The organism is Bacillus sp. m3-13, assembly GCF_000175075.1.
Lineage (GTDB): Bacteria > Bacillota > Bacilli > Bacillales > Bacillaceae_I > Sutcliffiella_A > Sutcliffiella_A horikoshii_C.
The window spans coordinates 1-57,671 of the sequence record NZ_ACPC01000009.1; the positions used below are offsets into that span (position 1 = coordinate 1).

Sequence of the window (57,671 nt, forward strand, 5' to 3'; positions counted from 1 at the left end):
GTAGAAGTTTTTTTGTTTTATATTAGCTGTTCACTAATCGTTGTGCTTCTCTTAATTGGAAGGTTCTTACTTTTCTTGGTAAGAATCGACGAATCTCATCTTCGTTGTACCCTACTTGTAGTCGTTTTTCGTCTATGATGATAGGTCTTCTTAAAAGACCAGGGTGTTCTTTTATAACGGAATATAATTCTTGAAGTGGCATTGCTTCCACATTTATATTCAGTTTTTGGAAGATTTTAGATCTAGTTGAGATGATCTCATCTGTTCCGTCTTCCGTCATTCGTAAGATCTCTTTAATCTCATCAATCGATAAGGATTCAGAGAAAATATTTCTTTCTGTATATGGAATGTTATGTTCTTCTAACCAATTTTTTGCTTTACGACAAGAAGTACAACTTGGAGATGTATATAGGGTTACCATGAACTTTCCTCTCCTTTTTATCTAGTATTATTCGAAAGAACATGCTGAACGTTTCTAATTGTGAATCGCTCTCAGTTTGAAATTACTCTAAAGAAGTAATATCTATTGTTTATTATACACGATTTCCGACTAAAAAGGTATAGTATTTTAAAAGTCGGACAAGTTGTCACAGCATGTTCAAATTTTTTCGTTTTTTTAACGCCCTTTAGATTTCCGTTCTGGGTGTTCGCTTTCCGCGGGACGGTGCTTGAGCCTCCTCGGCTTCGCTTGTGGGGTCTCAAGCTACCGTTACTCCCCCGCTGGAGTCTCACACCCTCCACTTCAATCTACAGGGGAAATCTTATAATCAGTTTAAATATTTTTAATTACTGCTTTGCTTACATCTATTCAGACGTTTGGTTGTCTTGGAAGGTTTCATATAAATGAAATTAGTTTTGATAATTTTTTGTGTGTTCACAAAGTAGTAACAATTATGTTGATTCGATTGCCCTTCGATAGTTAGGATTTGTAAGGGTTTGTAATACATGTTAGTTTTATAATTAGACAAGATAAGTATGAGGTGATATATGTTGAAAAAATATTGGCTGCTTCCTGCCATGTTCGTACTCTTATTTTCAACCGCTTGCAGTCAAAAAGAGATTACAAGCCAGAATACAGAGTCCAATAAGATTCCTGTGACGATTGCTGAAGTTACGGAAAAAAACATCAGCAACACGATCGAATTGGTCGGACTGGCTGTACCGGAAACACAAGTACCACTCCTAACTACCTCCCCCCTTACCGTTGAATCTGTTCATGTAAAAATTGGAGATATAGTAAAAAAGGGCGATTTAATTGTTTCATTGGATTCTGAAGCTGCAACTGAACAGGTAACTCAGGCTCAGAGTGCAGTAACAGAGCTAGAAAATGCCCTTTCTAAAATGAAAGAAATGCAAGAGGCAGCTGAAAATCAGGCCTCTCTTTCTGATATACCCAAGTTGCAGGAAGAATTAAACCAAAGTTTAGAAAAATCTCAAGCTCTTTTGGATGGCGTTGACACAGGGGCTGTTACATCGCTTGATTTGGTTCAAAGTACAGTTGATGTGATGGTCAAACAGGCGCAACTAGCGACAGCTGCGAGCCAAGTCCAACAAATGCCTACCTTCAACACTATGGAAGTGGAAGCTCAGCTGAATCAGGCTAGACAAGGGCTTAAGCAAGCGCAGCAAATGGCAGATGCTACTTCGATTACAAGCCCGATTGATGGAATTGTTTCAGAATTAAATGTAGTAAACGATGGAATTGCTTCTCCTAATGTTCCAATTGGAACGATTATACAGTTAGACAATATTGCTGCAACCTTCCAAGTAAATAGTTATCAAGTAAGTAAATTAAAAGCTGGGCAAGATGCCACTATTTCGTTTGAGGGATTGGCAGATTCGTTTGAATCCAAAATTGAGACAGTCTCTCCAACAGTCAACCAGCAGACAAATATGTTTTCCGTCACCATTCCAGTCAGTAATACAGAATTAGAGATTAAAGGCGGAATGAGAGCCACTGCATTTGTAGCCGTTGATAACCTGGAAGCTCAAACTGTCGTGCCTATGGACGCCATTTTATATGAAGAGGAAAATCCTTATGTGTATGTCATTGAAGAAAATAAAGCGGTAAAACAAGATGTTCAAACCGGTTTCCGTGACAATGAATTTATGCAGATCCTTGAAGGAGTTTCTAAAGGCCAGAAAGTAGCCGTAAACGGAAAAGAAAGATTAAAAGACGGTGCAGAAATAACTGAACAAAGTGAGTGAACCTATTAGATGAAAATTGCGAAGCTTTCTGTATTACGTCCCATTGCGATGTCAATGGTGATCATACTTATGTTAATCCTTGGTGCCGTCAGCATGCGCGGTATGCCGGTAGACTTATTTCCCGAGTTAACTTTTCCTATAGTAGCGGTAACCACCACCTATGAGGAGGCTGGTCCTGAAGAAATAGAGAACTTGATATCTTCTCCACTTGAGGATGCCATGAGCACTTTGCCGAATGTTGAATCTGTTACCTCTATCTCTCGGACAGGGGGCTCGCTTGTTCTCGTGTCTTTTACCTGGGGAACGAATATGGATTTCGCCTCCTTGGATATGAGGGAGCGGATTGATTCTGTTCGCGACTTCCTTCCTTCAGGTGCCAATCTGCCAAGGGTTCTCCGCTTCAATCCAAGTGACCTGCCAATTGTGCAACTTGCCATCACAGATCCTTCTGGAGAAATGACCAAAGCAAAGCAGTTGGCGGAACAAGATATAGAACCCCAACTAAGCAGTGTGGATGGAATTGCGTCTATTTCAGTGGAAGGCGGAGCAGAAAATGAAGTAAGGATAACGTTGGATCCAAACGCCCTTTCTTCCTTTGATGTATCTATTGATCAATTACAACAAATTATCGCTGCGGAAAACTTAAACCTTCCCGGTGGTTCTCTGACAGATCAAAATCAAAACCTGCCAATAAGGATTACCGGAGAATATGCCTCCATTTATGACATACAAACGCTTCCGATTCCTACTCCTAAAGGGGTCATCCAACTCGATCAGCTCGGTGAAGTAAAAGAAACCCTGCAACCGACAACGCAGCTAAGCTACTTGAATGGAGAACCCGCAGTAGGGATGTCGATATTGAAGCAGTCAGGAAGCAATACGGTTACGGTTGCAAACAATATTGAAGAAAAGTTAGAAGAAATCAGAAAAAACTTACCTGAAGGCGTCGAAATAAAGCCGATATTTGATCAAAGTCAATTTATCGAACAGTCCATTCGCGCCGTGACCACCAACATGATTGCTGGTAGTTTATTGGCTGCACTAGTTCTGTTTTTCTTTTTACGAAACATACGCAGTACGCTTATCATTTTATTTTCTATACCTGTTTCCATCGTCGCAACCTTTATCTTCATGTACTTTAGCGGCCAAACGTTAAATCTTCTGACTCTAGGGGGACTCGCGCTTGGAATTGGGATGATGGTGGATAACGCCATTGTCATATTGGAAAATATATATCGTTTACGACAAAAAGGTTATTCCATGAAAGATGCGGCAATTGAAGGAACTAGTGAAGTTGGCCCTGCCATCATCGCTTCCACTTTGACCACCGTCATCGTTTTCTTACCAATCGTATTTGTGGACGGTTTGGCTGCACAATTATTTAAACCATTAGCACTTGTGGTTTCGTTCTCGTTGCTCGCCTCATTGTTCACAGCATTGATCATTGTTCCGTTATTCTCATCTCTACTATTAAAAGTAAATACAAACACTTCTCGTTTCGAAGAGAGATTTACCGGATTCACCAATTGGTACCGTTCTATTTTGGAAAAGGTATTAAGGAATCCGAAGAAGACCGTAACCTCTATCGTCATTTTGTTTCTGATTTCATTAATTGGAATCCCTTTTATCGGAAAAGAATTCTTACCTCAGCAGGATCAAAGTTTCATTTCTATGACCGTACGCTTACCTGACGGGAGCTCACTAGATGCTACATATGATGTGATGGAAGAAATTGATTCGAGGTTGTCGGATATTAATGAAATTGACCTGGCATTTGTGACTGTCGGGGGAACAGACAACTTCTCGGTTTCAGCAGGTACTCAGACAAACCGGGCGAACTACAGCATTCTTTTGACACCTGTTATAGAACGGAGCCGCTCCGACAAACTTGTAGGAGACGAAATAAGGCAGAAGCTTGAGAATATCCCTGGTGCTGACATCTCCCTTTCTTCCGGGGACTCTGGTTTTTCTCAAAATCCTGTATCCTTAAGTATTACAGGACCTGATTTGACCACGCTGAAAGATATGGCCGATGAGACAGTCGAGCTTCTTTCTGAAATTGATGGAATCAGGGAACCTTCTTCTAACTATACAGAAGGTAATCCCGAGATTGTCGTTGATATTGACAGAGTTAAAGCAAGTCAGTTTGGCATTGGCAGTGCACAGATCGCTTCTGCCGTTTCAAATGCCACAAAAGGACTTGTCGCATCAAGAATGGCTCGTGACGGAGCTGAACTTGATATTCGATTAACGATTGAAGATACGTATACAGCTTCCATTCAAGATTTGGAAAAGTTGCTGATCAATACACCTACTGGTGAAAACATCCCTCTTCAAGCAGTGGCAACTGTTGAGCGAGGCCAAGGTCCAAGTCAGATTAATCGCACAAACAGAAACCGTGAGATTACGGTTAATGCTGATATTGTGAACCGGGATCTTGGAAGCGTCATTGATGATGTCGAACAAACATTGAAGGAAAACATCTACATTCCAAACAATCAATATAAAATAACGATTGGCGGACAGGATGAACAAATGAATGACGCCTTTTTCAAACTCGGAGGTGCCTTGGCACTTGCAGTTGTTCTTGTCTATATGGTCATGGCAGGACAGTTTGAATCTTACTTCTATCCATTTATCATTATGTTCAGCGTACCGCTGACGGTTATTGGAATCATTACCGGCCTTCTCGTCACCGGACAACCGCTTGGTGTTGGTTCCCTCGTCGGAATGCTGATTCTTACCGGAATCGTCGTCAATAACGCCATCGTATTTGTCGACTATGTGAATATGATGAAACGCGATGGCAAAACCACTTGGGATGCTATTCTTATAGCAGGACCAACCCGTTTACGACCAATCTTCATGACTGCTTTAACTACCATTCTCGGTTTGATTCCGTTAACCTTGGGCTTTGGAGAAGGGATGGAAATTCAGCAGCCGATGGCGATTGTAATTGTCTTCGGATTAAGTTTCGCAACCATTATTACATTGATTTTAATACCGGTTGTTTACTATCTGTTTGATGAATTTAAGGAAAAAAGAAAGCTTAAAAAGTTAGAAAAGCTGGATGCTTAAAAATTTTGCGGGAGGATGATGAACATGTTAAAAAGATGGATTTTGGTTATTACGCTTCTTGTGTCGAGTTTTCTTATCTATCCTCCCGTAACTGCTGAATCTCCTGGTGAAATTACTTATATCGCCATTGGAGATTCATTAACTGCAGGTCTTGGATCATCAGAAGAAAACTATTTACGCATTCACGGCTTTGTTCCGCAATTCACGAAGTATTTACGAGAGAAAAACAATGTGACTGTGGAGAATTATGGGATCCCAGGCCTTTCCTCTACAGGCTTATTGGCATTGTTGAATGCAGATGAGGCCTTGCAAAACCGTTTGAAAACGGCCGGAGTCATCTCTGTTTCCATTGGAGGGAATGACTTCTTACAAACCATCCGTTCTGTACCTGAGAGTGAGGATGAGACAGCACTTAATGTCCGGATGGAGATTTTGAAGAGGACTTATCAGGAGACCTATAAGTTGTTACGAGAACTGAATCCTGATGCTACTATCATTCTTTTAGGACTCTATAATCCATATCCAGAAGGTCATGAATTGACGGACCTTGGTGCTAAATATGCCCCATTGTTTAATGGCTTTATCGAAGAATATGGAGCTGAACCCAAAACACTGGTGATTGACCCGTATGAAGCGTTTGAGGGAAAGGCATTGGAGTGGACGCATATCTCAGAGGATGATATTCACCCTAATGATATGGGCTATACCGAGATTTTCAGGTTGATGAAGGGTGCATATAAGAAAAGTTTAGAATGATAGAGAAATCCCCCGGAAGTAAAGCATGGAGCTTTTATTTCCGGGGGATTTTCTTATACCTTATAATTTTGACAAAATATCCTCATTATTATCATCTTCATCATAGGTAAGTACTTTGTCTACTTTATCATATGATTCACCGTACAGTTCTTTATCTTTATATGTATGAATTTGCTCGTATGTAGCTTTCATTCCCTCGTAGATCGCTTCTTCCCCTGCATTCGTCGGTGACCAGTATAGAATCTCCATTGCATTCACTTCATTTGTTGCAAGAGAACGACGTCTATAACCGATTGATGTGGCATGTTCAAACCCTTCTCTTTTATAAAAACGGAGTCTTTTTTCCGTGTCTGTGTCTTCGTAATCCACAGGCTCTACTTCAAGAATAACCGGCTTGCCTTTTTCCTTCATTTTGTCTAGCAACTTATGTCCAAGCCCCATCCCTCTTGCATCTTTTGAAACAAACAAGTAGTCGATAAAAATGAAATTTTCAAGCTCCACATACATTAATACATGATGCTCCCCTTCATCCTTATGATAAATGTCCCCTCTTTCTTTTAAAAGAAGCTCCATATGCTCCCTGGATTTCATCTCTTCTACTGGAAAATACTGATTTAACTTCTCATACCAATTCATTCCGTAATAAACTCCCCTTTCGTTTTATCTCTATGTACACTTTAAGTATAACAAACTTGAACAGACCTCAGTGTTAATATACCCTCTTCCTTTTCTATTAAACATACCATACAATAGGAGTATGATTGTTTTTTGTATACGATTACATAAGACAAAGGGGATGTGTGGTTTTGATCGAATATTTCATTGATTTTACCATCGTGGCTATATTGGTCATCGGAATTACCGCCGTTATGGGCGTACTGACAAATGGTATCGGGGAAAAGCTTTTTGGCGGAAAAAAAGGCACGGAAAGCTTCGATAAGTCAGCTAGCGTGCAGGCTGGATGGAAGAGTGTTGGAGGGAAAAAGAAATAACACAAAAAAGCTGCCAGATGATTGGCAGCTTTTTTAAATATCTTCTTAGTCATTAAGTGGGGTAAAGTCTAGTCCTTCTGTATAGCTGTTACCTGCATTCCAAATCAGGTATTCATCAATTCCATTCTCGTTTAGCGCACGGATTTGATCCTCCACTTCCTTAGGACCATATGGAATATAATTCCCTGCCCCAAGCCATGTAGCTGTGAAGTCCTGAATCCAAGGTCTTGATACAGGTCTATTTTCCAGTTCATCCAGCTTGGCGTTTTCTAATTTAGAGTATTCGGCAATCAGCTTGTATGGCTCCGTATCGGGCTTTGCAATCCCGAAATATGCTGTCCAGTGGCTTGGATAGATCATGGATGAAATTACATCCACGTGTTCTGAGATGCGACTGAAGTTCTGTCCGATTCCTGGTGCTTCTGGCAATGTTGCTGTATAACCAAAAATATCTACGGACACTTGCACATTGTAAGGCTCTAACCGCTCACGTGCATACTCCACGAAATCTGTTACCGCTTCCACTCGCTTTTGAACATTGTCCATATCTAAATCCTTGTACTCTCCGTAGGTGTATTCAAGACTTGTGTCTCTATTTTCAAAACCTTCCGGGAAACGCACATAGTCGAACTGTATTTCCTGAAAGCCCATTTTCGCGGCTTCAATCGCAATGTCTACATTGTAATCCCAAACTTCCTTTAAGAAAGGACTGACAAATGCTTCTTCCCGACCATTCACCCACACTTTACCGTTTTCCTGGAAAGACAGGTCCGGGCGCTTCTTCGCAAGCACAGTATCCTTGAAAACTACGATTCTACCAATTGGGTAGACTTCATTTTCTTCCAAGGTTTTCATCATTTGTTTTGGGTCCTTGATGTAAGGTTGTGCAATGTCCATGAATGGGGAGTCTTCCTCCTCCGGTATGTAAGTCAGATATCCATGATCATCCTTAATATCAATAACCATTGCGTTAAGGTCTGTTTTGTTCAAAAGATCTAGTAAGCGTGGAAATCTTTCCCCACCTGCTGAATGACCTGTTACATAGATTCCTCTAACTGCATCTGGATATGTAAAAGTATATCCTGAGTCAAATGCAAATCTCGCAATCGATATAGGCAGCTCGCGTGTTTGCAATTCCACCTTTTTTGTTGCATGTTGTGCCGCTTGAAGTACTTCTTCTCCTTCTGCTTGTACTAGTGTTCCACCTAATACGAAAATTCCGACTGCAGCCACCAGACCACCAATCATTTTTTTCATCATTTCATTTCAAAATCCCTTCTCTTATTTGCTATCTCTATTATACTGGAAAATCGTTGTTTTTTTACCTTTTTCAACAATTTCCTTCAAAATAATTCGAGAGTACTAGAGTGGAAGGGGGGGATGAGGGTGATAAGGGTTTGGAGGAAGAGTCTCTGTTACCGTTTTGGCTTCTGCGGAGGAGTTTCGGGCGGAGAGACGGCCTCTCTCTTACCGTTTTAGCTTTGGAGGAGGAGTTTCGTTCATAGAGAGCCCTTCTATTAGACTTTTCCCCCTCTCCCCCACTAGCTTCGGGAGTTTAGAACTCATCCCTCCCGCTATCACAAAAAAACCGATCCCCACAATCGGGGAATCGGTTTCCTTACATCTTATTTACCTGCATACTCAGCTTGATACTTTTTAAACTCCGCTTCAGAACACAAGACAAAGTGTCCTGGTCGTACTTCACGCAACTCTAACTCCTCATCCTTGGCATAGCCATGGGATGCTGGATCGTAAGCAAAACGTTTACGGCTGCGCTCAGAATCCGGATCAGGTTGAGGAATCGCGGACAATAAAGATTTTGTGTACGGATGAATTGGATTATTATAAAGCTCGTTACTATCAGCAAGCTCAACAATCTTACCAAAATACATTACTCCGATACGGTCGGAGATGTATTTCACCATGGAAAGGTCATGGGCGATGAACAAGTACGTTAGCCCTTTTTCCTTTTGAAGCTTTTTCATCAAGTTAACAACCTGTGCCTGAATGGAAACATCCAATGCTGAAATCGGCTCATCGGCAATGATGAAATCCGGTTCCACCGCTAGTGCACGGGCGATACCGATACGTTGGCGCTGCCCGCCACTGAATTCATGTGGATAGCGGTTGGCGTGCTCTTTATTTAAACCAACCGTTTCTAATAGTTCATGCACACGAGCAAGACGTTCCTTTTTCGACTTCGCCAATCCGTGAATGTCAATTCCTTCTGCGATGCAGTCAGCAACAGTCATACGTGGATTTAAGCTAGCAGAAGGATCTTGGAAGATCATTTGCATCTTGCGGTTGAATTTCAACAAGTCTTTCTTAGACTTTTTGCCGTGAACGTTCTCGCCCTCAAAGAGTACTTCTCCGTCTGTTGCATCATAAAGGCGGATGATGGTACGTCCTGTTGTAGACTTTCCACATCCGGACTCTCCAACAAGTCCAAGTGTTTCTCCGCGATAAATATCGAAATTCAAGCCGTCTACTGCTTTAACCATATTCGGCTTTCCTTCATTAAAGTATTGCTTCAAGTTGCGAATTTCCACTAACTTTTCATTAGTTGCCATTGTTTCCACCGTCCTTTACCAAAACAGGCTTTTCGAAGTTTTGTGGCATGTGACGTCGACGCTTTTGAACAGCTAGTGGTGGTTCTACTGCCGGTGCATCTTCATGTAACAACCACGTTTTCGCAAAGTGCGTTTTGGAAATTTGGAACATTGGTGGCTCCATTTCCAAATCAATTTGCATAGCGAATTCGTTACGTGGAGCAAATGCATCTCCTTTTGGTGGATCAGATAAATCTGGTGGTGAACCAGGAATCGCATAAAGCTCATCCTCATCGCCTAGATCCAAGTCAGGCATGGAGCTTAATAGCCCCCATGTGTAAGGGTGGCGTGGATCATAGAAAATCTCATCCACTGTACCTGTTTCGATGATTTGGCCACCATACATAACAGCTACTCGGTCTGCAACGTTAGCTACAACACCAAGATCATGTGTAATAAAAATGATGGATGTATCTATTTTCTTCTGAAGGTCTTTCATCAAGTCAAGAATCTGTGCTTGGATGGTAACGTCCAGTGCAGTAGTAGGTTCATCTGCTATTAACACTTTAGGGTTACACGCAAGTGATATTGCAATAACAACCCTTTGTCTCATCCCCCCAGAGAATTGGTGAGGATATTGCTTAAAACGTTCTTCTGGCATCGGTATCCCTACAAGACGAAGCAAGTCGATTGCTTTTTCTGCAGCGGCGCTTTTGCTCAGTTTCTGGTGTTTAATGATTCCTTCCATAATCTGTTTACCAACAGTCATTGTCGGATTTAGAGAAGTCATTGGGTCCTGGAAAATCATTGCGATATCTTTTCCGCGGATGTTCTGCATTTCTTTTTCAGAAAGCTTTGCTAGGTCTTTTCCGTCAAATAAGATTTCACCGTGTTTAATATTGGAATTATGTTTTGGTAATAAGCGCATAACGGTTTTGGTTGTTACGGATTTACCGGAACCGGACTCCCCCACAATCGCAAGGGTCTCACCTTTTTTCAAGTCGAAGTCAACTCCACGGATAGCCTTAACTTCTCCTCCGAATGTATCAAAAGAAACATGTAAGTTTTTCACTTCAAGTATTTTTTCCATTGTCATTCACCTGCCTTTATAACTAGTCTTTCATTTTAGGATCTAATGCATCACGGAACCCGTCCGCTACAAGGTTAAACGCAATCATCAATAAACTGATGATAATTGCAGGGAACACCATGATGTGCGGGAAGATCTGTAAGGATTTGAATCCGTCGTCTATTAACGTACCAAGTGATGCCATGGGAGGCTTCAAGCCGAGCCCAATGAAGCTAAGGAATGCTTCGAAGAAAATAGCACTTGGAATGGTGAACATTGTATTAATGATGACTACTCCTACCACGTTTGGCAGTAAGTGTTTCGTTATGATTCGGTTATTGGTTGAACCGAGCGTTTTGGATGCGAGGACATATTCCTGGCTCTTGAGCTTTAGAACCTGTCCCCTGACGACCCTGGCCATTCCGACCCAACCGGTTATGGTTAATGCTATGGTAATCGCTATAATCCCCGGCTCTAGCACGAGAATCATTAGAATAACGATAACTAAGTTTGGAATACCAACTAAAACTTCGATGATACGTTGCATGATGTTATCTGTACGTCCACCATAAAAACCTGATATTCCACCATAAGCTACACCAATTACCATATCAATGAAAGCTGCCAATAAGGCAATGTATAGAGAAATACGTGTACCTGTCCAAACACGTGTCCATAAGTCACGTCCAAGGCTATCGGTACCAAACCAATAATAATCTGTTATACCACGTTGCTCGTACACGTCCACTCCATCTCTTGTTCCATCCATGATACCAAGGTTCTCAATGCCAGGAACTTTAGGAGGTAGATTACCCTGTGTTACATCCTGAGTATTAAAACCGTGATTATTCATAAATGGGCCAAAGATTGCGAGAAATGCAATGACGATTAGAATAACAGCTCCAGCAATAGCGGCTTTATTTTTCTTAATGCGCAACCAGGCAGTTTGCCAATAGGTCAAACTTGGTTTCGCTATTTTTTCACTTTTACTTGGGTCTTGTGCAGCCGGTTGGAATAATTCCTTAGGCAGTTTATCAAAATTGTTGTTATTCATTATTTCTTACCTCCTGCCAGGCGAATACGCGGGTCGATAATTCCATAAAGAATATCAACTACAAGAACGATGACAATGAAAAGTGCTGCAAAAAACAATGTCGTTCCCATGATTACTGGATAATCGTTTGTTGTAATGGAACGCACAAACTGTTCTCCAAGACCTGGGATTGAGAAGATTTTCTCAATAACAAGTGTTCCTGTCATCAAACTTACAGCCAACGGTCCTAGAACCGTTACGACTGGAATCAATGCATTTCTTAATGCGTGCTTTACAGCGATATCATAATTGGAAGCACCTTTTGCACGTGCCAAAGTAATATAATCTGAACCTAAAACCTCAATCATTTCGGTACGCATGAAACGTGCGGAAATGGCGATTGGGAACATAGATAGTGCAATCGTAGGCAAGACCGTAAATTCCCATCCTGACCAAAACGCAACTGGGAACCAGCCAAGTTTAACACCAATCCAGTATTGTAATAACCCCGCGAAAACAAAGGAAGGGATGGATTTACCAAGCACCGCCATAATTGTAGATCCGTAGTCAACCCATGTGTTTTGTCTTAATGCAGCAATAACTCCCAAGAATATTCCGATTATTGTACCGAAGAACATTGCTTGAAATCCGAGTTGAGCTGATGGACCAATACGTTGCATGATCAAGCTCGTAACGCTTCTGTTATCATATTGAAACGAGATACCAAGATCACCTTGAACTAGGCTTCCAATATATTTCAAATATTGTACAGGCATTGGATCATCAAGACCATATTTGGCATTTAGTATTGCTTTTTGTGCTTCTGACAGTTTGTCTTGCATCGTAAATGGGGAACCTGGCATCATCTTCATCAGGAAGAATGTAAATGAGGCAATTAAGAATAAGGTGATAAACATATATAAGATACGTTGCAACAAGTACTTTGTCATCTCTGCACCTCCTAAAAAATAATGCGTCGAATTCGAATTGTTTATAATTTTCCCTAAAATTCGACAATTTCCTTACAGGGAAAAAGAGAGTATATGTTTCAAATATACTCTCTTTATCTCTATTTTAAAAGAATTATTTTTATATCAGTATAATATTATTTACCGCTGATGTAAGCCCATTTGTAGCTGAAGTCAGGACCGAAGTTGTGACGGTATACGTTTTGAACGTAAGGCTTCCAAAGTCTTGTTGTTCCGCGTTGGTAAATCGGAGCAATTGCAGCATCTTCTTCAAGAAGAATTCTTTCTGCTTCTTGCATCGCCTCAAAACGTTTTACAGGATCGTTCGCATACGTTGTCATTACATCGTTCAATAATTTATCGTACTCTTCGTTGGAGTAACCCATCTTGTTGTTTCCTCCATCTGTAATCCAAAGGTTAGAGAAAGAAATCGCATCAAGATAGTCAGGACCCCATCCAGCAAGCTGCATATCATAGTCCATTGCCGCATCTAAATCTAGGCGTTGAGCAAATGGTACTTCTTTCAACTTGATTGTTAAACCAGGAAGATTTTCTTGCATTTGGTTTTGAAGGTATTCTTGCATAGTTTTCGCTGTTTCAGTGTCTCCACCAAGGATTTCAATTGTAACAGCTTCAGTTCCTAATTCTTCTAGCCCTTTTTCCCAATACTCTTTTGCTTTTTCAGCATCGAATGCATTGAAATCGCCATTTTTCTCACGGAAGTCTTCTCCCGTTTCTGGGTGTTGAACAAATTCAACTGGTACAGAATAGTTTGCTGGAATAGAACCGTTGTTCAATACATAATCAGCCATGTCTTGCTTGTTGAAGCCCATAGAAATTGCTTTACGGATGTTAACATTCGCTAATGCTTCGTTTTTCGTTTGGTTAAATTTAAACCAGAAAATAGTTGGCTCTAAGTAAGAAATCAAGTCTGGATCTTCTTTGTACTGAGTTACAAAGTCAGATGTTAAACCTGGAGAGATATCAATTTGTTGTGCAGTGTATAAGTTAACACCAGTAGAAACCTCTTTAACAACTTTTACATTGATTTCATCAAGTTTTACTGTTTCTGCATCCCAATAATCAGCATTTTTCTTCATTGTCCAGCCTACTTCATGCTCCCAGCTGTCTAAAGTGAATGGACCATTGTAGATTAGTGTATCAGCTTCTAATGCATATTGGTCACCTTGTTCTTCCAAGAACTTTTGGTTTTGTGGGAAGAACGTAGGGAACGTCATTAAAGATTCGAAATAAGCAACAGGTTGCTCAAGTGTTACCTCAAGAGTGTAATCATCAACTGCTTTTACACCAAGCTCTTCAAGTGGTAATTCACCAGCAGAAACTTGTGTAGCATTTTTAATTTTTCCGTTCATCATATATGGACCATACTCAGAACCAGTGTTTGGATCTACAGCACGCTGCCAAGCATAAACGAAATCGTTTGCCGTTACAGGGTCACCATTGGACCAAACGGAATCTTCACGCAATGTGAAAGTATAAGTAAGGCCGTCTTCAGATACTTCATGACTTTTCGCAACACCTTCAACTACTTCATCATTTTCTCCAAGTCTGTAAAGACCTTCAAATACGTTGTTCATAACGTTGAATGCTACTGCATCCGTACCTTGTACGGTGTCCATTGTTGGAATCTCTGCAGAATCTACTACGTTAAGTACTTGTGGACCTGTTGGTTCTCCTTCACCTGTTGGTGGAGTATCCCCTTGTCCTCCATTGTTTTGCGCTGAATTTCCGCCGCCACATGCAGCTAAGAAAGCACTAAGTACAAGTGTAAGCGCTAAAAGAAGTAAATATTTTGACTTTTTCATTTACTTAACCCCCTAAAAAATTATGTCGAAAATTGTTGTGTTTCGAGGTAACGAGTTTTATTATACAAGTTTTCTAAACATTGTGCATTCATAAATTTAACGTCAATTTTACAAATTACTGATATTTCAAGCTTCTTCATTACAAAAATAGTTCTAAAGACCTATAAGGTGGTCACCAGAAGTGTTCCATATATTACAAATCTTTTACAAATATTACACCAAGTTTTCTTTTTATCTTTACAAGTAATTCCTTTTATAGTTTCTTTATATTTGTCTTATTCTATTCATTTCATTACAATACAATTTAGATGACTAAACTTTACACTTCTTACGTAGGAGGAAGCATGAATATTTCCGTTAAATCTTCACTCGTTTTTTTCTTAATTTTACTTTTAACAACCTTCGGCACATGTTGGATATATTATGGGGGAATTAACCTGCTGACCTTCATTAATACATCCTTTACCATTTCCAGTATCTTTATTTTTATTTCTTTATTCACACTAGTGGTCCAAAAAGGTTTTTTTGACGGCATAACTTATAGTTTCAGGAGAATCTTTGCATCCACGCAACCTGACAAAGAGTTAGAGCAAGATATTAGAAATGAAATGAGGCCGCCATCGGAACTGCTACAACCACTATCTACTCAGCATATTTTTGTAGCTTCCTTGTTGTTGTTCCTTTGTATGTTGATTTCGTTATTTATGTATTACAATAGTTGATATTTTCCATTGAAATGGTTATAATAAGAGAATATTTATTCATTAAAAGCAATGATGAAGAGTAGTAATAAACAGGTTAGTTTTTAGAGAGTTTGTGGTTGGTGGGAACAAACAGCTAACGTTTATGAATGGACTTCTGAGCTTCACGGCTGAACATATTAGTAGGCTGTGACGTATCCTTACGTTACAAGGTTAAGTGATTTCTGCAATTTTGTGTGAAATAATAAGGGTGGTACCACGGTCCATTCGTCCCTTTTCTAGGGATGAATGGGCCTTTTTGTATTTTCCAATAAAGTTTATCGTTGATTGCAGTGGAAGGCGCTTCGCTTTCCTGCGCGCCTTCCACTGCAATCAACTAATTATTTTAGACAAAGTGAATTTAGCCAGCACTTATATTTTAAGAAGAGGAGAATGAAAAATGAAAACAATTTTCTCAGGAATTCAGCCAAGTGGTAATGTCACACTTGGTAACTACATCGGAGCAATGAAGCAGTTTGTCGAATTGCAAAACGACTACAACAGTTACTTCTGTATCGTGGACCAACATGCAATTACCGTTCAACAGGATCCTCAGGAGCTTCGCAAAAATATCCGAAAGCTTGCTGCTTTATACTTGGCAATTGGCCTTGACCCAGAAAAAGCAACACTTTTTATTCAATCCGAAGTACCTGCGCACGCGCAACTAGGTTGGATGATGCAATGCGTTGCCTATATCGGGGAATTGGAAAGAATGACACAATTTAAAGATAAATCAACTGGTAAGGAAGCCGTAACTGCGGGATTACTTACTTATCCACCATTAATGGCGGCTGATATTCTGCTTTACAACACAGATGTTGTTCCCGTCGGAGAAGATCAAAAGCAACATCTTGAATTGACCAGAGACCTTGCAGAACGCTTTAATAAGAAATACCGTGAGATTTTGACTGTTCCAGAAGTCAAAATTGCCAAGGTTGGTGCCAGAATCATGTCACTAACAGAGCCAACAAAGAAAATGAGCAAATCTGATCCAAATTTGAAATCCTTTATTTCCTTATTGGATACACCAAAGCAACTTGAGAAGAAAATTAAAAGTGCAGTAACCGACTCTGAAGGAATTGTTCGTTATGATAAAGAAAACAAACCTGGAGTTTCCAATCTACTTTCTATCTATTCCATCTTGGCCAACAAAACGATTGAAGAATTGGAAGTTCAATATGAAGGAAAAGGATATGGGGACTTTAAAGGTGACCTTGCCAAAGTCGTAGTCGAAGCTCTTGAACCTATTCAAACGAAGTACAATGATCTTATTGAATCAGACAAACTTGATGCCATCCTTGATGAAGGTGCCGAACGCGCAAACCGTGTTGCCATGAAAACACTTAAGAAAATTGAAAATGCAATGGGCCTAGGCCGTAAACGCCGATAATTACAAATAAAAAAAGCTGTCAGTGCAAATCTCTGACAGCTTTTTTCTTTCCTCGGAAATATTCGACAGTTAATTAACTTTCGGGTGTTGCTCCAACTCCCACAACTTCTCAAAAAACGGCTGACCTTTTACCAAATGTTCACAAAATGTCTGATGTTTTTCAGACCAACCATCCCTTGTTTCCTCAAGTAATTGTGACCACACTTCCTCAAAACTCATCGACTGAATTTCTCGGTAATGAATAGGGTTCCATTCTGTATACCAATATCTAATTTCAGCAACATTACAAGTGGATCTTAATTGATCCAATGCCATAAAAAGGAGTTGCTTCAACTGTCTTTCTTTTCTAGTCAAACCGTTCATTATTTCCGGTGATGGGGATAAAATATGATAATCTTTTTGCGATTTGCTAGTTGGTGAGAATGAATACTTTTCATAATCATGGTTTTCCACCATATCATATACTAATTGTTCTTGCCTTGGAATAAGTCTACTTTTTCGAATTGGAATATTATAACCGATCGTATCTACAGCCAATATCCCTTGTCCATCTGTAACAACAAAGCAGTAGTCCAGTTGAATTCTCTCATGGTTTTTGCGAATATAGCTTTTTTGAAAAATATCTTCCAGCAAAGATGAAGGCAGCTCTTGGAGGTCGTTTTCAATATAATGAAACAAAACAGAATCTACTTTCAACAGAGGAACTTGGTCCAATAATTCTACACTATCGTCCTTCCTCCACTCATGAAAATGACAAACATTATAACCGTTTTCTTCTCCTTCAAACCAATTTACCCATACGTCATGAAGATACAACATATCATACCCCTCACTTCACATCTACTCTTTTATTTATCCAACAGTATGAACAGTGAAGTGCATAATTATTCCAAAATACCCAATTAATTTTCCATAAGTCTACTCATTGTCCCGAAAAGAGGGATTTGGGTTGCCAGATAAATAGATGCTGATGGCAACCAGAATCATGCCAATAGGTAAAAGATAGCATTCTGGTCTGGAGAGCAGAAAAAATAAGAACTCCATTAAACTTAATCCTGTTGCAAATAAATTCATGTATGCCAATATACTAATTCCGCCAACAACCGAGATTCCAAATCCAGTAACAAAAAGAATCCCCCTGACCATTAGCCATCTCTCACAGAATATTTCCTATTTATGAGCATCATAATGTCTCCTTGTCCAATCTATCTATTATTATTATCATTTTATGATATGACAAAAAAATAATGACAAGTTCGATTAAAAATAGGCAAAAAGAAAAGCCGAGATCGGCTCTCAGCTTTTCTAGTCAAGTGTTTTTGGATCAAGTGCATCACGTAATCCGTCTCCAACAAAGTTGAAACTTAACACTGTTATTAAAATCATTAACCCAGGAAATAGCGGATACCACCAGTGTTTTAACATGATAGTAAAGTTTTGCGCATCTTGCAGCATGTTACCCCAACTTGGTGTTGGTGGTTGAATCCCTAAACCTAAGTAACTTAACGCTGATTCTGCCAAGATTACTCCCCCTACACCTAATGTTGCAGATACGATGATTGGACCCATCGCATTTGGTAGGATATGAGAAAAGATAATTGTATGGCTTCTCGTTCCAATTGTTTTGGAAGCAAGTACGAATTCACGTGTACGAAGTGATAAGAACTCTCCACGCACAAGACGTGCTGTAAACGTCCATCCAGTTAAAGCGAAAATCAAAATTAGCTTGTCCACACCTGGTTGGAAGATTGTAACCAATGTGATTAGCAAGAAAATAGTTGGAATGGAAATGATAACGTCTACGATACGCATTAGAACTGCATCAATTTTCCCTCCAAAATAACCGGCAACCGCACCAATAACTGTTCCAATTGTAATGGAACCTGCTACAGACGCAAATCCAACTAGTAGTGATACCCTTGCTCCAAACAGGATACGTGCAAATACATCACGACCATATCTGTCCGTTCCAAGCCAATGTTCTCCACCTGGAGTTTGCAATTTGTTCAATAAGCTCTGCTTTTGCGGTTCAAACTGAGCAATAAGCGGTGCAAATAGTGCTAATGTAATAATTATGAAGAGAAGTACTGCCCCGATGACAGCAAGTTTATTCTTCATGAATTTACTAATCGTTATTTTCGTTAATGTATCAGGTTTTTTCTTAATATTGGGGTTTAACGATTGGTTAGTTGGTTGAGTTGATGGTTGAGTTTGCATCGATGTTCCCCCTTCTAGTACTCAATTCTCGGGTCAAAAATTGCATATAGAATATCGGCAACCAAGTTTCCGATAACTACAAAGACCGCTGAGATAACTGTTAGTGCCATGATTACTGGATAGTCACGCTGGAATGCGGAATCAAAGAATAACAATCCAATACCAGGCCAAGCAAAAATCTTTTCAACAATAACCGATCCCCCAATGAAACCGGGTAGCATTAAACCAAATATCGTAATTACTGGAATTAATCCATTACGCAAACCATGTTTATAGGTTACTTTGTTTTCTTTTAAACCTTTTGCTCTTGCTGTACGCATATAATCTTGCTTTAACACTTCGAGCATACTAGAACGTGTATATCTTGTTAGACCTGCCATATCGGCTGTTGCCAATACGAATGCTGGCAGAATCAAGTGTTGTATTCGATCAAGGATGCTGAATTCAGCATTCAAGGTAGCTACACCACCCGTAGGCAGCCATTGCAGTTGGACAGCAAATACCATGATAAGAACTAAACCTATCCAGAAGTTAGGTGTTGCAAGTCCTAAGAAGGACGTTACTGTAACTGTATAATCAGTTAGACTGTACTGCTTTCTAGCGGAAATAACGCCAAACGGAATTGCAACAATTACTGCCAATACAGTGGAGACAATCATTAATAATAATGTATTAGGCAGGCGGTTCATAATCATTTCACTAACAGGCACTCCACGACGAATTAATGACTCTCCAAAGTCCCCTTGCGCCATGTTTGTTACCCATTTAAAGTATTGCTCGTGAACAGGATCATTTAATCCATATCGTTCTTCAAACTTCTTCATGTCTTCACTGCTAATATTCGGATCCATCATTAAAGAGGTAGGCCCACCTGGTGCCATTTGAATAATGGCAAAAGATAATACTGTAATACCGAATAATAGGGGAATCGCCATTAAAGAACGGCGGATGATATATGAGATCATAGCTGATTCTCCTTTTCTGTCTTTACTTTAGGAAGGTAGAAGTAAACGTGATTTTTATTTTAATACTGTACATTTTGCGACGTTGCACAGTAAAGTGTTCAAATTTAAAGAAATACAAGTTTGATAGGTTCAAACTGTTATTTCCGTTCCGTGGAAACAGTATCAAAGTAATTCATTTCAGTAAAAAAGAAGGAAGGGAAACTCCCCTCCCTCTCTTTCTACCCTTTATGGAGGTTAAATTAGTTCTCAGTGTTCGGGTTTAACCACCATTCGTTGATTTTGAAGAATTCATCTCTTGCATGGAATTCTGTGCCTTCTAGATTAGTAGGCATTGCATGGTGAGCATTTGGATAGTACAAGAAAGTATATGGTTGCTCTTCAGCAATGATTCTGTTGATTTCTTGGATCTTAGCAGCACGCTCGTCGCGATCCATTGTTAGGTTAGCTTCGTCCATTAGCTTATCAGCTTCTGGGTTAGACCATCCAACGAAGTTCAAACCTTCTTCGATTTCTTTAGAGTGGAAGATTCCACTTGGATCTGGATCTGTAGATAGAGCCCATCCTAAGATGATAGCATCGAAGTTCCATTTTGGAGGATCGATGTCAGCCAAGAATGCAGACCATTCCATGATATCTGGAGTAACTTTGATTCCAAGCTCAGCGAACTGTTCTTGAACTACTACAGCGATATCTTCACGAACTTTGTTACCTTGGTTAGTTTTTAAAGTGAACTCAAATTTCTGACCGTCTTTTTCAAGAGTTCCGTCAGCACCTGGAGTCCATCCAGCTTCTTCAAGCATTGCTTTTGCTTTTTCTACATCGTACTCAAAGCGAGGTACATCTTCGTCATAAGCCCAGCTAAGTGGAGACTCAGGAACATCAGCAACTTCACCGTCACCGTTCATTACAGACTCAACGATTAGTTCACGATCTAGAGCGTGAGTTAAAGCTTGACGTACTTTTTTATCTTCAAATAAAGGGTTACGTAGGTTGTATCCTAGGTAAGTGTAAGATAGTGCTAAACCAGATTCTACTTTTAATTGACCATTAGCTTCCCACTCTTTAACTGTTGCAATGTCAGATGCAGGAACTGTGTAGTAATGGATATCACCAGCAGCTAATGCAGTCATTAATGCATCTGCATCAGGAATAATACGGTAAGTTAAAGAATCTAAGTATGGACGACCATTCCAGTAGTCATCATTTGCTACAACTTTAACAAATTGTCCATCTTCCCAAGTTTCGAACTTGAATGGACCTGCTCCGATTGGGTTTTTCGTGTTGAACTCAGTGTACTCACCAAGCTCAGCAATTGGAACCTCACCTAAGATGTGCTCAGGAAGGATAGGGTAACCTAATGCGATGTGGATTGTTGGATCTACTGCATTTAGAGTTACTTTAACAGTCAAATCGTCAACTTTTTCAACTGATTCGATTTTCTCGAAGTAACCAGCACGAGGACCATCATAGTCTTCGCTTAAAGGAATGCTAAGAGTGAAGACAACGTCATCAGCAGTTAAAGCTTCACCATCATGGAACTTGATACCGTCTTTAATTTTTAGCGTATGAACTAGGTCATCTTCAGAGATATCCCAGCTTTCAGCCATGTTCAATTGTGTTTCAAAAGAAGTGTCGCTTGTTAATAATCCGTCAAAAATGAAACCTTCGATTGCAGAACTTGCAGTATCTGCAGAGTAAAGCGGGTTGAACATTGTAGGGCTACCAGTAGAACCAATTACAAGATCTCCACCTTGTACAGGCTCAGTTGTAGCTTCTTCATCTTCTTCAGCCGGCTCTTCATTGTTTTCCCCAGCTGGTGCATTGTTTGTGTTGTTAGTGTTTGTACCTGCATTGTTCGATCCGCTACAAGCAGCAAGGAACAAGGACAGAACTAACGTTAAAACGATAAGTAGTAATGATTTTTGTTTCACGTTTACTCCCCCTAAAATTTTTTAATGTTCTGAAAATGAAAGGTAAAGAAAGTTAACTTTTGGATTATCTCCCCCTTTCAAAGGGTATATATTTTATGTACTTGCCACCTATTCGTATAGGTGACAAGCAACAAAATGATCTGGTTTAACCTCTTTGAATTGAGGAACAATTTGCTTACAAACATCCATTGCTGCCGGGCAGCGTGTATGGAATACACAACCAGTCGGCGGATTAGCCGGACTTGGTAATTCACCCTTCAGAACGATACGCTCTCTCTTCACTTGCCCTTTGCGACGAGTGGAAGGTACAGCAGATAGTAATGCTTGCGTGTAAGGATGTAGAGGTTCACTATATAAATCTTGCTTGGTAGCTAGTTCCATCATCCGCCCTAAATACATTACGCCGACCCTGTCACTAATATGACGAACTACACTTAAATCATGTGAAATGAAGATGTAAGATAGTCCCATTTCTTTCTGAAGGTCTTGCATAAGGTTAATGATTTGGGCTTGTATAGATACATCCAGTGCAGATACTGCTTCATCCGCAATAATCAATTCCGGGTTTAGTGCAAGCGCTCTGGCAATACCGATACGTTGACGTTGTCCACCGGAAAACTCATGCGGGTAACGGTTGATAAAACTTGGATCTAATCCTACTTTTGCTAGTAATTCCTGCACTTTTTCTTCTCGCTCTTTTTTAGTGAACAAGTTATGTGTGTTATATGGTTCTTTTAGGATTGATCTTAAAGTTTTTCTTGGGTTAAGAGTAGCGAACGGGTCTTGAAAGACCATTTGAATATCTTTACGAACCGTCCTTCTAAGTTCACTTTCACTCATTGTCGCAATATCTCTTCCCTTAAATATGATGTTTCCTTCTGTAGGTTCGTAAAGTCTGATGATGGTTCTTCCTGTTGTGGATTTTCCACATCCAGATTCACCAACAAGTCCTAATGTTTCACCTTTTTTAATGTAAAAGTTTAGGTCATCTACAGCTTTTACATCCCCTACATGCCTTTGTAATAAGCCTGCTTTAATTGGGAAATATTTCTTCAACCCTCTTACTTCAAGGATATTATCAGAACTTGTTTCCGTTAAAGTATTTTCTGATTTAATCTCGGTTGCAGTCATTATTTCGCCTCCTCGCCTTCGTATAAGAAGCATCGAACGGAGCGATTTCCGCTTCGCTTAAGAAGTTCAGGAATTTCGCTGTGACAACGATCGAATGCTTTTGGACAGCGCGGGGCAAAACGACAGCCCTGTGGTAGATTGGTTGGCGGTGGAACGTTACCATCGATAGATTGAAGTCGAGAAATATCTTCTTCAATATCAGGTATGGACCCCATCAAACCATTTGTGTATGGGTGCAGCGGCTCTTCGAACAAATCGTCAACTGACGCTTCCTCTACCACTTGACCACAATACATAACTACTACTCTATCAGCTACTTCTGATACAACCCCTAAGTCATGCGTTATTAACAAGATGGAAGTGTCAAATTTATGGCTAAGGTCTTTCATTAAATCTAGTATTTGAGCTTGAATGGTAACATCTAGCGCTGTGGTTGGCTCATCCGCAATTAATAACTTAGGATTACAGCTCATCGCCATTGCGATCATTACCCTTTGTCTCATACCACCTGAAAGACGGTGCGGATAATCATTGACAATTTCAGCTGCTCTTGAAAATCCTACAACTTCTAGCATTTCAATCGCTTTTTTCATTGCTGCTGTTTTTGACATTTTTTGATGAAGTATTAATACTTCTGTAATTTGCTCACCGATTGTTAAAACCGGATTCAATGATGTCATTGGTTCCTGAAAGATCATGGAAATATCATTTCCACGAACTTTACATAATTGATTTTCTGTTAGTTTCACAAGATCCTGTCCGTCGAATAGAATTTCACCATCAACGATTTTCCCTCCTGGGCTAGGTACAAGACCCATAATAGATAGGGAAGTGATAGATTTACCAGATCCTGATTCTCCAACGAGTGCTACAGTCTCTCCTTTTTTAATGGAGATATCTACACCATCTACAGCTGGAATAGCTTGCTTTTTTCTAAAAAAGTGAGTTTTTAGGTTTCTCACTTCTAATAAAGCTGACATTTAGCCTTCACCATCCTTTTTTCTTTCGATGCATGGTCTGTATGATGTCTAAATATGTAATATAGAGAACCTAGAAAAATTTAACTAATTCTTAATCTTTATATTACAAATTTACAAAACTACTAGCTATTAATCTATTCAAAGATTGCCATTATAGATTTTCCATGCTGTTTATTACAAAATCTTCAGTCTTTTTACTCAAAATTAACTGTAAAAACTAAATTATCGGAAAATAATTATCGTCTGTTTGTATATTATTACAATTCCGTTACAAGTTCAAGCATATTTTGAAAATAAACTAAAAATTTTTTTAATTAAAACTTGTAGCAATCTTCTACAAAAACTGATTATATACAAAAAAAAACAAAAAAACTAGCTTTTTTTGCTAGATTTTTTGTTTTTTTGTTATTTTTCTCCTATTCCTCAAAGAATTATTCAAATGATAACTTTGCTATCTCAGAAAGGCTCTTTGACATTAATGCTCGATAGGTAATTTTCTTCTCTTTTAATATTTTCTGAATAAGGTAATATCCCACACAATAACCAAGCATTTTGGGGTAAAATCCTTTGCCATATAGCAGTTTCATATGATCCTTTTCGCTCTTTTTCACCTCTTTATTCGGAATTATAAATTTGTTTAGGAAGGTTTCAAGTTCTTTATCTGTGTAGTAAGAAGTCCAGCTAGAGGTATATTCCTTTCCTACTACGCTTTTTACCGCACTTTCGGCAAGCCCTTCAATTAGTACAGAATCTAAAAGCGTATACTGATCATCTTTTCTGTTGTTTTTGGAGAGTACACATATATGGTTATATTCATGAGTCAGCAAAGCTTTCATTTCATTTACTTCAATATCCTCAGGTAGAAATAAAAACAGTTTATCTTTGAATGCTACCCCGGCTTTTCCTTTGAAATCCCTTTTTATTTGGTTATTGTATTTGTCAGAAGGAAAGATGAAAATTGGGATGTCTGGTCCATTCCAAAGTTTCTTTAGCCGTTTCCATTCCGCCAAGACAATATTCCAGCAATCCAATGTCTTTAGTTTTTCAACCGTACCTTTTCCATCCCTAACCGGTCGATACATCCCATGCATAATCAGATAGTCATAAAGTTCCGCTGCAGTTACGTCCTCAAAGTACTTCAGCAATTTCTTGGAAATGTTCAATGGCTGGTGATAGTCCTCTTCCAACCATCTATCCGTATGAATAATACTCATGCTCTACAGCCCTTTTCTTTGCTTTTTGATTTCATTGTATGATGAGAGAGGGTGATTGGTGAGGTGGGTCGGATGGGAAGTAGGATTGAGTTGAATTTAGAATTTAGATGCCTGACCTAAAATGCATAAAGATCTTGCTGAACGGCGTTTCATTCTACCATGTCTTTATGCACCTTCTAAAGACCTCGCTGAACCGCGTTTCCACCCCGACATGTCTTTATGCACCTTGTAAAGACTTCGACGGCCGGCGTTTTCACTCCAGCATGTCTTTATACACCTTGTAAAGACCTCGCTGAACAGCTTCTTCACTCCAGCATGTCTTTATACACCAATATACAAAACAGCTACTAAATTCTAAACTTAATGACTTTCATAACCCCTTACTAGAATGAAATAATCTTGTTGTTTGAAGTGGAAGGCGCGCAGACGCCCGCGGGAGGAAGGACAGGGAAGACCCCGCAGGCGAGCGAAGCGCCTGGAACGGAAATCAACCGAATTACAGACTTTCTTATTCCTATATTTTCAAAAAAACTTCAAATCAAAGTATCTTTAAAAACGCAAAAAGCCGCAAGAAGCATAATACACTTCTTACGGCTCATGTGAATTATTCGTATTTCTTAAACACGATCGTTGCGTTGTGTCCGCCAAAGCCAAGTGAGTTGCTCATTGCAGCTTTGACTTCTTTGTGCCTTGCTTCGTTCGGCACATAATCAAGGTCACATTCTGGATCTGGTGTATCCAGATTGATGGTTGGCGGTATAACGGCGTTTTCAATGGCCTTAATGGTGAAAATCGCTTCTACCCCACCTGCTGCTCCAAGCAAATGACCTGTCATGGACTTTGTAGAGCTAATAGCTACATCGCTCGCATGTGCGCCAAGCACTTCTTTGATAGCAAGTGTTTCAAACTTGTCATTATATTCCGTGCTTGTTCCATGCGCATTAATATAATCGATATCTCCTGGTTGAAGGCCGGCATCTTTAATCGCCATTCTCATCGCACGGACACCGCCTTCTCCGCCCGGTGCAGGTGCTGTGATATGATGGGCATCACCAGTCGCGCCGTAGCCAACAATCTCGGCATAAATGCGAGCACCTCGTGCCAGGGCATGTTCAAGCTCTTCCAACACGACAATCCCTGCTCCTTCACCCATGACAAAGCCGTCACGGTTTGCATCAAATGGTCGGCTCGCCGTTTTTGGATCTGGGTTCATGGATAATGCTTTTGCAGAACTGAATCCTGCAAAGGACATTTCCGTCAGTGGCGCTTCAGTTCCTCCTGAAATCATAACATCCGCATCACCGCGTTGGATGACTTTAAATGCATCTCCAATGGAGTTTGTACCTGTTGCACAGGCTGTTACTGTACAAGAGTTCACACCTTTTGCCCCAAGTGCAATACTGATTTGACCTGTAGCCATATCAGGAATCATCATTGGAACGAAAAACGGGCTTACACGACGTGCGCCTTTTTCCAAGAACGTTTTATATTGTTGTTCAAAGGTCTCCATTCCACCAATTCCGGAACCTACCCACACACCCACTCTAGGAGCTATTTCATCTGTAATGTCCAAATTAGCATCCTTAACAGCCATGAAAGAAGCTGCGATAGCGTATTGAGTAAAACGATCCATTCTTCTCGCTTCTTTTTTATCCATAAAATCTTCTGCATTAAAGTTTGTGATTTCTGCAGCCACTTTTGCAGGGAATTTTTCACTATCCACCCTAGTAAGCGGTCCTACACCAGAAACTCCCTTAATGGCATTTTCCCACGCCTCATTTACATTTAAACCAATTGGAGTCACTGCTCCAAGGCCAGTTACTACTACTCTTTTTTTAGGCATTTGCATGATTGTCCTGCTCCTTCCACCATTGTATCCAATTTATATTTATTATCTTCCCCATCTAATGGCGATTGCTCCCCAAGTTAATCCTCCACCAAATCCTACCATAACCACTAAATCATCGTCATGTATATTTCCTTTTTCTATTTCCTCCACTATGGAAATCGGAATAGAGGCAGCCGATGTATTTCCGTATTTCTGCACGGTCATTGACATCTTTTCCAGTGGAAGGCCCAGTCTTTCCCTTGCTGCTTCCATGATTCGAATGTTTGCTTGATGAGGAATTAGAAAATCCACATCTTCTTTTGATAAACCGGCTTTTTCTAATACATTTACAGCTGATTCACCCATTTGACGAACCGCAAATTTAAAAACTTCGCGGCCATTCATTACAATGGTTTCATCTTGATATAAATGTTTCGCTCCCGTGCCATCTGCACCAAGTTCGAAAGATAAAATTCCTCTACCTTTTGAAACCGGACCAATTACAGTCGCTCCTGCCCCGTCACCAAATAAGACTGCCGTGTTGCGGTCTTCCCAGTCTACAATCTTGGACAGTTTTTCTACACCTACTACTAGAACATGCTTATATGTTCCTGCTTCTACAAATTGTTTTGCTGTAATGATTCCGTACATAAATCCTGCACATGCTGCACTCATATCAAAGGCGCATGCCTTTTTGGCACCTAGTCGTTCCTGAATCATGCAAGCAACACTTGGAAAAGGATTATCAGGTGTTACAGTAGCGACGATGATCATGTCAAGTTCTTCTGCTGTAATTCCTGCATCTTTCAGTGCTTTTTCTGCTGCATAATATGCCATGTGAGATGTATCTACATCGTCTGTTGCAATTCTTCGTTCCTCTATGCCTGTTCTTGTTTTTATCCATTCATCTGTCGTATCGACCATTTTTTCTAAATCTGCATTCGTTAATATTTTTTCAGGTACATATCTACCGATTCCTAGTATCCCTGCATTCACCGATAAAACACCTAACTCTCTTATTGGACTTTTATTATCAATTATTATGACTTGGTACTAATTTTAACGTATTCTATCCGGATTGACAATACATAAATGCCTATTTTACGTGGAAGGGAAGCTTTTGGACCAATGCCTATCCCATTTAAATTAGACGGCATACTATATTTTCAGAGGGGATAAATGCTGATTAGGTGAGGTGAAAATCATGAGTGAAGAACAAAAGAAGGTAGACAACGAAGTGGAAGTAGATCCATTCACTAGAATGATGTTTGGAGTTCAGCCTAGAAGACAACCAGCCGAAGATAAAACAGAAAGTGCTTCTGATAAGAAGGTTGGGGATGAATATTACGCACTTATGGAGCAGGTAGACTCCATTATGGAATCAGTCAATAAACTGAAACCGATGATTAAGGAGTTTTCTCCAATATTGGATTATTTCAAGAAGTAATCCATTCAGGATGCACATAAAAAGGACTATCCAGCAAATCTCCCCTGGATAGTCCTTATTTTAGTCTAAATCTAACGCATTTTGTTTTCCAAGCTCATATGCTTCATCCATCACTTTTGTCAGTAACGAGACAAGTGGTTGAATATGTTGAGGCTCCAACTCTAACCCTGTTTCATCAAGCATTTGTTTTGCTTCTGGTAAATATTTCATAGCTATGGCCATATATTGCATCGTTCTATCTTGTTCCATTTTCGTACCTACTTTCTATTTTTCGTTTGGTAATAAACCGGTAGACTTATAATCCTCGATTTGTTGGTAAATGCTAGCCTGGTATTCCTCGCTTACTAGCGGACTGAATGTTCCAAGTGAAATGACATCATCTTTAAAATCGAAGGAAAGGTTACCAGATTCTAATTCACCTGCAAAGAAACGACTGGCTACCAATTCATACAAGGCAGGGACATGCTGTATGGTACTGGTTAGTACAGTATTCTCTCCTAAGTCGGACTGATCAGAGACGAATCCTACCGCATAAAGCCCTTGTTCCTTTAGGCTATTGATGACAGGTACATTATATCCGTCACCAGCAGGATAAACAACATCCACCTCTTGATCGATCATACTGTCAAGCACTTCCAATGCCTTATCAGGATCATTCCAGTCTTGCGTGTACTTAATTATGATTTTAGCATCAGGATTTTCATATAATGCCCCTTCGAAAAATCCGTCCACTTCAGGCTGCCATTCAAATGCGGCTAAAATTCCAATAGTATTAGTCTCCGTCATATGGCCAGCTACCATTCCACCGAAAAAGCCCATGGCATGTGCTTCAAAATTCAAACTTGTTACATTGTCCCCTTGTACTTGGGAATTAAAACATACAAAATGAATGTCTGGATAATCGGATGAAATCTCATTGAATGTTTGAGCATATTCGCTGCCATGCCCAAATACCAAGGTAACTCCATCTTTATGAAACTCTTTCACCGCTTCTTTAATCGATGTAGCAGTATGTATGCCTTCTTTATAATATACATCCAGGTCATATTCCGTTTGAATCCGCAACAGCCCTTTATAGCCTTTTGTTCCCCATACTTGGTCACTTATCGTATCAGGGACCAACAAGCCGACCTTTTGATCTCCGCTTTCAGGAGTAGTTTGTCCACATGCAGTTAATAAAAGAATAAATAGTATGACTACCATTAAAGATTTTTTCATGTAAGTACCACCCCCTAGTGCCTAAAAGGATTGCCCCTCTATTTCTGGTTCAAGATCTTCCTTTTATATTGTACATGCTTTAATGATAAAGGAAAAGTTAATATTCTGTTAAAATGCATGGAATGGAGGGGCAGTTCTCTATTATTCGATTTTCAACCTATGGTTCAATTGATCCCTTTGTGCTTGAATACCTTCTTTTATTGTATGGTGTTGTGGCACTTTGTATTTTGTGAACTTCTTTACTTCCTCTGGTTCAACAATAGTTAGACTGGTCAGGTTTAACTCTTTTATTAATTCTTCCAATGCCCTTGAATTATCATTCTCAAAAAGAACTTCCTTCACGTTTTCATTACGGATTAAAAAGTTATAGATAGCTTCTGCAACATCTTCCACAAACAAAACATCCTGTTCTTTGATTGCCATCGGGACAGATTCTTTTTGCTCTAATTCTTCTAGTAACCTTTTATGAACCGATTCCTCTTCATGCTGCCATGGACCATAGACCATCGGCAAATATATGGCACAATAGGATTGGTCTTCGCTACCTGATAATTTACTCATTACCTGTTGTCTAAATTCTCTGTTCCATGCAAATTTGCCGTAAGAAGAGATAAATACAAGTTTCTTTGCATGTTCTGCTAGATCAACATATTGTTTTTGTTCTTTTTCATCCACGTTATCTATCTCGTCTAGACAATAAAATACGGCATCTATGCTTTGGTTGGAAAAACGTTCCGATTGAGAACTAAAAAAAGCGTTGCGTCCAATCTCCATTAACATCTCTTCTGACTTTCCATCCATTTTCTCCGACCATACCAGCCCTGTAACTTCTACTTCTTTATCAATCAGATATTGACAAAGGGCGAAACCAACTTGTGTGGTGGCTCCAAGGACCACTGCATTTTTCATCATTTTATTATTCCACCCATCTTTATTGATACTGTATCCATATGCAAAAAAACAAAATTATAGTCCCGATTCCATATGTGCGGAATGGGACTTTTATAATTCTTGTTCATATTTCTTGAAGAACTGGCATATGGATGGACCGTATGAATATCGTTTTTCTACAAGATGATAGGCAACTGTTATTGGTGAATGATTTGCTGAGCGCAACTCCTCATATTTCTTGCAGTGTAGATTGGGATCGAACGTAAAATTGGTGGTGGTTTGCCAGATTTTCACCGGTATGGAACATTGTTGAAACTGGGCTAGATCAGGAAGATCTTGATATGCTTCAAGTTCATTAACCGGTACGTTATAGGCCTTAGCGATTTCGTTCTTCACCTTTTTATAGAAAAACTTTCTGTCTTTTTCCTGTGCGAGTTGTGCTTTTAAGTCCATGCATGGATTAATGAGTGCAACAGATCGGATTTGTTCCTTTAACTCTTCCATTAGTTGCAAAGCTGTTAACGCACCCATCCCTTCTGCTATGATATGAATCTTATCATTTAGGATTTCCTGTTTCATGATGATATGATAAAGCTGTTTAGCTTGAAGTACAGACTGACCGCTACCCCAATGAGCCCCATAAAGGTTGGAATAAAACAAGGTGTATCCACATTTCAGTATTTCTTCCACAATTTTATTACGCCCGATATGCTGCAACCACAGGCTATTATGTTCATCAACAAAATGGTTGGTATCTCCAATGATAAGACAGCCGAAACCATTCGGTTTTTCTGGCACATGTACAGCATTCCATTGACCGCCCATTTGAAAAAAACGTTGATCTAAGCTCATCCGACTCATCTACCCCCCACTCATCACAAACTTATATATCGTATGCTATGTAGAAAAGTTCTGTTATGACAGAGTCAAAAGGCCACTTTTCAAAGATAAAATGATAAAACGCAACCTAAAAAAAGAAAAAGGAAGGTGACTAAAACCTAATCCCCTCCCACTTCATCATATTGAAGCTCTTCTCTTAAATTCTCCAAAGTACGTTGACCCAACTCCGTTAAATTACTCCCCTCTTGATCTAACAACAATTTCAATTCAAGAAGTTTTTCATTACTATTCACCATTTAACAACCCCTTTTTCGACTAAGTTAAACATATTTACATTTATTATATGCCGCGTTTGTGGTAAAATATCCTCTGAATGAGCTTTGAAATAATGAAATGGAGGGGGAGTCACAATGCGCGCATTTTGGACTATTTTCTGGTCACTTCTTCTTATAAACATGGTTTCTTATGTTGTAGCTAACATGCAGGGTGATACATATAACTACGTATTAGCTTCAATCATTGCGGTCGTTTTCGCTGTATTAGTGATGCTGATCGGGGAAGCGTTACCAAACGAACCGGTAGAAAAGCACTAATAGTTGTAAAAAAAGAACTTGCTCCCAGAGACAAGTTCTTTTTTTGTCCTTAATATTATTTGTCATTGATGACGAGTTTTCCTTCTTCTACTTCAATAATTATTTCTTGAAAATCTTGGATGCTCCCTTTTATTATTTCTTTTGCAATTAAAGTCTCGATATGTTTTTGGATAAACCTTTTTAATGGTCTTGCTCCGAAAACAGGATCATAAGCACTGTCGGCAATGAAGCGCTTTGCTTCTTCTGACAGGGCTAATGTTAAATGCTTATCCTCCAGTCGCTTTTGCAGATCTTTTATCAACTTTTCTACAATTAATCCAATTTCACTTTTAGATAGTGGAGAAAAGATGACCGTGTCGTCTATTCGGTTTAACAATTCAGGCCTGAAGTGACTTCGTAATTGCAGAATCACTTTTTCCTTTGTATCCTCCGTTAGCTCTTCTCCTGCATGTTCCAACAAAATATGAGAGCCGATATTTGAGGTCATGATGATGACTGTATTTTTGAAATCAACTGTTTTCCCTTGTGAATCTGTAATCCGTCCGTCATCCAACATTTGCAATAGAATATTGAAAACTTCAGGGTGAGCTTTTTCTACTTCATCTAGAAGGATGACAGAATAAGGCTTCCTTCTGACTGCTTCTGTCAATTGGCCACCTTCTTCATAACCAACATAGCCTGGAGGTGCGCCGATTAATCTTGAAACCGCATGTTTTTCCATATACTCTGACATATCAATGCGGATAATCTGCTCTTCACTATCAAATAGCGATTGTGCAAGTGCTCTGGCAAGCTCCGTCTTCCCTACCCCAGTAGGACCAAGGAATATGAAAGAGCCAATGGGACGGTTTGGATCTTTAATTCCAGCTCTTGCCCGAATGACAGCTTCCGATACAAGCTGGACCGCTTCTTCTTGGCCCACTACCCGTTCATGAAGAATTTCCTCCAGTTTTAACAGTTTTTCTCTTTCTCCTTCCACAAGCTTTGTAACAGGAATGCCCGTCCACTTAGCCACAATACCGGCTATTTCTTCTTCGGTCACTTCTTCTCTAAGAAGTTGGTTTGATTGCTTCTTCTGTTTGGCTTTTTCCTCTAGTTGCAGCAGTTCTTTTTCCAGACTAGGTATTTTTCCATGTCTCAGTTCTGCAGCTTTGTTCAGATCATAATTATTTTCAGCGGTCGCCAAATCACGTTTGGATTTCTCCAATTCTTCTCGTTTGACTCTGACTAACTGGATATCATCCTTCTCCAGCTGCCATTGTGCTTTCATTGCAGAAGAGGTTTCTTTTAAGTTCGCTAATTCCTGCTGAAGTTGGGTGAGCCTCTCCATGCTCGCCTGGTCCTTTTCTTGCTTTAGGGCCGCTTCCTCAATTTCAAGTTGCATGACCCTTCTCGTCACTTCATCAAGTTCAGATGGCATGGAGTCTATTTCAGTCCGAATCATGGCACAAGCTTCATCCACCAGGTCAATTGCCTTGTCTGGTAAAAAGCGTTCAGAAATATAACGATTTGATAATACTGCCGCCGAAACAATGGCCCTGTCGTGGATATTGACCCCATGATGTATTTCAAAACGTTCTTTAAGTCCACGTAAAATGGAGATGGTGTCCTCCACTGTAGGTTCTTGGACAAGAACCTGTTGAAAACGGCGCTCCAACGCGGGGTCTTTTTCAATATATTGGCGATGCTCATTTAAGGTGGTGGCACCTATACAGTGTAATTCACCCCGGGCTAGCATCGGTTTTAGCATATTGCCAGCGTCCATCGAACCTTCCGTTTTACCGGCACCAACTATCGTGTGCAGTTCATCGATAAAAAGCAGTATCTGTCCGTCGCTCTTTTTGATTTCATGGAGTACTGCTTTGAGGCGTTCTTCAAACTCTCCTCTATATTTTGCACCAGCTACTAGTGAGCTTAAGTCGAGCGAAAATATAGTTTTATCCTTTAAGCCATCTGGAACGTCTTTTCTCACAATACGCTGCGCTAGACCTTCGACTATTGCGGTTTTCCCCACACCCGGTTCCCCGATAAGGACAGGGTTATTTTTTGTTTTTCTGGAAAGAATCCTAATGACCCTGCGGATTTCTTGATCACGTCCAATTACAGGATCTAGTTTACCGCTTTTTACTTCTTCAATTAAATCTCTTCCATATTTTTTTAACGCTTCATATGTAGACTCTGGTTCTTTGGAAGTCACTCGTTGGTTCCCCCTTATTTCTTGGATGGCTTGTTTTAAGCGTGCTTCATTAAGATTGTAGGTATTGCTTAACTTTTTCAACTGATAAGTTGTGCTGTTGTGGTGGAATAGAGCAAGAAGTATATGTTCGATGGAGAGATAATCATCTTCCCACTCTGTTTTCCATTCATCGGCTTTTTTGAATGTTTGGTTCAGCTGATTGCTTATATAGGCGTCGCTGGTTGCACCGGATACTTCAGGTTTTGATTTAAGTAGCGTCTTAAGGTCGAGTTGGAGCGCTTGAGTATCTATTTTCAGCTTTTGGAGGACTCTTTCTGTCAGCCCCTCATATTGTTGAAGCAACGCAAGAAGTAGGTGTTCCTGTTCAATTTGCTGATGATTCATCTTTTCCGCCAGACTCTTGGCCATCACAATGGCTTCTTGGAGCTTGGTGGTCATTTGATTGATGTTCATATTTGAGATCACTCCTTTGATTTAGATAAGTGTGAGTTGTTTTGGCTCTTTGGTGACCCCTAACCACTCATTTCTCTTGTTTTAGGGCATCAGATTACCCCAACGCTGAAAAGAAAGTACTCATACCCCTTTTACGTATTTTCAAGAAAAAAGTTTCCCTAAGGTTCTATCCAAAAAAGCCACCCTCTCATAAAGAGGATGACTTAATAATTACGGACGGCGCTTTTTTGCCCAGAGGCGATTGTGGTTGGAAGTTTCGGGAAAAGTGTCCCCGGCTTTTAGGTTTACCTTCTGAGGATTTTTCACTCCGCTTCCGGTCTCCCCAATTTCAAGATAAATGCCGTTATTGGGCGCTTTTTGACCCGGTCTGAATTGTTGATTCTGTCCCATACGATTACCTCCTATAGTCAGATCATGAAAATTCTAAGACTGTACCTTAAAGCAAACATGAGATGAAACTATCTCCCTTTTATCGTTCCCAAGTTGTCTTGTTTCATGTCTCAATCCATAGAAGGTCAAGTCATCCATTATTAAGCAATCGTCAGAACTTCATGCTTAGAGGCAAGGTCAATAAAATGTCCCATGCCGCTGATTTCGCCACTAATAAGCTTCTGTTCCACCTCATAATGGTCGACACAAGTTTTACAAGCATATACTGGCACACCAGATTCATGAATTTCTTTTAAGTGAACAGAAACCAGAGAATCCCCTGTTAACGTGTGTACCCCTGTATTCATCAGGAAAATCGCCTCTGGTTTATCTTCGCGTTGCTTAAGGATTGTAAAAAAGGTCTCAAGGACACCTTCACCTAAAGCTTCATCGCCTTTACCTAATTGATTGGAACTGACAAGTATCACTTTGTTTTTCATGACCATTTCTCCCCTTCCACTCTAAAATATTTTTTTAGTCTGTGACGTTCAATGCTATTTTTGCTAAACGAGACATTCGGTCCTTGCTCCAAGGCGGGTTAAATGTAATATTTACGTCTACTTCATTAATTTCCTCCACCGGTGCCAGCTTCTTTTTGACATCTTCCACGATCTCCCCTGCAAGCGGGCAGCCAATCGATGTTAATGTCATGGTAATATCCACATTATTGGATGCATCGATCTCTACGTCATACACTAGTCCAAGGTTAACAATGTCAACACCTAGTTCCGGATCTTCTACTTCCTCCAAAATCTCCATTACTTTATCTTTTAATGCTTCCTGCATGATATCGCTCCTTTATGCTTTGTGTTAGGTGTTCGTCAAACCAATCCACTGTTGCCAACACACCTTCTCTGCTTACTTTATGATCTGCATATTCATCCACGATGACCTTTATATTGTTTGGCTTATTTTTATAATAACCTTTATTAGCTTTTACAAACGTCAAGAGTGGATCAATCGGCACCTCTGTGTCCCGCTTTCCATGCCAGCATAACAACGGCCGCGCGTTAAGGGCTGATGGAGCGCTTGCTAGGTCATATGGTTTCAATTTCGCGTAGTATGATTCCAATTGTTCTTCAGTAAATGGCAATGCAAAGCCTGCCTCAAGGAACTTGTCCACTTTGTAGCGTGCAAAATCTTGATAGCTTGGACAACCCATTAAACTGACTGCTGCTTTGATCCAAGGGTATTTTTTTAATGCCCCAAATGTTACGATGCCACCCATGGATGTTCCTGCAACCCCAATTTCCGATTCATCGGCTAACCCTGATTCGGTGAGGTGTTTCTTTAAAATATCTATTTCATGAATCGTTTGGATTACTATTTCCCAGAATGCCTGCATCATTTGTTGACTCTTCAAACCGCTGTCCCTGTCTCCATGATGGATGCAATCAGGAAGTATTACGCGGAAACCTTTTTCAGCTAAAAGGTAGGCATAATGCAGGTTATTTTCCTTAACACTTTGAAACCCATGTACAAAGATAACAGTAGGCTTTAAATTTGAAAAGGATTCTGCTTCACATACATGTAGAAAGGAAACAGCACCTGTTTTCTGCTTGACGACATTAATCATCTTACATCCCCCAGTCCATTTTTACCGCATTTTTCCTATTTAATATACTCTTGACTAGTTTAACATGTAGACAATCAAATTTGAAAAAGGTTACACTTGAATTAGAAATATTTTTTTTGTACAAAAAAGGAGTTTGATATGGTGGAAAAACATTTAATTGCAGTTGACCTGGACGGAACATTATTGACAGACGACAAAAAAATTTCTAAACGAAATAAAATCGCCCTACAAAAAGCGATGGAGCAAGGACATGAAGTCGTCATTGCAACCGGACGACCATACAGAGCAAGCATCATGTATTATGAAGAAATGAATCTTACTTCACCTATCGTCAACTTTAACGGTGCATTTGTTCATTACCCCGGCAACGATGAATGGGGCATTTATCATGAGCCACTTTCCATTGATACGGTAAAAGAAATAGTGGAAGTAAGCGAAAAATATAACATACATAATATTTTGGCAGAAGTAATGGATGATGTTTACTTTCACTTCCATGATGAAAAATTGTTGGATATCTTCGGGTTTGGCAATCCAAAGATTGAGACTGGTGACTTGAGAAAAGTATTGAAAAAGGACCCTACGTGTATCCTTATTCATGCAAGTGAAGACGAAGTACCTAAAATAAGGGAATACTTATCGGAAGTACACGCAGAAGTGATTGACCACAGGCGATGGGCAGCACCATGGCATGTTATTGAGCTTGTGCGAACCGGCATGAACAAAGCGGTGGGATTACAAAGAGTGGCCGCACATTACAATATTCCACAAGAAAACATCATTGCATTTGGTGACGAAGATAATGATTACGAAATGATTGAGTATGCAGGAACTGGTGTTGCAATGGGCAATGCCATTGACGGACTGAAAGAAAAAGCCAACGAAATTACATTAAGTAACGAAGAAGATGGGATTGCTGTATTTTTAGAAAAAAAACTGCAACTCTGACCAATATTTGGCCTAATAGAAAGCACTATTTTTACTTAGACTACATAGTGGGCAAGTGATTGTCCGATATGAAAAGGGGGGCTTTCATAATGGGTAGAAGCAGCAAATCAAAACGTTTTGTTCAGCAGGGTAAAAATTCTGTACAGCTTCATGACCAACAAATCCCTTATCACCTGACGATGGAACAAGCAGAAGAGCGCAAAGCTCATCAAGCCGAACGCAACTCTCTTGGAGGAATATAATTATGGGAAACCAATTATTCCAATCCGCTCGTGAAGCAGTGATGAATGTGGTAAAAGGCAAACATGAGTCTGTACCTGAACATAACCATAAACATGATTATTCATCTGAAATCGACTCGAATTCGATGAGTGTTGCCAAAAACGCATTATCCTCCGCTTATGCAAATTCAAACGACGCTGAAAAAGCACAGCTTCACGAATTGCAGGAAGAACTTTTCAACAGTCAACAAGACAAGTAACAAACTAAAACAGCGCACTAGCCTCAGAGCTTATGCGCTGTTTTTTTAAATTTCGAGCTGGTGATTGGAGCAAAGGGCGTAGACTCCTGCGGGGGAAGTAGCGACAATGTTGAGACCCCGCAACGCAGTGAGGAGGCTCAAGGTCGCCCCGCGGAAAGCGAAGCCCGGTGCGGAAATCACCAGTGGTGTATAAGGGAACTTAATCTTTCCGGAAGAACCCAAAGATACCAGTAGTCTGTACGATATTAGTAAAAGCATTCGGATCCGCTTCCTTTAAAATCCGCTCCAAATCATACATCTCATAACGAGTGATAACAATCATCAACATTTCCTTATCTTCCCCAGTAAAAGCCCCGCGTGCCGGAACCGACGTAATACCGCGAACCATTTTTGCATGAATCGCTTCTTTTACCGCCTGACCTTTCTTCGTCACAATCATCGCAGTCAATTTCTCATGTCTCGTATGGATCGCATCAATTACACGAGTAGAAGCATAAAGTGTCACAAGTGTGTATAAAGCTTTTTCCCAACCAAACACAAGACCCGCTGTGACGATAATTACCGCATTTAGAGCAAAGAAATACGTTCCGACAGGCTTGTCCTTCATCCGGGATAAAATCATCGCGATGATATCCAAACCACCTGTGGATGCCCCCCACTTAAGTGTCAACCCGACACCCACCGCAGCGATGACACCACCAAAAACAGCATTAAGTAGAATGTCGTCGTTAAAGCTGTAAATCGGAACCACTTCTAGAAAAAACGACATTAAGAAAACACTTAAAAAACTATAAATAGTAAAAGAGCGTCCTACCTTCTTCCACGCCAATATGGTAACCGGTATATTAAGAAGCAATAACGTTATACCTGTAGATACCGTGAAAGGAAGAAAATCTTCTGAAATACGGAATATCAGCTGGGATACACCTGTAAATCCACTAGCATAAACATCCGCCGGTATAAGGAAGAAGTTCATCGCAATTGCGTTTAAAAATGCTCCCACCAGTACAATTAGCACCTTTTTTACATGTTGTTGCACATCCATATGGCCAAAAACCTCCTAACAGCCTGCTGCCTTATTTTATGTATTTTTCCTCTTTTTACCCTCCTGAAACGAAAATCTGGATTTTCTTTTCTTGAAGAGTGGTTCATTAATAGGTAAACTTGAAAAAAGGAGCAATATTCCTCTAATGGAAGGAACGTTAATTTTTTCATATAGCTTAACCCATGCTTGTAAGTATAGTAAAGAAGGTGACCTTATGACAATAAGAATTATCGCAGATAGTGCCAGCGACTTACCAAAAGATTTTTTTGCAAGTGATATGGTAGACCTTATTCCTTTAAAAGTACTGTTCGGTGAAACAGAATATGAGGACATGGTCACTATTGATTCTTCACAAGTTTATGATGCCATGCGCAGTGGCGAAGTAGTTAAAACTTCACAAGCTTCCCCTGTTTTTATGAAAGATTTATTTACTGAGGTAGCTAAAAAAGGTGAAACCGCTATTTATGTAGCATTCTCTTCCGAATTATCTGGTACATATCAAACCGCCGTACTTATGCAAAAAGAAGTATTGGAGGAATATCCTGATCTTGACCTGACAATCATCGATTCAAAATGCGCCTCACTTGGATATGGACTAGTCGTGAAGCGTGCAGTTGAATTGGCGAGTGGAGGAGCATCCAAAGAAGAATTGTTGTCTTCCGTGAATCATGATATAAGTCATATGGAACATGTTTTCACAGTGGATAATTTGGATTATTTAGCTCGTGGCGGGCGCGTAAGTAAAGCATCCGCATTTGTCGGAGGGCTTTTGAATATCAAGCCTTTACTTCATATGGAAGATGGCAAATTGGTCCCACTTGAGAAAATTCGTGGCCGCAAGAAAGTGTTGCGCCGGATGGTGGAAGTGATGCGGGAGCGCAATGGTTTTGACACTTCGGAACAACGGATCGGAATCAGCCATGGAGACGACCTTGCTACTGCAGAAGCGTTAAAAGAAATGATAAAAGAGTCATGTGATTGTGATGACTTCACGATTACATCTATCGGTTCAGCAGTAGGTGCTCATTCTGGTCCAGGAACCATCGCCTTATTCTTCCTCAACGGGAAAAAAGCGTAACACATAACTTCATGCAAGCAGGACAACCTATTCCTATCTTTTTCAGAAAGGGGTAGGTTTTTCTATGCCACACACAAGCGATAACGACAAAAAAGCAAAAGACAACAACGCGAAACGCCATGAAAAGAATATGCAGCGTGAGAAGAATGCACAAAAAGGTGAACGTCAGTATTCTAAGACGACGGATCATTTGTAGAATATATTGGAGAGTCGCTTCTATTAATGGGGGCGACTTTTTTGTGTGGGGAAGTTCTATTAGACATTTCGATTGCGTTAGTCGTTAGTTCGGGCGTATAGAACCGTTCTATTAGACATTCCACTTAGGTTTGTCGACTGTTCGGGCGTATAGAGCAAGTCTAAGTGACCATTTTCCTACTTCAACTCTCGTTTCGAGCTTTGAGACGCTCTCTCTCTTACTGTTTTCCTACTTCAACTCTCCTTTCGGGCTTTGAGACGCCCCCTCTCTTACCGTTTTCCTACTTCACCTACAGCTTAAGGCTTTGAGAAACAAAAACAGCCCACTAGTCACCTAATGGGCTGCAAAACCGGCGTAGCCGAACACACTATTATTTTTCTTCTTCCTTTTTATACGTCCAACCCTCGGACTGACGGATTAATCCTTGTTTCAAGAGCTTGCCCATTGCACGCTTAAATGCCGCTTTGCTGATATTGAACTGCTCCTTGATATCCTCAGGGGCACTTTTATCACTATAAGGCATCGCTCCACCTCTTAGCTCAAGATAGTCCATGATAACTTGGGCATCTTCATCCATTGCTTCTTGTTTGCGTGGCAATAGAGAGACATTAATGGTTCCGTCATCCTTTACATCAATGACTCTTCCTTCCACTACCTGGCCCAATCTTGGCTCTTCCTTGCGTTCTGAGTTATGAATGAAGCCTACATAGCCTTCATTTGATATCATGTAGCTTCCTACTTTTAAAAGGCGGTAGATAGTCCCTTGAATATTTTGATTAAGGATATCGGATGGTGCGTTAATGGATCTGTCTAACATTACATCTTGTGTAGCAAGTTTTCCAATCAATTTTCCACGGCGGTCCGTTTTTACTCGGCACAGCAAATGGTCTCCAACTTGCGGCCAAATTTCTTCAAACACTGGAAGGTCATCTGCAGGAATAAGTGCATCCTTGGCGATTCCGATGTTTATAAAAACGCCAAGGCCCGGCAGCGGTTCCACCACTTCCATCCACTCATGCCCGTTAAGACCTTTTGGAATCGTCATGGTAGCAGTAATACGGCTTTTTTGGTCAGAGTATAAAAAAACCTCGACCGTTTCATCTTCCCCTAATTCTCTTGTTGCTTCATTTTTATGAAGTAGGATAGTCTCTTCTCCATCTGTTAGCATATATCCAAGCGGCGTCTCGCGATCAACCGTCAATTCTAATACTGTACCTGTTTGCATCATTTCGCTATACCTTCCTTTTTGCCCATTATTATCATCCACATTCATAAACCAATGAATGTTGGAGTTTGTTATGTAAAGTGTACATGACTTTGATTAAGTTGTCCAAATCGCTTTATTCTACTATAATTAGGAACAGAAAGCGATATTTTCTTACGATTACCATTTGGTAAAATTTTTAAACCTATAGTGGAGGGATTTCCATGGCAAAAGAGAGTTCTTTTGATATTGTTTCAAAAGTAGATTTATCCGAAGTGACAAACGCTATTAATATTGCGTTAAAAGAAATTCAGAATCGATTTGACTTTAAAGGTTCTGTCAGTGACATCAAGTTAGAAAAAGAAGAAATTGTCCTTCTTTCCGACAGTGAATTTAAATTAGATCAACTGAAAGATGTAATGGTTAGTAAAATGATTAAGCGAAATGTTCCAACGAAAAATATTCAATACGGTAAAATTGAAGATGCTTCTAAAGGAGCCGTTCGCCAGCGCGGAAAGCTTGTACAAGGCATTGATAAAGACAATACGAAAAAAATCAACACCATCATCAAAAACTCTGGATTAAAAGTGAAAACGCAAATCCAGGATGATCAGGTACGTGTTACAGGAAAGAATCGTGATGATCTTCAACAGGTGATTGCTGCTCTTCGTGAGGCTGACTTGGATATCGACCTGCAATTTGTAAACTACCGTTAAGCTGCACCCATACATATATACCCCCGTCCAAAACATGACGGGGGTATTTTATTTTATATAAATTTCCCCATTATCAGTTCGTCCGAATACGTTCCGTCCTCAAATTTCACATGCCTTTCTTTTCTTCCTTCCACTTTAAATCCTAGTTTTTCATATAAATGGATGGCACGTTCATTGTGGGCGAACACTTCTAGGCACACTTTCTCTATATCTTTATCCTCTTTTGCCCAATCAAGCAGTTTTTGTATCATCTTGCTTCCTAAGCCATTGTTACAGTACTCTTCCTGTATGCTGATGCCAAACATGCAGATATGCTTTACTCTTTTTCTAGAGCCTTTGGTGGCATTGATCATTCCAACAATATTGGAGGAGCCTTGTTCTGCCACGAGGGTTAGGTGTCCTTTTTCCATATTACCTTTTAACCATTGTACTTCCTGCTCTACTGTGACGTTGAATTCTTCCGGTGAGGTCAATAGGTTACGCCCCTCCCCATATACTTTTTTTGCATGCTTTAAAAGCGCTTCAGCATCTTCTATTCTTGCTTCTCTTATTATCATCGTATCTCTCCCCTTTTTTCTCCCTTTGGATAAATTATAGGCGCTTTTCTCATAATAGGAAAGATTATCGGAGGTGCTAATTATGACAAATCAACAGAAACAAACGCTTCCCCCACAGCATCAAAACCAGCAGCCTGGCATAGAGTCCGAGATGACACCTAAACCTAAGTCTGAGGACTCAACATATAAAGGCAGTGAAAAGTTAAAGGATAAAGTGGCCATCATTACTGGCGGAGACAGTGGGATCGGTAGAGCTGTCGCTATTTATTATGCAAAAGAAGGGGCAGACGTTGTAGTCGTCTATTTAAATGAACACGAGGATGCGAAGGAAACACAAAGGCAAGTGAAAGCGGAAGGTCGAAAATGTCATCTTATTGCAGGAGATATTGGTGAAGAAGCTTTCTGCAAGCAAATTGTAGATGAAACGATGGCCAATTTTAGTAAAATAGATATTCTTGTTAATAATGCCGCCGAACAGCATCCACAAGAAAGTATTGAGGATATTACCGCTGTGCAGTTGGAGAAAACATTCAGAACAAATATTTTTTCCTTTTTCTATTTAACTAAGGCTGCACTACCTTTTTTGGCAAGCGGGAGTTGCATTATCAATACCGCATCTGTGACAGCTTATGCTGGTAATGAACTGCTGGTGGATTATTCGGCTACCAAAGGTGCCATCGTGGCCTTTACGCGTTCTTTGGCTCTGCAATTGGTTGGAAAAGGGATACGCGTTAATGGAGTGGCTCCAGGACCGATCTGGACGCCTTTGATACCGTCAACGTTTTCAAGCGGCAAGGTTGCTAGCTTCGGAGCAAATACGCCTATGAAGCGGCCTGGGCAGCCTGAAGAGGTCGCACCAAGCTACGTGTTTTTAGCAAGTGATGACGCCTCTTACATGACCGGACAGATGCTGCATGTGAACGGCGGGAAGATTGTGAACGGTTAATAGGGGAAATAGATGATACATGGCGCTCTTTAAATAATAAAGAGCGCTTTTTTGGGTGTTTTTCTGCGGGAAGGGGGTCATATTGTGTAAATGTCCGAAGTTTTTCGAAAGTTGGCCGAAGTTTCCGGATTGTTGACCGAAGATTTTGAAAAGTTGACCGAAGTTTTGGGATAATTGACCGAACCAAAAAATAGAGTGTCCAAACCATATATAAAAGTTGACCGAAGTCCGAAAACAAATGTCCGAAGCTATCCATTTATTAGTCTTTAATTGTCTAAACAACTAATAAAATTGACCGAACCCTTTTTCACCCCACTAAAATCACAAGAAATCACCAAAAATCCAGCGAGTTTTAATAGGTTAGTATTGAATGAAGTCATCCTGTTGATTGAAGTGGAAGGCGCGCAGACGCCCGCGGGAGGAAGGGACAGGTGAGACCCCGGAAGGCGAAGCCTGAGAAGGCTCACGGACCGCCCGCAGGCAAGCGAAGCGCCTGGAACGGAAATCAACCGGATTATATCTTCTTAATTATAGAAAAAGCCAACCCCATCAATAGAGGTCGGCTTCCGTCATTCAATTTCTTACAAACTTCTTCACTTCGTCATATCCTTACATGTCTGGCGCTTCACCATCGTATGTGGGATGATGATCCGCTTTGTCGGCTCAGACGGATCTTTTACCTTTTGGATCAATGTCTTGGCAGCCTGAAAGCCTAGTTGAAAGATGTTGATGTCAACAGAAGTCAATGGCGGCCTTGCCACTTCTGCAAGCAACACATTATTAAAGCTTACAATGGACATCTGGTCCGGTACGGAAATTCCCATGTCATGCAAGGTATTGAGGATACCGAGTGACATCAGGTCATCAGATACAACCAGAGCTGTAGGGGGCTCCTCAAGAGAAAGAAGTTCAGAAATCGCTTCTTGTCCTCCTTCTTTCAAAAATTCCTCATGAATGATGTATTCATCTTTGTAAGGAATTCCTGCGTCCCTGATCGCTTTTTCATAGCCCAGCAATCGGTCAATGGTTACCACCAATTGAATGCTTCCTCCGACAAATGCCACTCGCTTATGGCCAAGTCCGATAAGATGCTGTGTCGCTTCTTTTGCGGCACGGTAATTGTCATTATCCACATGAGTAATCTCTTCTACCTGTTCAAACGGTTTACCGATGACGACAAATGGAAAGCACTCTTTTTGCAAATACTTGATGATTTTATCTTCGACAGCCGAATACAGAAGGATGATGCCATCAACACGGCGTCCTTGAACCATCTGCATGACACCTTCTAATATCTCGTTGCCGGTTACTCCGGTTGACATTTGAAGGGCATATTGTTTTTCGTGTGCAGCTGTGCTAATTCCCCTTAGCACCTCTGGGAAAAATGGGTTTTGAAACGTTTTATCTGCTGATGCCGGCATCACAAGTCCGATTACTTGTGTAGATTGATTAGCCAGGCTTCTGGCAATAAAGTTTGGATGGTATCCAAGCTCTTCCATTGCTTCTCTCACGCGCTTTTTTGTTTTTTCACTTATGCGTGGATTGTTCGCGATTACCCGAGAAACTGTGGAAGGTGCCACATTGGCAATCTTTGCGACATCTTTTATAGTAACTGCCATGCACCTTTCCCTCCCCCTTCATTAATTGGAAACGTATACAAAATGAACTGTACCTTCCCCCCATAAAGGAGGAGCTAGGCACATTTATTGTTTATTCTTTTTCTTTCTTCTCATTACCGCAGCTGCGATAAATGCAATAAAGCCACCGTAAATCAATGCCATCGCACTGACAAACCCGACATTAATACCCGAATCCTCTTTCACGGTATAGATCTCTGCCGTTTCTCTGTCTAGTCCGATTGTGTATTTCCCGTCAGAATTACGAACCAATTCATCTCCCAAAGTGCCACGCAGTTCAAGATCCTCACCTACAAGTTCTGCGTTGATAGGAGCAACTTGCGTTTCACTGGAGTTATTGATTGCGACAAAGGTAATTTCCCCTTCGTACTCCCGTTTAATAACGGCCATGGCATTGTCGTCATACACCATCTCATACGTACCGTGTGTTAAACTTGGCATGGTTTTACGAAGTTCTGCAAGCTTTGTAATATAATTGATTAGTTCCTTGTCCGCTCTAAAGTTCATATCTCTTCGGTTATCTGGGTCTTCTCCCCCATCAAGCGCTATTTCCGTCCCATAATACATGATCGGTATACCTGGTGTGGTGTACATATAGGCCAATGCTAGCTTCAACCGTGTTGGAGGATGCTGTTTCTTTTTGATGGCTGCTCTTGTAAAGCGCTCTACATCATGATTGTCCATAAACGTTCCTAGGACATACGGATTCTCATAGAGTTTTTGCTTATTTTGGAACAATGAATCCAAGCGAGTCAAGGATTCATCTGGTCCAGAAAATACACGCGTAATTTCATTGTATGTCGGAAAATCAACGAACGAATCTATTCCTGTTTCTTGATAACCTGCCACATAGTTCGGGTCATCATGCCATACTTCCCCGATTAGGAAAAAGTCTTCTTTTACCGATTTCATTTCTTCTGAAAACTCTTTCCAGAAATCTTTCGGAACATGTTTTACGGTGTCTAATCTGTAGCCGTCAATGTCTGTCTCTTCAATCCACCATTTAGCCATGTCAATGAGGTATTTTCTGGTCTCTGGATTGTCTTGATTTAAATCTGGAAGACCGTAAATCCAGCCGTTTTCCACTTGTTCTTGGTCATCCCAGTTGCGGATAGGTTCATTAGGGTGAAACCAGTCCTGTTTGTCTTCTTCATTTAGCCATGCGTGCTGGTAACCAGTGTGGTTGACAACAAGGTCCACGATAATTTTCATGTCTCTCTTGTGTGCTTCTTTCACTAGTTCCTTAAATTCTTCGATGCTACCGAAATGTTCTTCTGTATTATAGAAGTCTTCCGTCCAATAGCCATGGTACCCTTTTTCTTCATTCTGAACGATTGGGGTCAGCCAAAGGGCAGTGAATCCCATATCCTTTAAGTAATCTAGCTTTTCTGTAATTCCACGGAAATCTCCGCCGTGATATGATTTTGGATCATCTCGGTTTACCTCAAAGTCATTTGAGGTGTCGCCATTATTAAATCGGTCAATCATGATAAAATAAATAATCTCATCTTGCCATGCGTGTTCTTCTTTTTCAGCGTTTACAGGTTGAACGGATGGAACGAACCATGCAGAAAAAAGAAGAAACGGAACGAGAATGAGCCCCATCACTCTTTTCATCAATTCCGCTTCCCTCCCTTAAATCGTTTTAGTCTTTCAGCTTACGGTTACCTGAACCCTTGCTTTCCATAAACGATTATATACTATTCTTATCCTTTTGTTCCACCTGCAGTTAGTCCCGCAATCAAATAGCGTTGTAAGAACAGGAATAACAATGCTATTGGAATGGCAATCAGGATGGAACCTGCTGCAAAACGAGTGAAGTTGTTAGCAAATTGATCATTGATAAAGTTGAACAATCCTAGTGCCAACGTGAAGTTCTCCGGGCTTCTCAATACAATTCGTGGCAAGATAAAGTCTGTAAATGGCGCCATGAAGTTAAATAGCGCTACAACCGCGAGAATAGGCTTCGCTAGTGGAAGCATGATTTTAAAGAATACTCCAAAATGTCCTGCTCCGTCCATTCTAGCCGCTTCATCCAACTCTTTTGGAATCGTATCGAAATACCCTTTTACAAGCCATGCATTAAATGGAATCTGTCCACCGATATACACGATTGTCAAACCTACAAGAGAATCTAATAAACCTACCATGTTCAGTAAGATATAAATGGCTACCATAGCCATTAACGCTGGGAACATTTGCAATAATAAGAATGCGTATAGTCCATACGTTCTACCTCTGAAACGGTAACGAGAGAATGCGTACGCTACAAACGCCGTAATCATAACAGAGAAAAATGAATTGGCGATCGCGACAAGAATACTATTTTTATACCAGATCAAGTAGTCACTCTGTGGATCAGTAAATAACCAAACATAGTGCTCAAGTGACCAGTTTTCCGGAATCATGGAAGCAGAATAAAGACTTGTTCCAGGATTCAAAGATAAGCCGATTGTCCATAAAAGCGGATAGGCAATAATGATGAACATGAAGCCTAGGAATAGATAGATCAATGATACTTCGATCTTGGATTTCGTTTTAAGGTTCATTAAATATTACCCTCCTCTTTAAACGAACGAGTACGACGGAATTGGAAGAAGGCAAAACCGGCTACAATTAGTCCGAGTATAATAGATATAGCTGCTGCCATGTTGTAGTTACTCGTATCGAATGTCAGTTTGTATACCCATGAAATCAAGATGTCCGACCCGCCGGCATTTTGTCCACGTACAGCAGGACCACCCTGGTTAAATAGATAGATGATGTTAAAGTTATTGAAGTTTCCTGCGTATTGCATAATCAGTAGTGGTGCAGTTGCAAATAATAGATGTGGCATCGTGATAAAACGGAATTTCTGGAATCGTGTTCCGCCATCTACATCTGCCGCTTCGTACCAGTCCTTCGAGATACTTTGAAGTACCCCTGTGAACAATGCGAATACAAATGGGAATCCAAGCCATGTTTGAATCATGATAATGGCGATTTTTGTATAGAACGGATCGGTCAACCAAGGAAGCGCAACACCGATTGTACCTAGTATGTCACGGTTAATGGCCCCGAAGCGATCATTGAACATCGCAGCAAAAATCAAGATTGTAACGAAAGCAGGTACTGCCCAAGGTAAAATCAAAATCGTACGGATAAAGCGTTTATATTTAATGCGGGGGTCATTTACTAGCAATGCTAAAAATAGTCCTAATGCGATCTGTCCAGTTGTTGCACAAACTGTCCAAACAATCGTCCAGGCAAATACACTTACAAAAGTAGTTTTCCAAAGTGGAATCGATACCAGACTTGTAAAGTTCTCAAAACCTACCCAACTTAATAATGCTCTTGGCGGTGTGTTATATAGGTTGTAATCAGTGAATGCCAAGGAAACCATGAACATTAAAGGAAGCACAACGATGAACAAAAGCAGGATCAATCCTGGAATAACCATAAAGTAAGGGAAACCATTGTCATAGAAGTTTTTAAGCGCTTCTTTTACAGTCGGCTTTTCTTTTCCTAACTTCAAGTCGATTGCGTTATTTCTTGCATCCACTACGTTCAGGTAGTATAAGGCCACTGCAAAAACAGTGATAATAACAGAAATTAGTCCTTGTATTAATAAAAAGATGGAGTGGTCTACTCGAGGAATTTCTCCAAGTGTGAATAGGCCCCAATAACCAATGTTAAGAAACTCGAAAAACGTAATCAAAAATGCAGCTTCAATAATGATGAATGTAATCCCTTTCGCATATCTGCGGTTATAGAGTTGACCTAACCCTGCAAAAATAATGGAAAGGACCATCGCTAAGGTTGGATTGTGTGAGCGCATTTTTTCAGTTGCTGTGCCGGACATAGCAGATCCTCCTCTTAAAGAAATATAGTGGATAGACTAGCGTTGCAGCTTAGTCTACCCACCAGGTTTAATCGTTAGTAATTATTCAGCTCCACTAGCCGCAATATTATCTTCGATTGTTTGAACCGCTTCTTCTAAAACTTCACCAACATCGTCTCCGTTAGCGATGAACTGAAGAGCGCTACCCATTGGATCCCAAACTTGTTGCATTTGTGGAATGTTTGGCATTGGCTCACCATATTGAGTTTGCTCAGCGAATGCACCGATGATTTCATCGTTGGCAATCTCTTCGCTATCTAATGCTTCTTGAAGTGCAGGCATTTCACCAGCAGCTTGATAGTATTTCATTGCATTGTCATAGTTTGTGATGTATTTCATTAAGTCGATTGCCCACTCCTGATTCTCAGAGTAAGAGCTTAACATCCAAGCTTTTACACCAACGAAAGACTTAGGAACGTCTCCATTGTCAAGCTTTGGTAATGTAGCTGTACCTAAATTGTCACCTAAAGCATCTTTGTAAGTAGCGATGTTCCAAGGACCTGTAAGAACAGTTGCAACTTTACCTTCAGTGAAAAGACCACTCATGATGTCGCCATTGATTTCTTTAGGGATGTAACCATTGTCGAACCAAGATTGAATTAATGCTCCACCTTCAACAGCACCCTCATTAGCAAGACCGATGTCAGAAGCGTCAAACCCAGAACCATCGTTGTTGAATACATAACCGCCGTTACCAGCGAAGAACGGATAAACAAAGTAGAAGTTAGTTGCTTCCATTAAGAATCCGTATTTGTCTTGACCAGCGTCAGTTTGCTCTTCAGCAACTTTCATAAGGCCTTCCATTGTTGCAATTTCTTCTGCAGATACAAGATCTTTATTGTAGAACATACCGTAAGTTTCTAGAACTTGAGGTACTCCATATGCTTCACCATCAACTGTTACTGCATTCATAGCAGTTTCACTGTAAAGAGAAGCATCTTCCCCTAAGTCGATTGGGTCTGCTAGACCACGAAGAACGATATCACCAAGACGGTCATGTGGACCAAAGAAAACGTCTGGACCGTTACCTGCTGGACCGTCAAGAGCAAGCGCTTCAACTTGATCCAACATAGAAATACCAGTAGCTTCAACTTCAATACCAGTTTCTTCTGTATAAGCTGCAAAGATTTCATCTAATGCCGCTCTTTGTTTCTCATCATCATTTACCCAAACTGTTAACTTTTCGGGCTTATCTACACCCTCAGTTGTAGTACCTTCGCCTTCAGCTGAACCACCGTTACCTCCAGCGTTGTTACCTGTGTCACGTTGTGGACCACAAGCTGCAAGTACGCCTAGAGTTAGGACAGCAACCATAAGCATTGCTAAAAACTTTTTCATTTTGACCCCTCCGTCATTTTGAATAATCTTTCTACTAAGATGCACAAACGATTGCATAAAATGTAAGCGAAAACATATAACGCTTACATTTTTCATGAAAACGATTGCACAACTTTCACTTTTTATTATACATGTATTCGCCCAATTGACAACCTGTTTTTTAAAAAAACTTTAATATACTGATAGTTTAAAAGTATGCATGATCAGGTCTACCTATTAAAACCCTTGGTATATATGAATTTATCATACTTTCATCAGATCTTTAGCATCACGAAGTTTTTTCCGTCACCTTCTCCTTTCCTTTATCCATTCTGTTTTCATTGACATTGTTTCTTTTTTGACATACCCTTATGTTGAATAAAATGGCAATGAAACCATTTCAACCATTTTTTTTCGTAAAAAATGCAAGCGATTGCATGAGGGAGAGGTTGAATGCTATATGCTTAAGGAAGCAATATTCCATCGTCCAAAAAACAATTTTGCATACGCCTATAATGAAACAACTTTACACATTCGTCTGCAAACAAAGAAAGACGATGTGGAATCGGTAGAATTAATTTATGGCGACCCATATATATGGGAAGACGGCGAATGGATTTCACTTAAAAAGCCAATGAAGAAAACAGGTTCAGATGACCTTTATGATTATTGGCTTGCAGAGGTTTCCCCAGAGTACAGACGTCTACGATACGGTTTTGCCCTTAAATCTGAGGAAGAAACCATTATTTATAATGAAAAAGGCTTTTACGAAGAAGAACCTAAAGACTGCGGACTTTACTTCTGCTTTCCTTTTCTAAACAAAATAGATGTCTTCCAAGCTCCAACATGGGTAAAAGATACTGTTTGGTATCAAATTTTCCCCGAACGCTTCGGAAACGGCAACAAAGAAAACGATCCAAAGGGCGCTCTTCCATGGGGAAGCACAGACCCTTCTACAACTAACTTTTTCGGAGGTGACTTCGAGGGGGTTATAGAACATATCGACCATCTAGTAGAATTAGGCATCACAGGCATTTACTTCACTCCAATTTTTAAAGCAAAATCCAATCATAAATATGACACCATCGATTACATGGAGATCGACCCGCAATTCGGGACGAAAGAGACCTTCAAGAAACTTGTGGAAGTTTGTCATGAAAAGGGAATTAAAATAATGCTTGATGCTGTGTTCAACCATAGCGGCTATTTCTGGGAACCGTTTCAGGATGTCTTAAAGAATGGAGAAAAATCGAAGTATAGGGATTGGTTCCACATTTGGGACTTCCCTGTTGTGACTAAGCCTAAACCGAATTATGATGCATTTGCATTTGTTTCGGACATGCCTAAGCTCAATACGGAACATCCAGAAGTAAAGGAATATTTATTGGAAGTGGGCCGTTATTGGGTAAGGGAATTTAACATCGACGGGTGGAGATTGGATGTTGCAAACGAAGTCGATCATCAGTTCTGGAGAGACTTCCGTAAGGCTGTGAAGGCTGAAAAAGAGGATGTCTACATTCTTGGTGAAATCTGGCATGATTCTATGCCATGGTTGCAAGGTGATCAGTTTGACGCTGTCATGAACTATCCATTCACCACCGCTACTCTTGATTTTCTTGCTAAAAACAAAACCAAGGCAACTGAATTTGCAAATTCCATTTCCAAAGTGATGCACTCTTACCCTATTAACGTAAATGAAGTTGCATTTAACTTACTGGGCAGTCATGATACGCCTAGAATCTTGACTATTTGTGAAGAAAACAAAGACAAGCTGAAGTTACTATTCTTGTTCCAATTATCCTTTGTAGGCGCTCCATGCATTTATTATGGTGATGAGTTCAGCATGACAGGTGATCAAGATCCTGGTTGCCGCAAGTGCATGGTGTGGGAAAAAGAAAAACAAGATCTTGATATGTTTGCATTCGTGAAGAAGCTTATTGGACTTCGCAAAGAGCTTCCTGTATTCGGAAACCACGGCGATATTCATTTTATTGAAGCAAATGATGAAACCAATCACGTAATGTACGAGAAGATTTCTAATTCCACCGGGGAAAGAATTTTATTTGTTGTTAATAATAGCGACAAAGACTTGGTCGTTACCTTGCCTGATGGTGTAAAAGGCACGGTAATGCGCGACCTGTGGAACGGCGAAGAGTTTGCTTTTGCTGCTGACGCCACTGCATTGCAAGTGAAGCTTCCGGCGTACGGCTTTCAGATTTTAGCGTATTAATTTTATTTAGTAAAATGGAAATGCCCGCTATGGAAAGTAGCGGGCATTTCTTATTTAACGAACTCACTTCCTATGCACCAATCTTCTATACTCCATCGGTGTTGTGCCCTCCACCTTCTTAAACAACTTAGAAAAATAGGTAACATCATCGATTCCCACCTCTCGGGAAATTGCTGATACCTTGTACTCCGTTTCCGCCAAAAGCTTTTTCGCATGATGCAAACGGTAATGGGTTAAATACTGCATAGGACTTATTCCTATTGTTTTTTGCATACAACGTGTCAAATAATCCGGGTGAAAATTCAATTCCTCTTTTAACACACTCATATTAACAGGCTTTTTATAGTTCTCTTGAATATACTTCATGGCACTCTCGCACACCTTCTCGGTCGCACTGGGAATCGAGAATGCCTCTTTTTGCAACTGCACGATGAACTCAGAGAATTGAATTTGTTGCTTCAAGTAATCATCTGGGACATGTGCATCCCCATCTCTTGTAGTAAGTAGTGTTTCCAATTGCTGTTCCACGATTTCCCGTCTTTTTACCTCACCCCACTGCGGAATATGAAACTGATAGTAACCTACTTCTGTAAATGTTGGTTCTTTTTTATATACAAAGGACCAATCCAAATCTTTATCCTCTACTATCTGAAATTCATTTCCTGGGATGACAAAATGCAACCAGAAATAGTCGGTTTGTTCATTGCAATCATCATAGCCCTCGTGTCTTTCACCTGGAACCAATATGACATATTGACCTTCTTTCACCACAAACTTCTTCTCGTCCTCTTGCATATACAAGGCACCTTTTTTAACATATAAAAGATCAAAAACGGTAAACACCCGGGAAAAGTGCCGTTCTCCTTTATGAAATGTATATTCTCCGCCTCTTATAAAAGTGGGAAACGGCGGAATGGACATAGCTATCATTGACATTCCTTACACCTCAAGTCGTAAAAATCCAATAAGTATCGAAATCATCTCTTTCTATTATAATCAAATGCGTTTAAACTAGGAATGGTTTTATGTCGGAATCATCAAAAGGAGTAATAAAATGAAAGAAACAAATACAAAGAAACTCACCCTTTTTGCCTTAACATGGCCGATATTTATTGAAGTACTTCTTCACATGCTAATGGGGAATGCAGATATATTAATGTTGAGTCAGTATTCAGATGACTCCGTTGCAGCCGTCGGGGTTGCCAATCAGATCTTGTTTATGCTGATTGTCATGTTTGGTTTCATCGCAACAGGTACGACTATTCTTGTTGCACAATATCTTGGATCAAAGAACAGAGAAATTGCAGCAGAAGTTACGGTTGTCTCTATCGGAGCAAATCTCATTTTCAGTATAGCCATCAGTATCGTAGTGTTCCTTTTCAGTTCTAAGCTTTTATTATTGATGGACCTCCCTCCTGAACTTTTAACAGAGGCAGATTCGTATCTGAAAATGGTCGGGATCTTCTCGTTTGTTCAGGCTCTCGTCATTACGATGGGTGCTACCATCAGAAGCTATGGTTTCACTAGAGATGCCATGTATGTAACCATTGGAATGAATATTATCAATGTTATCGGAAACTATTTATTTATATTTGGTCCGTTCGGCATCCCTGTCCTAGGCGTGGAGGGTGTAGCGATATCCACCGTAACAAGCAGGGCTTTAGGTTTAATCGTCATTACTATTCTTCTATTTAAAAGAATTGAAGAACCTTTGCCATTTAAGAAGATGTTCCGCCTGCCTGTAAGTCATTTAAAAAATTTATTAAAAATAGGGATTCCATCAGCCGGAGAGCACTTGTCCTATAATACTTCTCAGATCGTTATTACCTATTTCATTGTCATGATAGGAACAGAAGCATTAACAACTAAAGTGTACGCCCAAAGTTTGATGATGTTTATCTTCTTATTTAGTGTTGCTATCAGTCAGGGTACGCAAATAATGATAGGTCATCAGATTGGGGCTGGAAAAGTGGAAGAAGCATATAAACGATGTATAAAAAGTTTACGCCTCGCCATCTTGATTTCTATTTTGACCGCTATTCCGATCGCGTTTTTCTCTGATACTCTTTTGGGATTCTTTACAGATAACCCGGATATTATTGCACTTGGAGGTACGCTGATTTTATTTACTGTGATATTAGAACCGGGGCGTTCATTCAACCTTGTTGTAATCAATGCTTTGCGTGCTGCTGGGGATGTCAGGTTCCCTGTTTATATCGGGATTTTATCGATGTGGGGTGTTAGTGTTACTGTTTCCTATGTGCTTGGCATTCATTTTGGATTTGGTTTAGTCGGGGTGTGGATTGCGATGATTTTAGATGAGTGGTTGCGCGGCATTATCATGCTATATCGCTGGAAATCCCGCATATGGGTAACCAAATCCTTCGTCCACGAAAAAGCATCATAAGTTATCTTTATCAAAAAATTAAGTAATTGGTTAGCTTCGCTGTTCCTTTCCGCAAACGGCTTCGCTTTCCGCGGAACGGTGCTTGAGCCTCCTCACAACGCTTCAGGGGTCTCAATCTACCATTACTCCCCCGCTGGAGTCTTCGCCATTTGCTCCAATCCACAGCTGAAAATTGCGTAAGCTAAATGTTAATACTTTTTCAGTTAACTCGGTCAGATCTGTTTTCAAAACCCTTCGATGAATGAGATCACCTTGTTGATTGGAGTGGAAGGCGCGCAGACGCCCGCGGGAGGAAGGGACAGGTGAGACCCCACAGGCTGCAAGCCGAGGAGGCTCACGGACCGCCCGCAGGCAAGCGAAGCTCCTGGAAGGGAAATCAACAGAGTTTTAAACTTTCTTACCTTTTAAAAGTCCTCCAATTGGGGGGGCTTTTTTTTCATTTCAGCACCTCCCCTCTCCTGTATGTAAGATTTCCTTACAAACTAGTAAGCGCTTTCGACTGAATTTTTTGATAATTCCTATTGCACACTGCATAATTATAGAATATGATATAAAACATAACTACAGATGTTAGGAAACATAACATTAACTTAAAGGAGAGATCATGATGAAAAAAGTGGAAGCCATCGTAAGACCCGAAACCTTCCGTGCGCTTCGCGAAAAGCTAGAAGAAGTCGGAATTAACGGTTTAACCGTCTCAGAAGTAGCAGGTTGTGGACAACAAAAGGGACAACAAGGTCTTTTCAGAGGAAACACATTCGAAATTAAACTTCTTCCTAAGGTAAAGGTAGAAATGGTTGTGGAATCTGAATATGTAGATGAAATTGTCCAAATCATTCAAGAAGTATGCTCTACCAATACAGTCGGGGATGGAAAAATATTTATCTACCCAGTTGAAGATGCCATCCGGATCCGCACAGGAGAAAACGGAAAGCTTGCCATCATTTAATTTCAATAAGGAAGGATGATATATATGAAGAAGAAAATAGGATTACTCGTTACAGGAGGATTATTGGTCAGTTCTACAGCACATGCGCAAGCACCTACGGTTGAAGGGTTAAGCGTCTCTCTTGATATGGTTTGGATTATGGTAGCCGCTCTTTTAGTATTTTTTATGCACGCAGGATTTGCGATGGTGGAATCAGGATTTACCCGCTCTAAAAATGCACTGAATATCTTAATGAAAAACTTCCTCACCATCTCCATTGCATCTGTTCTTTATCTGGCTATTGGCTATGCCCTTATGTTCGGCAGTTCTATCGGCGGATTCACCGGACTCGACGGATTTTTCCTTACAGGGCACGAAGATCAAATAGGTTTCTTCGTCTTCCAAGCAATGTTCGCAGCAACATGCGCTACTATTATCTCTGGTGCTGTTGCAGAACGCATGAAACTATCAAGCTATATATTATTGACGGTTGCCATGACAGCTCTCATTTATCCGATCGTCGGACATTGGGTTTGGGGTGGCGGATGGTTATCCGAACTAGGTTTTACCGATTTCGCAGGCTCTACTGTCGTCCATCTCACTGGTGCACTTGGTGCTATTGTAGCTGTGAAATTCCTAGGAGCACGTCTTGGAAAATATACAAATGGCAAAGTTAATGTCATCTCTGGACACAACATCCCACTTGGGGCGCTTGGAGTTTTCATCCTTTGGTTTGGTTGGTTTGGATTTAATGGCGGTAGCACGTTAGCTGCAGATCCTTCGTTGATTCCACATGTCATCACGACCACCTTACTATCTGCATCTGCTGGAGTGCTGGCTTCTGCATTTTATACGCAATTTCGTTATCAGCGTATTGATGCTTCCTTAACACTTAACGGCGCGCTAGCTGGGTTAGTTGGTATTACAGCAGGAACTGGAGATGTATCTCCAATTGGTGCCATCATTATTGGTTTGGTTGCAGGGGTTCTTCTTGTAGAGGCAGTTACCTTCATCGATCGTAAAGCTAAGATTGATGATCCAGTCGGCGCCATTGCGGTTCATGGTGTATGCGGCATTTGGGGAACACTTGCTGTAGGTTTATTCTCCACTTCAAGCGGATTATTTTACGGCGGCGGAGTTTCCCAATTAGGTATTCAAGCAATCGGCATACTGGCTGTTAGTGCATGGACAATCGGTTCTGTTGGCTTATTCCTTTTCATTGTTACACGCTTTACTAGCATTCGTGTTACGAAGGAAGAAGAGATTTCCGGGCTTGATTTTGCAGAACATGGGTCGTCCGCTTATGAACTTAGAGAGTCCGTTTTTTCAGATAATAGCTCTGCACCAGAATTCGGTACCGGTTTAGTTCATCGTTTGAACAATTTAGGCGGATCTACACAAAAACGTAAAGCTAAGGAAGTTTAAACCGTCCCTTCTTCGCCTATCATGATAAATAGAAAGGAAAAAGCGATTCATGGCTTAGCCCACTGAATCGCTTTTTCGTGTATACAAAACCTATACAATCATTAAACTATAATGCTATAATTCCTCCTAGAGGTGATATTGTTGAAGATTAACATGT

The 57,671-nt window shown here is 40.3% G+C and carries 57 protein-coding genes and 1 other annotated feature (1 of these 58 running past the window's edge); of the genes, 20 read left to right on the forward strand and 37 right to left on the reverse strand.

Going from position 1 to position 57,671, the window contains the following annotated elements; translation table 11 throughout:
* Positions 1-22: 22 nt before the first annotated feature.
* Positions 23-421, reverse strand: a complete 399-nt coding sequence (spxA, locus tag M313_RS0102210; RefSeq protein WP_010191975.1) for a transcriptional regulator SpxA — start codon at positions 419-421, stop codon at positions 23-25.
* A 566-nt stretch (positions 422-987) separates the two neighbouring features.
* On the opposite strand from spxA, the gene M313_RS0102215 reads away from it, so the two are divergent.
* From M313_RS0102215 to M313_RS24440, 3 genes are read left to right on the forward strand one after another with little or no spacing between them, the layout of a single operon-like run.
* A complete protein-coding gene (locus M313_RS0102215; protein WP_010191976.1) occupies positions 988-2,208 on the forward strand; it encodes an efflux RND transporter periplasmic adaptor subunit in 1,221 nt (406 codons plus the stop codon).
* A 9-nt stretch (positions 2,209-2,217) separates the two neighbouring features.
* Entirely contained in the window at positions 2,218-5,286 is a 3,069-nt protein-coding gene (locus tag M313_RS0102220; RefSeq protein ID WP_010191978.1) for an efflux RND transporter permease subunit, read from the forward strand.
* Positions 5,287-5,310: 24 nt separating this feature from the next.
* Positions 5,311-6,042, forward strand: coding sequence for an SGNH/GDSL hydrolase family protein (locus M313_RS24440; protein ID WP_010191979.1), 732 nt, complete (start codon positions 5,311-5,313; stop codon positions 6,040-6,042).
* Positions 6,043-6,102: 60 nt separating this feature from the next.
* On the opposite strand, the gene M313_RS0102230 is transcribed toward M313_RS24440, so the two are convergent.
* Positions 6,103-6,678: a GNAT family N-acetyltransferase gene (locus M313_RS0102230; RefSeq protein WP_010191981.1), complete on the reverse strand. Its 576-nt coding sequence runs from the start codon at positions 6,676-6,678 to the stop codon at positions 6,103-6,105.
* Between the two features lie 170 nt (positions 6,679-6,848).
* On the opposite strand from M313_RS0102230, the gene M313_RS0102235 reads away from it, so the two are divergent.
* The gene (locus M313_RS0102235; protein WP_010191983.1) at positions 6,849-7,034 is read left to right on the forward strand and encodes a hypothetical protein; all 186 of its coding nucleotides are present in this window, start codon (positions 6,849-6,851) and stop codon (positions 7,032-7,034) included.
* Between the two features lie 45 nt (positions 7,035-7,079).
* On the opposite strand, the gene M313_RS0102240 is transcribed toward M313_RS0102235, so the two are convergent.
* The 6 genes from M313_RS0102240 to M313_RS0102265 all read right to left on the reverse strand — a co-directional run bounded on the left by M313_RS0102240 (position 7,080) and on the right by M313_RS0102265 (position 14,479).
* Entirely contained in the window at positions 7,080-8,294 is a 1,215-nt protein-coding gene (locus M313_RS0102240) for a putative glycoside hydrolase (protein ID WP_010191985.1), read from the reverse strand.
* Between the two features lie 365 nt (positions 8,295-8,659).
* The gene (locus tag M313_RS0102245) at positions 8,660-9,604 is read right to left on the reverse strand and encodes an ABC transporter ATP-binding protein (RefSeq protein ID WP_010191986.1); all 945 of its coding nucleotides are present in this window, start codon (positions 9,602-9,604) and stop codon (positions 8,660-8,662) included.
* Positions 9,594-10,673, reverse strand: coding sequence for an ABC transporter ATP-binding protein (locus M313_RS0102250; protein ID WP_010191988.1), 1,080 nt, complete (start codon positions 10,671-10,673; stop codon positions 9,594-9,596). The genes M313_RS0102245 and M313_RS0102250 overlap by 11 nt, the downstream gene beginning before the upstream one ends.
* A 22-nt stretch (positions 10,674-10,695) precedes the next feature.
* The gene (gene opp3C / locus M313_RS0102255; RefSeq protein ID WP_010191991.1) at positions 10,696-11,706 is read right to left on the reverse strand and encodes an oligopeptide ABC transporter permease; all 1,011 of its coding nucleotides are present in this window, start codon (positions 11,704-11,706) and stop codon (positions 10,696-10,698) included.
* Positions 11,706-12,635 carry an oligopeptide ABC transporter permease gene (gene opp3b / locus M313_RS0102260; protein ID WP_010191993.1) on the reverse strand — a complete coding sequence of 310 codons (930 nt, stop codon included), beginning with the start codon at positions 12,633-12,635 and terminating at the stop codon, positions 11,706-11,708. Before opp3b ends, opp3C begins: the two co-directional genes overlap by 1 nt.
* Before the next feature lie 155 nt (positions 12,636-12,790).
* Positions 12,791-14,479, reverse strand: coding sequence for a peptide ABC transporter substrate-binding protein (locus M313_RS0102265; protein ID WP_010191995.1), 1,689 nt, complete (start codon positions 14,477-14,479; stop codon positions 12,791-12,793).
* Positions 14,480-14,823: 344 nt separating this feature from the next.
* Here M313_RS0102265 and M313_RS26895 point away from each other — a divergent pair, with 344 nt between their 5' ends.
* Positions 14,824-15,201, forward strand: a complete 378-nt coding sequence (locus M313_RS26895) for a DUF3899 domain-containing protein (protein WP_010191997.1) — start codon at positions 14,824-14,826, stop codon at positions 15,199-15,201.
* Positions 15,202-15,243: 42 nt separating this feature from the next.
* Positions 15,244-15,458, forward strand: a binding site (T-box leader).
* A gap of 161 nt (positions 15,459-15,619) precedes the next feature.
* Complete coding sequence (gene trpS, locus M313_RS0102275; RefSeq protein ID WP_010191999.1) at positions 15,620-16,609, forward strand: tryptophan--tRNA ligase; 990 nt, start codon at positions 15,620-15,622, stop codon at positions 16,607-16,609.
* 69 nt (positions 16,610-16,678) lie between these two features.
* Here the strand turns inward: trpS and M313_RS0102280 are convergent, their stop codons facing one another.
* From M313_RS0102280 to M313_RS0102330, 10 genes are all read right to left on the reverse strand, one after another.
* Positions 16,679-17,428, reverse strand: coding sequence for a YjbA family protein (locus M313_RS0102280; protein ID WP_010192001.1), 750 nt, complete (start codon positions 17,426-17,428; stop codon positions 16,679-16,681).
* A gap of 99 nt (positions 17,429-17,527) precedes the next feature.
* Positions 17,528-17,755, reverse strand: a complete 228-nt coding sequence (locus M313_RS0102285) for a YuzI family membrane protein (protein ID WP_010192003.1) — start codon at positions 17,753-17,755, stop codon at positions 17,528-17,530.
* Positions 17,756-17,914: 159 nt separating this feature from the next.
* Positions 17,915-18,826, reverse strand: a complete 912-nt coding sequence (gene opp4C / locus M313_RS0102290; RefSeq protein WP_010192005.1) for an oligopeptide ABC transporter permease — start codon at positions 18,824-18,826, stop codon at positions 17,915-17,917.
* Between the two features lie 14 nt (positions 18,827-18,840).
* Positions 18,841-19,791, reverse strand: coding sequence for an ABC transporter permease (locus M313_RS0102295; protein ID WP_010192007.1), 951 nt, complete (start codon positions 19,789-19,791; stop codon positions 18,841-18,843).
* A 239-nt stretch (positions 19,792-20,030) separates the two neighbouring features.
* The gene (locus M313_RS0102300; RefSeq protein ID WP_010192011.1) at positions 20,031-21,722 is read right to left on the reverse strand and encodes a peptide-binding protein; all 1,692 of its coding nucleotides are present in this window, start codon (positions 21,720-21,722) and stop codon (positions 20,031-20,033) included.
* A 108-nt stretch (positions 21,723-21,830) separates the two neighbouring features.
* A complete protein-coding gene (locus M313_RS0102305) occupies positions 21,831-22,853 on the reverse strand; it encodes an ABC transporter ATP-binding protein (protein WP_010192012.1) in 1,023 nt (340 codons plus the stop codon).
* On the reverse strand, positions 22,853-23,833 hold the full coding sequence (locus tag M313_RS0102310) for an ABC transporter ATP-binding protein (protein WP_010192014.1): 981 nt from the start codon (positions 23,831-23,833) through the stop codon (positions 22,853-22,855). Before M313_RS0102310 ends, M313_RS0102305 begins: the two co-directional genes overlap by 1 nt.
* Positions 23,834-24,264: 431 nt before the next feature.
* The gene (locus M313_RS0102315; protein ID WP_010192016.1) at positions 24,265-25,047 is read right to left on the reverse strand and encodes a DUF2268 domain-containing putative Zn-dependent protease; all 783 of its coding nucleotides are present in this window, start codon (positions 25,045-25,047) and stop codon (positions 24,265-24,267) included.
* Positions 25,048-25,651: 604 nt separating this feature from the next.
* A complete protein-coding gene (gene fabF / locus M313_RS0102325) occupies positions 25,652-26,890 on the reverse strand; it encodes a beta-ketoacyl-ACP synthase II (RefSeq protein WP_010192020.1) in 1,239 nt (412 codons plus the stop codon).
* 48 nt (positions 26,891-26,938) lie between these two features.
* The gene (locus tag M313_RS0102330; RefSeq protein WP_010192021.1) at positions 26,939-27,871 is read right to left on the reverse strand and encodes a beta-ketoacyl-ACP synthase III; all 933 of its coding nucleotides are present in this window, start codon (positions 27,869-27,871) and stop codon (positions 26,939-26,941) included.
* Between the two features lie 208 nt (positions 27,872-28,079).
* Here M313_RS0102330 and M313_RS0102335 point away from each other — a divergent pair, with 208 nt between their 5' ends.
* Positions 28,080-28,322 carry a hypothetical protein gene (locus M313_RS0102335; RefSeq protein ID WP_010192024.1) on the forward strand — a complete coding sequence of 81 codons (243 nt, stop codon included), beginning with the start codon at positions 28,080-28,082 and terminating at the stop codon, positions 28,320-28,322.
* 60 nt (positions 28,323-28,382) lie between these two features.
* Here M313_RS0102335 and M313_RS0102340 read toward each other — a convergent pair whose 3' ends face one another.
* The 5 genes from M313_RS0102340 to M313_RS25695 form a co-directional block, all read right to left on the reverse strand.
* Positions 28,383-28,571 carry a ComZ family protein gene (locus tag M313_RS0102340; protein ID WP_010192027.1) on the reverse strand — a complete coding sequence of 63 codons (189 nt, stop codon included), beginning with the start codon at positions 28,569-28,571 and terminating at the stop codon, positions 28,383-28,385.
* A 15-nt stretch (positions 28,572-28,586) separates the two neighbouring features.
* Positions 28,587-29,540 (reverse strand): BMP family ABC transporter substrate-binding protein, encoded by a 954-nt coding sequence (locus tag M313_RS0102345; RefSeq protein WP_010192029.1) that lies wholly within the window; start codon positions 29,538-29,540, stop codon positions 28,587-28,589.
* A 141-nt stretch (positions 29,541-29,681) separates the two neighbouring features.
* Complete coding sequence (locus tag M313_RS0102350; RefSeq protein ID WP_010192031.1) at positions 29,682-30,452, reverse strand: NAD-dependent epimerase/dehydratase family protein; 771 nt, start codon at positions 30,450-30,452, stop codon at positions 29,682-29,684.
* Between the two features lie 90 nt (positions 30,453-30,542).
* Positions 30,543-31,283: an alpha/beta fold hydrolase gene (locus tag M313_RS0102355; protein ID WP_010192032.1), complete on the reverse strand. Its 741-nt coding sequence runs from the start codon at positions 31,281-31,283 to the stop codon at positions 30,543-30,545.
* Between the two features lie 146 nt (positions 31,284-31,429).
* On the reverse strand, positions 31,430-31,567 hold the full coding sequence (locus tag M313_RS25695) for a hypothetical protein (protein WP_010192033.1): 138 nt from the start codon (positions 31,565-31,567) through the stop codon (positions 31,430-31,432).
* A 114-nt stretch (positions 31,568-31,681) separates the two neighbouring features.
* On the opposite strand from M313_RS25695, the gene M313_RS0102365 reads away from it, so the two are divergent.
* Positions 31,682-31,864: a YjzD family protein gene (locus tag M313_RS0102365; protein ID WP_010192034.1), complete on the forward strand. Its 183-nt coding sequence runs from the start codon at positions 31,682-31,684 to the stop codon at positions 31,862-31,864.
* A gap of 55 nt (positions 31,865-31,919) precedes the next feature.
* Here M313_RS0102365 and clpB read toward each other — a convergent pair whose 3' ends face one another.
* From clpB to M313_RS0102390, 5 genes are all read right to left on the reverse strand, one after another.
* Positions 31,920-34,514, reverse strand: a complete 2,595-nt coding sequence (clpB, locus tag M313_RS0102370; RefSeq protein WP_010192035.1) for an ATP-dependent chaperone ClpB — start codon at positions 34,512-34,514, stop codon at positions 31,920-31,922.
* Positions 34,515-34,724: 210 nt separating this feature from the next.
* Positions 34,725-34,904, reverse strand: coding sequence for a YjzC family protein (locus M313_RS0102375; protein ID WP_010192036.1), 180 nt, complete (start codon positions 34,902-34,904; stop codon positions 34,725-34,727).
* 140 nt (positions 34,905-35,044) lie between these two features.
* Complete coding sequence (locus tag M313_RS0102380) at positions 35,045-35,383, reverse strand: DsrE family protein (RefSeq protein ID WP_010192037.1); 339 nt, start codon at positions 35,381-35,383, stop codon at positions 35,045-35,047.
* Positions 35,384-35,417: 34 nt separating this feature from the next.
* On the reverse strand, positions 35,418-35,732 hold the full coding sequence (locus M313_RS0102385; RefSeq protein ID WP_029326290.1) for a metal-sulfur cluster assembly factor: 315 nt from the start codon (positions 35,730-35,732) through the stop codon (positions 35,418-35,420).
* Positions 35,707-36,519 carry an alpha/beta fold hydrolase gene (locus tag M313_RS0102390; protein WP_010192042.1) on the reverse strand — a complete coding sequence of 271 codons (813 nt, stop codon included), beginning with the start codon at positions 36,517-36,519 and terminating at the stop codon, positions 35,707-35,709. Before M313_RS0102390 ends, M313_RS0102385 begins: the two co-directional genes overlap by 26 nt.
* Positions 36,520-36,660: 141 nt before the next feature.
* Between M313_RS0102390 and M313_RS0102395 the strand changes: the two genes are divergently transcribed.
* From M313_RS0102395 to M313_RS0102405, 3 genes are all read left to right on the forward strand, one after another.
* Positions 36,661-37,467 carry a Cof-type HAD-IIB family hydrolase gene (locus M313_RS0102395; protein ID WP_010192045.1) on the forward strand — a complete coding sequence of 269 codons (807 nt, stop codon included), beginning with the start codon at positions 36,661-36,663 and terminating at the stop codon, positions 37,465-37,467.
* Positions 37,468-37,556: 89 nt separating this feature from the next.
* Positions 37,557-37,709, forward strand: coding sequence for a hypothetical protein (locus M313_RS26075; RefSeq protein WP_010192046.1), 153 nt, complete (start codon positions 37,557-37,559; stop codon positions 37,707-37,709).
* Positions 37,710-37,711: 2 nt separating this feature from the next.
* On the forward strand, positions 37,712-37,948 hold the full coding sequence (locus M313_RS0102405) for a DUF3813 domain-containing protein (protein WP_010192048.1): 237 nt from the start codon (positions 37,712-37,714) through the stop codon (positions 37,946-37,948).
* Between the two features lie 199 nt (positions 37,949-38,147).
* Here the strand turns inward: M313_RS0102405 and M313_RS0102410 are convergent, their stop codons facing one another.
* A complete protein-coding gene (locus tag M313_RS0102410) occupies positions 38,148-38,993 on the reverse strand; it encodes a YitT family protein (protein WP_010192050.1) in 846 nt (281 codons plus the stop codon).
* Between the two features lie 214 nt (positions 38,994-39,207).
* Here M313_RS0102410 and M313_RS0102415 point away from each other — a divergent pair, with 214 nt between their 5' ends.
* Both M313_RS0102415 and M313_RS24910 read left to right on the forward strand, forming a co-directional pair.
* Positions 39,208-40,071, forward strand: coding sequence for a DegV family protein (locus M313_RS0102415; protein ID WP_029326291.1), 864 nt, complete (start codon positions 39,208-39,210; stop codon positions 40,069-40,071).
* 64 nt (positions 40,072-40,135) lie between these two features.
* The gene (locus M313_RS24910) at positions 40,136-40,267 is read left to right on the forward strand and encodes a DUF3941 domain-containing protein (protein ID WP_010192055.1); all 132 of its coding nucleotides are present in this window, start codon (positions 40,136-40,138) and stop codon (positions 40,265-40,267) included.
* A gap of 370 nt (positions 40,268-40,637) precedes the next feature.
* Here the strand turns inward: M313_RS24910 and M313_RS0102425 are convergent, their stop codons facing one another.
* A complete protein-coding gene (locus M313_RS0102425; protein ID WP_029326292.1) occupies positions 40,638-41,492 on the reverse strand; it encodes a CvfB family protein in 855 nt (284 codons plus the stop codon).
* A 203-nt stretch (positions 41,493-41,695) separates the two neighbouring features.
* On the opposite strand from M313_RS0102425, the gene M313_RS0102430 reads away from it, so the two are divergent.
* Positions 41,696-42,187, forward strand: a complete 492-nt coding sequence (locus M313_RS0102430; RefSeq protein ID WP_010192059.1) for a YajQ family cyclic di-GMP-binding protein — start codon at positions 41,696-41,698, stop codon at positions 42,185-42,187.
* A 53-nt stretch (positions 42,188-42,240) separates the two neighbouring features.
* On the opposite strand, the gene M313_RS0102435 is transcribed toward M313_RS0102430, so the two are convergent.
* Complete coding sequence (locus M313_RS0102435) at positions 42,241-42,744, reverse strand: GNAT family N-acetyltransferase (protein WP_010192070.1); 504 nt, start codon at positions 42,742-42,744, stop codon at positions 42,241-42,243.
* Positions 42,745-42,826: 82 nt separating this feature from the next.
* On the opposite strand from M313_RS0102435, the gene M313_RS0102440 reads away from it, so the two are divergent.
* Positions 42,827-43,690, forward strand: a complete 864-nt coding sequence (locus M313_RS0102440) for an SDR family oxidoreductase (RefSeq protein ID WP_010192071.1) — start codon at positions 42,827-42,829, stop codon at positions 43,688-43,690.
* Positions 43,691-44,283: 593 nt separating this feature from the next.
* On the opposite strand, the gene M313_RS0102450 is transcribed toward M313_RS0102440, so the two are convergent.
* From M313_RS0102450 to M313_RS0102470, 5 genes are all read right to left on the reverse strand, one after another.
* Positions 44,284-45,309, reverse strand: coding sequence for a LacI family DNA-binding transcriptional regulator (locus tag M313_RS0102450; protein ID WP_010192072.1), 1,026 nt, complete (start codon positions 45,307-45,309; stop codon positions 44,284-44,286).
* An 84-nt stretch (positions 45,310-45,393) separates the two neighbouring features.
* Positions 45,394-46,944, reverse strand: coding sequence for an alpha-amylase family glycosyl hydrolase (locus M313_RS0102455; protein ID WP_029326293.1), 1,551 nt, complete (start codon positions 46,942-46,944; stop codon positions 45,394-45,396).
* A gap of 89 nt (positions 46,945-47,033) precedes the next feature.
* Complete coding sequence (locus tag M313_RS0102460) at positions 47,034-47,876, reverse strand: sugar ABC transporter permease (protein ID WP_010192074.1); 843 nt, start codon at positions 47,874-47,876, stop codon at positions 47,034-47,036.
* Complete coding sequence (locus M313_RS0102465) at positions 47,876-49,168, reverse strand: sugar ABC transporter permease (RefSeq protein ID WP_010192075.1); 1,293 nt, start codon at positions 49,166-49,168, stop codon at positions 47,876-47,878. Before M313_RS0102465 ends, M313_RS0102460 begins: the two co-directional genes overlap by 1 nt.
* Positions 49,169-49,249: 81 nt before the next feature.
* Positions 49,250-50,545, reverse strand: a complete 1,296-nt coding sequence (locus M313_RS0102470; protein WP_010192077.1) for a sugar ABC transporter substrate-binding protein — start codon at positions 50,543-50,545, stop codon at positions 49,250-49,252.
* A gap of 439 nt (positions 50,546-50,984) precedes the next feature.
* Between M313_RS0102470 and M313_RS0102475 the strand changes: the two genes are divergently transcribed.
* The gene (locus M313_RS0102475; RefSeq protein WP_010192080.1) at positions 50,985-52,754 is read left to right on the forward strand and encodes an alpha-glycosidase; all 1,770 of its coding nucleotides are present in this window, start codon (positions 50,985-50,987) and stop codon (positions 52,752-52,754) included.
* Between the two features lie 63 nt (positions 52,755-52,817).
* Here M313_RS0102475 and M313_RS0102480 read toward each other — a convergent pair whose 3' ends face one another.
* On the reverse strand, positions 52,818-53,690 hold the full coding sequence (locus M313_RS0102480; protein ID WP_010192082.1) for a helix-turn-helix domain-containing protein: 873 nt from the start codon (positions 53,688-53,690) through the stop codon (positions 52,818-52,820).
* Between the two features lie 118 nt (positions 53,691-53,808).
* Here M313_RS0102480 and M313_RS0102485 point away from each other — a divergent pair, with 118 nt between their 5' ends.
* The 4 genes from M313_RS0102485 to M313_RS22425 form a co-directional block, all read left to right on the forward strand.
* A complete protein-coding gene (locus M313_RS0102485) occupies positions 53,809-55,161 on the forward strand; it encodes an MATE family efflux transporter (protein ID WP_010192083.1) in 1,353 nt (450 codons plus the stop codon).
* Positions 55,162-55,768: 607 nt separating this feature from the next.
* Positions 55,769-56,110 carry a P-II family nitrogen regulator gene (locus M313_RS0102495; protein ID WP_010192088.1) on the forward strand — a complete coding sequence of 114 codons (342 nt, stop codon included), beginning with the start codon at positions 55,769-55,771 and terminating at the stop codon, positions 56,108-56,110.
* Positions 56,111-56,134: 24 nt separating this feature from the next.
* On the forward strand, positions 56,135-57,514 hold the full coding sequence (locus M313_RS0102500) for an ammonium transporter (RefSeq protein WP_010192090.1): 1,380 nt from the start codon (positions 56,135-56,137) through the stop codon (positions 57,512-57,514).
* A 141-nt stretch (positions 57,515-57,655) separates the two neighbouring features.
* Positions 57,656-57,671: the 5' portion of a carotenoid biosynthesis protein gene (locus tag M313_RS22425; protein WP_010192092.1), read on the forward strand. 776 nt of this gene lie beyond the right edge of the window; 16 of the gene's 792 nt are visible here — the first part of the coding sequence; the start codon lies at positions 57,656-57,658; its stop codon lies off the right edge, out of view.

Excerpts from the sequence above, each read along its gene's own strand:
- spxA (WP_010191975.1), bottom strand. The coding sequence starts at position 421 with ATGGTAACCCTATATACATCTCCAAGTTGTACTTCTTGTCGTAAAGCA.
- M313_RS0102215 (WP_010191976.1), top strand. The coding sequence starts at position 988 with ATGTTGAAAAAATATTGGCTGCTTCCTGCCATGTTCGTACTCTTATTT.
- M313_RS0102220 (WP_010191978.1), top strand. The coding sequence starts at position 2,218 with ATGAAAATTGCGAAGCTTTCTGTATTACGTCCCATTGCGATGTCAATG.
- M313_RS24440 (WP_010191979.1), top strand. The coding sequence starts at position 5,311 with ATGTTAAAAAGATGGATTTTGGTTATTACGCTTCTTGTGTCGAGTTTT.
- M313_RS0102230 (WP_010191981.1), bottom strand. The coding sequence starts at position 6,678 with ATGAATTGGTATGAGAAGTTAAATCAGTATTTTCCAGTAGAAGAGATG.
- M313_RS0102240 (WP_010191985.1), bottom strand. The coding sequence starts at position 8,294 with ATGATGAAAAAAATGATTGGTGGTCTGGTGGCTGCAGTCGGAATTTTC.
- M313_RS0102245 (WP_010191986.1), bottom strand. The coding sequence starts at position 9,604 with ATGGCAACTAATGAAAAGTTAGTGGAAATTCGCAACTTGAAGCAATAC.
- M313_RS0102250 (WP_010191988.1), bottom strand. The coding sequence starts at position 10,673 with ATGGAAAAAATACTTGAAGTGAAAAACTTACATGTTTCTTTTGATACA.
- opp3C (WP_010191991.1), bottom strand. The coding sequence starts at position 11,706 with ATGAATAACAACAATTTTGATAAACTGCCTAAGGAATTATTCCAACCG.
- opp3b (WP_010191993.1), bottom strand. The coding sequence starts at position 12,635 with ATGACAAAGTACTTGTTGCAACGTATCTTATATATGTTTATCACCTTA.
- M313_RS0102265 (WP_010191995.1), bottom strand. The coding sequence starts at position 14,479 with ATGAAAAAGTCAAAATATTTACTTCTTTTAGCGCTTACACTTGTACTT.
- M313_RS26895 (WP_010191997.1), top strand. The coding sequence starts at position 14,824 with ATGAATATTTCCGTTAAATCTTCACTCGTTTTTTTCTTAATTTTACTT.
- trpS (WP_010191999.1), top strand. The coding sequence starts at position 15,620 with ATGAAAACAATTTTCTCAGGAATTCAGCCAAGTGGTAATGTCACACTT.
- M313_RS0102280 (WP_010192001.1), bottom strand. The coding sequence starts at position 17,428 with ATGTTGTATCTTCATGACGTATGGGTAAATTGGTTTGAAGGAGAAGAA.
- M313_RS0102285 (WP_010192003.1), bottom strand. The coding sequence starts at position 17,755 with ATGGTCAGGGGGATTCTTTTTGTTACTGGATTTGGAATCTCGGTTGTT.
- opp4C (WP_010192005.1), bottom strand. The coding sequence starts at position 18,826 with ATGCAAACTCAACCATCAACTCAACCAACTAACCAATCGTTAAACCCC.
- M313_RS0102295 (WP_010192007.1), bottom strand. The coding sequence starts at position 19,791 with ATGATCTCATATATCATCCGCCGTTCTTTAATGGCGATTCCCCTATTA.
- M313_RS0102305 (WP_010192012.1), bottom strand. The coding sequence starts at position 22,853 with ATGACTGCAACCGAGATTAAATCAGAAAATACTTTAACGGAAACAAGT.
- M313_RS0102310 (WP_010192014.1), bottom strand. The coding sequence starts at position 23,833 with ATGTCAGCTTTATTAGAAGTGAGAAACCTAAAAACTCACTTTTTTAGA.
- M313_RS0102315 (WP_010192016.1), bottom strand. The coding sequence starts at position 25,047 with ATGAGTATTATTCATACGGATAGATGGTTGGAAGAGGACTATCACCAG.
- fabF (WP_010192020.1), bottom strand. The coding sequence starts at position 26,890 with ATGCCTAAAAAAAGAGTAGTAGTAACTGGCCTTGGAGCAGTGACTCCA.
- M313_RS0102335 (WP_010192024.1), top strand. The coding sequence starts at position 28,080 with ATGAGTGAAGAACAAAAGAAGGTAGACAACGAAGTGGAAGTAGATCCA.
- M313_RS0102340 (WP_010192027.1), bottom strand. The coding sequence starts at position 28,571 with ATGGAACAAGATAGAACGATGCAATATATGGCCATAGCTATGAAATAT.
- M313_RS0102345 (WP_010192029.1), bottom strand. The coding sequence starts at position 29,540 with ATGAAAAAATCTTTAATGGTAGTCATACTATTTATTCTTTTATTAACT.
- M313_RS0102350 (WP_010192031.1), bottom strand. The coding sequence starts at position 30,452 with ATGATGAAAAATGCAGTGGTCCTTGGAGCCACCACACAAGTTGGTTTC.
- M313_RS0102355 (WP_010192032.1), bottom strand. The coding sequence starts at position 31,283 with ATGAGCTTAGATCAACGTTTTTTTCAAATGGGCGGTCAATGGAATGCT.
- M313_RS25695 (WP_010192033.1), bottom strand. The coding sequence starts at position 31,567 with ATGGTGAATAGTAATGAAAAACTTCTTGAATTGAAATTGTTGTTAGAT.
- M313_RS0102365 (WP_010192034.1), top strand. The coding sequence starts at position 31,682 with ATGCGCGCATTTTGGACTATTTTCTGGTCACTTCTTCTTATAAACATG.
- clpB (WP_010192035.1), bottom strand. The coding sequence starts at position 34,514 with ATGAACATCAATCAAATGACCACCAAGCTCCAAGAAGCCATTGTGATG.
- M313_RS0102375 (WP_010192036.1), bottom strand. The coding sequence starts at position 34,904 with ATGGGACAGAATCAACAATTCAGACCGGGTCAAAAAGCGCCCAATAAC.
- M313_RS0102380 (WP_010192037.1), bottom strand. The coding sequence starts at position 35,383 with ATGAAAAACAAAGTGATACTTGTCAGTTCCAATCAATTAGGTAAAGGC.
- M313_RS0102390 (WP_010192042.1), bottom strand. The coding sequence starts at position 36,519 with ATGATTAATGTCGTCAAGCAGAAAACAGGTGCTGTTTCCTTTCTACAT.
- M313_RS26075 (WP_010192046.1), top strand. The coding sequence starts at position 37,557 with ATGGGTAGAAGCAGCAAATCAAAACGTTTTGTTCAGCAGGGTAAAAAT.
- M313_RS0102405 (WP_010192048.1), top strand. The coding sequence starts at position 37,712 with ATGGGAAACCAATTATTCCAATCCGCTCGTGAAGCAGTGATGAATGTG.
- M313_RS0102410 (WP_010192050.1), bottom strand. The coding sequence starts at position 38,993 with ATGGATGTGCAACAACATGTAAAAAAGGTGCTAATTGTACTGGTGGGA.
- M313_RS0102415 (WP_029326291.1), top strand. The coding sequence starts at position 39,208 with ATGACAATAAGAATTATCGCAGATAGTGCCAGCGACTTACCAAAAGAT.
- M313_RS24910 (WP_010192055.1), top strand. The coding sequence starts at position 40,136 with ATGCCACACACAAGCGATAACGACAAAAAAGCAAAAGACAACAACGCG.
- M313_RS0102425 (WP_029326292.1), bottom strand. The coding sequence starts at position 41,492 with ATGCAAACAGGTACAGTATTAGAATTGACGGTTGATCGCGAGACGCCG.
- M313_RS0102430 (WP_010192059.1), top strand. The coding sequence starts at position 41,696 with ATGGCAAAAGAGAGTTCTTTTGATATTGTTTCAAAAGTAGATTTATCC.
- M313_RS0102435 (WP_010192070.1), bottom strand. The coding sequence starts at position 42,744 with ATGATAATAAGAGAAGCAAGAATAGAAGATGCTGAAGCGCTTTTAAAG.
- M313_RS0102440 (WP_010192071.1), top strand. The coding sequence starts at position 42,827 with ATGACAAATCAACAGAAACAAACGCTTCCCCCACAGCATCAAAACCAG.
- M313_RS0102450 (WP_010192072.1), bottom strand. The coding sequence starts at position 45,309 with ATGGCAGTTACTATAAAAGATGTCGCAAAGATTGCCAATGTGGCACCT.
- M313_RS0102455 (WP_029326293.1), bottom strand. The coding sequence starts at position 46,944 with ATGAAAAGAGTGATGGGGCTCATTCTCGTTCCGTTTCTTCTTTTTTCT.
- M313_RS0102460 (WP_010192074.1), bottom strand. The coding sequence starts at position 47,876 with ATGAACCTTAAAACGAAATCCAAGATCGAAGTATCATTGATCTATCTA.
- M313_RS0102465 (WP_010192075.1), bottom strand. The coding sequence starts at position 49,168 with ATGTCCGGCACAGCAACTGAAAAAATGCGCTCACACAATCCAACCTTA.
- M313_RS0102470 (WP_010192077.1), bottom strand. The coding sequence starts at position 50,545 with ATGAAAAAGTTTTTAGCAATGCTTATGGTTGCTGTCCTAACTCTAGGC.
- M313_RS0102475 (WP_010192080.1), top strand. The coding sequence starts at position 50,985 with ATGCTTAAGGAAGCAATATTCCATCGTCCAAAAAACAATTTTGCATAC.
- M313_RS0102480 (WP_010192082.1), bottom strand. The coding sequence starts at position 53,690 with ATGTCAATGATAGCTATGTCCATTCCGCCGTTTCCCACTTTTATAAGA.
- M313_RS0102485 (WP_010192083.1), top strand. The coding sequence starts at position 53,809 with ATGAAAGAAACAAATACAAAGAAACTCACCCTTTTTGCCTTAACATGG.
- M313_RS0102495 (WP_010192088.1), top strand. The coding sequence starts at position 55,769 with ATGAAAAAAGTGGAAGCCATCGTAAGACCCGAAACCTTCCGTGCGCTT.
- M313_RS0102500 (WP_010192090.1), top strand. The coding sequence starts at position 56,135 with ATGAAGAAGAAAATAGGATTACTCGTTACAGGAGGATTATTGGTCAGT.